Origin of the sequence: Aquamicrobium lusatiense (assembly GCF_014201615.1) — a bacterium.
Classification (GTDB): domain Bacteria; phylum Pseudomonadota; class Alphaproteobacteria; order Rhizobiales; family Rhizobiaceae; genus Mesorhizobium; species Mesorhizobium lusatiense.
This window is the reverse complement of the sequence record NZ_JACHEU010000001.1, coordinates 165,448-221,812: the sequence shown is the minus strand read 5'-3', so window position 1 is coordinate 221,812 and position 56,365 is coordinate 165,448. Positions and strand designations below refer to the sequence as shown.

The 56,365-nt window shown below is 63.5% G+C and carries 51 protein-coding genes, 1 tRNA gene and 1 pseudogene (2 of these 53 running past the window's edge); 28 read left to right on the top strand and 25 right to left on the bottom strand.

The genetic code is table 11. From position 1 onward, the window contains the following. The 3 genes from HNR59_RS01175 to HNR59_RS01165 form a co-directional block, all read right to left on the bottom strand. Window positions 1-1,811: the 5' portion of a putative bifunctional diguanylate cyclase/phosphodiesterase gene (locus tag HNR59_RS01175; RefSeq protein ID WP_343060568.1), read on the bottom strand. 112 nt of this gene lie to the left of the window's left edge; only the first 1,811 of its 1,923 coding nucleotides appear in the window; its start codon is at window positions 1,809-1,811; its stop codon lies beyond the left edge, outside the window. 201 nt (window positions 1,812-2,012) lie between these two features. Continuing rightward, on the bottom strand, window positions 2,013-2,156 hold the full coding sequence (locus tag HNR59_RS01170) for a hypothetical protein (RefSeq protein ID WP_246374444.1): 144 nt from the start codon (window positions 2,154-2,156) through the stop codon (window positions 2,013-2,015). 141 nt (window positions 2,157-2,297) lie between these two features. Next, window positions 2,298-2,373: transfer RNA gene (locus tag HNR59_RS01165), tRNA-Ala, on the bottom strand. A gap of 143 nt (window positions 2,374-2,516) precedes the next feature. Here HNR59_RS01165 and HNR59_RS01160 point away from each other — a divergent pair. Both HNR59_RS01160 and HNR59_RS01155 read left to right on the top strand, forming a co-directional pair. Beyond that, entirely contained in the window at window positions 2,517-2,807 is a 291-nt protein-coding gene (locus HNR59_RS01160; RefSeq protein ID WP_183824769.1) for a YggT family protein, read from the top strand. Window positions 2,808-2,815: 8 nt separating this feature from the next. Then, complete coding sequence (locus HNR59_RS01155) at window positions 2,816-3,130, top strand: DUF167 family protein (protein ID WP_183824766.1); 315 nt, start codon at window positions 2,816-2,818, stop codon at window positions 3,128-3,130. A 19-nt stretch (window positions 3,131-3,149) separates the two neighbouring features. Here the strand turns inward: HNR59_RS01155 and ppa are convergent, their stop codons facing one another. The 5 genes from ppa to HNR59_RS01130 all read right to left on the bottom strand — a co-directional run bounded on the left by ppa (window position 3,150) and on the right by HNR59_RS01130 (window position 6,692). Next, window positions 3,150-3,683, bottom strand: a complete 534-nt coding sequence (ppa, locus tag HNR59_RS01150; RefSeq protein ID WP_183824763.1) for an inorganic diphosphatase — start codon at window positions 3,681-3,683, stop codon at window positions 3,150-3,152. A gap of 247 nt (window positions 3,684-3,930) precedes the next feature. Beyond that, window positions 3,931-4,437, bottom strand: a complete 507-nt coding sequence (locus HNR59_RS01145; RefSeq protein WP_183824760.1) for a GNAT family N-acetyltransferase — start codon at window positions 4,435-4,437, stop codon at window positions 3,931-3,933. 88 nt (window positions 4,438-4,525) lie between these two features. Beyond that, entirely contained in the window at window positions 4,526-5,164 is a 639-nt protein-coding gene (locus tag HNR59_RS01140; protein WP_183824757.1) for a TPM domain-containing protein, read from the bottom strand. After that, on the bottom strand, window positions 5,165-5,965 hold the full coding sequence (locus HNR59_RS01135) for a TPM domain-containing protein (RefSeq protein WP_246374443.1): 801 nt from the start codon (window positions 5,963-5,965) through the stop codon (window positions 5,165-5,167). A gap of 88 nt (window positions 5,966-6,053) precedes the next feature. Beyond that, window positions 6,054-6,692 carry a LemA family protein gene (locus HNR59_RS01130; protein WP_183831223.1) on the bottom strand — a complete coding sequence of 213 codons (639 nt, stop codon included), beginning with the start codon at window positions 6,690-6,692 and terminating at the stop codon, window positions 6,054-6,056. Window positions 6,693-6,856: 164 nt separating this feature from the next. On the opposite strand from HNR59_RS01130, the gene HNR59_RS01125 reads away from it, so the two are divergent. From HNR59_RS01125 to HNR59_RS01105, 5 genes are all read left to right on the top strand, one after another. After that, window positions 6,857-7,114 (top strand): hypothetical protein, encoded by a 258-nt coding sequence (locus HNR59_RS01125; RefSeq protein WP_183824751.1) that lies wholly within the window; start codon window positions 6,857-6,859, stop codon window positions 7,112-7,114. 3 nt (window positions 7,115-7,117) lie between these two features. Continuing rightward, window positions 7,118-7,984 (top strand): pyridoxal kinase PdxY, encoded by an 867-nt coding sequence (pdxY, locus tag HNR59_RS01120; RefSeq protein ID WP_183824748.1) that lies wholly within the window; start codon window positions 7,118-7,120, stop codon window positions 7,982-7,984. Window positions 7,985-8,112: 128 nt separating this feature from the next. Then, window positions 8,113-8,754, top strand: coding sequence for a carbonic anhydrase (locus HNR59_RS01115; protein WP_183824743.1), 642 nt, complete (start codon window positions 8,113-8,115; stop codon window positions 8,752-8,754). Between the two features lie 47 nt (window positions 8,755-8,801). Then, complete coding sequence (locus tag HNR59_RS01110) at window positions 8,802-9,215, top strand: DUF4440 domain-containing protein (protein WP_183824740.1); 414 nt, start codon at window positions 8,802-8,804, stop codon at window positions 9,213-9,215. Window positions 9,216-9,343: 128 nt separating this feature from the next. Then, a complete protein-coding gene (locus tag HNR59_RS01105) occupies window positions 9,344-11,398 on the top strand; it encodes a M3 family metallopeptidase (RefSeq protein ID WP_183824737.1) in 2,055 nt (684 codons plus the stop codon). Here HNR59_RS01105 and HNR59_RS01100 read toward each other — a convergent pair. Next, entirely contained in the window at window positions 11,395-12,009 is a 615-nt protein-coding gene (locus HNR59_RS01100) for a TetR/AcrR family transcriptional regulator (RefSeq protein WP_183824734.1), read from the bottom strand. The genes HNR59_RS01105 and HNR59_RS01100 overlap by 4 nt on opposite strands. Window positions 12,010-12,081: 72 nt before the next feature. On the opposite strand from HNR59_RS01100, the gene HNR59_RS01095 reads away from it, so the two are divergent. After that, window positions 12,082-13,365 (top strand): MFS transporter, encoded by a 1,284-nt coding sequence (locus HNR59_RS01095; RefSeq protein ID WP_183824731.1) that lies wholly within the window; start codon window positions 12,082-12,084, stop codon window positions 13,363-13,365. Window positions 13,366-13,374: 9 nt separating this feature from the next. On the opposite strand, the gene HNR59_RS01090 is transcribed toward HNR59_RS01095, so the two are convergent. Then, the gene (locus tag HNR59_RS01090) at window positions 13,375-13,659 is read right to left on the bottom strand and encodes a hypothetical protein (protein ID WP_246374442.1); all 285 of its coding nucleotides are present in this window, start codon (window positions 13,657-13,659) and stop codon (window positions 13,375-13,377) included. Window positions 13,660-13,872: 213 nt separating this feature from the next. On the opposite strand from HNR59_RS01090, the gene typA reads away from it, so the two are divergent. The 5 genes from typA to HNR59_RS01065 all read left to right on the top strand — a co-directional run bounded on the left by typA (window position 13,873) and on the right by HNR59_RS01065 (window position 23,861). After that, window positions 13,873-15,699: a translational GTPase TypA gene (gene typA / locus HNR59_RS01085; RefSeq protein ID WP_183824728.1), complete on the top strand. Its 1,827-nt coding sequence runs from the start codon at window positions 13,873-13,875 to the stop codon at window positions 15,697-15,699. 139 nt (window positions 15,700-15,838) lie between these two features. Continuing rightward, entirely contained in the window at window positions 15,839-16,453 is a 615-nt protein-coding gene (locus HNR59_RS01080; protein WP_183824725.1) for a LysE family translocator, read from the top strand. A 118-nt stretch (window positions 16,454-16,571) separates the two neighbouring features. Then, window positions 16,572-21,383, top strand: a complete 4,812-nt coding sequence (locus tag HNR59_RS01075) for an NAD-glutamate dehydrogenase (RefSeq protein ID WP_183824723.1) — start codon at window positions 16,572-16,574, stop codon at window positions 21,381-21,383. A gap of 281 nt (window positions 21,384-21,664) precedes the next feature. After that, window positions 21,665-22,321: a TerC family protein gene (locus HNR59_RS01070; protein WP_183824720.1), complete on the top strand. Its 657-nt coding sequence runs from the start codon at window positions 21,665-21,667 to the stop codon at window positions 22,319-22,321. 157 nt (window positions 22,322-22,478) lie between these two features. Further along, a complete protein-coding gene (locus HNR59_RS01065; RefSeq protein ID WP_183824717.1) occupies window positions 22,479-23,861 on the top strand; it encodes an MFS transporter in 1,383 nt (460 codons plus the stop codon). Between the two features lie 34 nt (window positions 23,862-23,895). Here HNR59_RS01065 and purH read toward each other — a convergent pair whose 3' ends face one another. The 4 genes from purH to htpX form a co-directional block, all read right to left on the bottom strand. Beyond that, the gene (gene purH / locus HNR59_RS01060; RefSeq protein WP_183824714.1) at window positions 23,896-25,512 is read right to left on the bottom strand and encodes a bifunctional phosphoribosylaminoimidazolecarboxamide formyltransferase/IMP cyclohydrolase; all 1,617 of its coding nucleotides are present in this window, start codon (window positions 25,510-25,512) and stop codon (window positions 23,896-23,898) included. 105 nt (window positions 25,513-25,617) lie between these two features. After that, window positions 25,618-27,327: a heparinase II/III family protein gene (locus tag HNR59_RS01055; RefSeq protein WP_183824711.1), complete on the bottom strand. Its 1,710-nt coding sequence runs from the start codon at window positions 27,325-27,327 to the stop codon at window positions 25,618-25,620. Window positions 27,328-27,487: 160 nt separating this feature from the next. Further along, window positions 27,488-28,810, bottom strand: a complete 1,323-nt coding sequence (locus tag HNR59_RS01050; protein WP_343060566.1) for an RsmB/NOP family class I SAM-dependent RNA methyltransferase — start codon at window positions 28,808-28,810, stop codon at window positions 27,488-27,490. Window positions 28,811-28,893: 83 nt separating this feature from the next. Next, on the bottom strand, window positions 28,894-29,973 hold the full coding sequence (htpX, locus tag HNR59_RS01045) for a zinc metalloprotease HtpX (protein WP_183824705.1): 1,080 nt from the start codon (window positions 29,971-29,973) through the stop codon (window positions 28,894-28,896). A 104-nt stretch (window positions 29,974-30,077) separates the two neighbouring features. On the opposite strand from htpX, the gene HNR59_RS01040 reads away from it, so the two are divergent. After that, entirely contained in the window at window positions 30,078-30,296 is a 219-nt protein-coding gene (locus tag HNR59_RS01040) for a DUF1674 domain-containing protein (protein ID WP_183824702.1), read from the top strand. Between the two features lie 125 nt (window positions 30,297-30,421). Here the strand turns inward: HNR59_RS01040 and acs are convergent, their stop codons facing one another. Next, window positions 30,422-32,374 (bottom strand): acetate--CoA ligase, encoded by a 1,953-nt coding sequence (acs, locus tag HNR59_RS01035; RefSeq protein ID WP_183824699.1) that lies wholly within the window; start codon window positions 32,372-32,374, stop codon window positions 30,422-30,424. A gap of 338 nt (window positions 32,375-32,712) precedes the next feature. Here acs and HNR59_RS01030 point away from each other — a divergent pair, with 338 nt between their 5' ends. Next, window positions 32,713-33,819 carry a branched-chain amino acid ABC transporter substrate-binding protein gene (locus tag HNR59_RS01030; protein WP_183824696.1) on the top strand — a complete coding sequence of 369 codons (1,107 nt, stop codon included), beginning with the start codon at window positions 32,713-32,715 and terminating at the stop codon, window positions 33,817-33,819. Between the two features lie 231 nt (window positions 33,820-34,050). On the opposite strand, the gene HNR59_RS01025 is transcribed toward HNR59_RS01030, so the two are convergent. After that, window positions 34,051-34,713: a YggS family pyridoxal phosphate-dependent enzyme gene (locus tag HNR59_RS01025; RefSeq protein WP_183824693.1), complete on the bottom strand. Its 663-nt coding sequence runs from the start codon at window positions 34,711-34,713 to the stop codon at window positions 34,051-34,053. A 153-nt stretch (window positions 34,714-34,866) separates the two neighbouring features. Between HNR59_RS01025 and leuS the strand changes: the two genes are divergently transcribed. Together leuS and HNR59_RS01015 are read left to right on the top strand one after the other, a co-directional pair. Continuing rightward, window positions 34,867-37,494 (top strand): leucine--tRNA ligase, encoded by a 2,628-nt coding sequence (leuS, locus tag HNR59_RS01020; protein ID WP_183824690.1) that lies wholly within the window; start codon window positions 34,867-34,869, stop codon window positions 37,492-37,494. After that, window positions 37,481-38,062 carry an LPS assembly lipoprotein LptE gene (locus tag HNR59_RS01015; RefSeq protein WP_183824687.1) on the top strand — a complete coding sequence of 194 codons (582 nt, stop codon included), beginning with the start codon at window positions 37,481-37,483 and terminating at the stop codon, window positions 38,060-38,062. The genes leuS and HNR59_RS01015 overlap by 14 nt, the downstream gene beginning before the upstream one ends. Before the next feature lie 50 nt (window positions 38,063-38,112). Here HNR59_RS01015 and fsa read toward each other — a convergent pair whose 3' ends face one another. Beyond that, the gene (gene fsa / locus HNR59_RS01010) at window positions 38,113-38,766 is read right to left on the bottom strand and encodes a fructose-6-phosphate aldolase (protein ID WP_183824684.1); all 654 of its coding nucleotides are present in this window, start codon (window positions 38,764-38,766) and stop codon (window positions 38,113-38,115) included. Between the two features lie 90 nt (window positions 38,767-38,856). Here fsa and HNR59_RS01005 point away from each other — a divergent pair, with 90 nt between their 5' ends. The 9 genes from HNR59_RS01005 to HNR59_RS00965 all read left to right on the top strand — a co-directional run bounded on the left by HNR59_RS01005 (window position 38,857) and on the right by HNR59_RS00965 (window position 47,806). Beyond that, entirely contained in the window at window positions 38,857-41,040 is a 2,184-nt protein-coding gene (locus HNR59_RS01005; protein ID WP_183824681.1) for a primosomal protein N', read from the top strand. A gap of 25 nt (window positions 41,041-41,065) precedes the next feature. Next, entirely contained in the window at window positions 41,066-41,767 is a 702-nt protein-coding gene (locus tag HNR59_RS01000) for an aspartate/glutamate racemase family protein (RefSeq protein WP_183824679.1), read from the top strand. Window positions 41,768-41,844: 77 nt separating this feature from the next. Continuing rightward, window positions 41,845-42,240 (top strand): AGROH133_08824 family phage infection protein, encoded by a 396-nt coding sequence (locus HNR59_RS00995; RefSeq protein ID WP_183824676.1) that lies wholly within the window; start codon window positions 41,845-41,847, stop codon window positions 42,238-42,240. A gap of 235 nt (window positions 42,241-42,475) precedes the next feature. Next, complete coding sequence (locus tag HNR59_RS00990) at window positions 42,476-43,036, top strand: F0F1 ATP synthase subunit delta (RefSeq protein WP_183824673.1); 561 nt, start codon at window positions 42,476-42,478, stop codon at window positions 43,034-43,036. Continuing rightward, the gene (gene atpA / locus HNR59_RS00985; protein WP_183824670.1) at window positions 43,036-44,565 is read left to right on the top strand and encodes a F0F1 ATP synthase subunit alpha; all 1,530 of its coding nucleotides are present in this window, start codon (window positions 43,036-43,038) and stop codon (window positions 44,563-44,565) included. The genes HNR59_RS00990 and atpA overlap by 1 nt, the downstream gene beginning before the upstream one ends. A 34-nt stretch (window positions 44,566-44,599) precedes the next feature. After that, window positions 44,600-45,478 (top strand): F0F1 ATP synthase subunit gamma, encoded by an 879-nt coding sequence (locus HNR59_RS00980; RefSeq protein ID WP_183824667.1) that lies wholly within the window; start codon window positions 44,600-44,602, stop codon window positions 45,476-45,478. A 70-nt stretch (window positions 45,479-45,548) separates the two neighbouring features. Continuing rightward, window positions 45,549-47,195, top strand: a complete 1,647-nt coding sequence (atpD, locus tag HNR59_RS00975) for a F0F1 ATP synthase subunit beta (RefSeq protein ID WP_183824664.1) — start codon at window positions 45,549-45,551, stop codon at window positions 47,193-47,195. A 3-nt stretch (window positions 47,196-47,198) separates the two neighbouring features. Beyond that, window positions 47,199-47,393 carry an eL24 family ribosomal protein gene (locus tag HNR59_RS00970; protein ID WP_183824660.1) on the top strand — a complete coding sequence of 65 codons (195 nt, stop codon included), beginning with the start codon at window positions 47,199-47,201 and terminating at the stop codon, window positions 47,391-47,393. Window positions 47,394-47,398: 5 nt separating this feature from the next. Further along, window positions 47,399-47,806, top strand: coding sequence for a F0F1 ATP synthase subunit epsilon (locus tag HNR59_RS00965; RefSeq protein WP_183824655.1), 408 nt, complete (start codon window positions 47,399-47,401; stop codon window positions 47,804-47,806). 259 nt (window positions 47,807-48,065) lie between these two features. On the opposite strand, the gene HNR59_RS00960 is transcribed toward HNR59_RS00965, so the two are convergent. From HNR59_RS00960 to infA, 5 genes are all read right to left on the bottom strand, one after another. Beyond that, window positions 48,066-49,352, bottom strand: coding sequence for an NAD(P)/FAD-dependent oxidoreductase (locus tag HNR59_RS00960; RefSeq protein WP_183824652.1), 1,287 nt, complete (start codon window positions 49,350-49,352; stop codon window positions 48,066-48,068). A gap of 51 nt (window positions 49,353-49,403) precedes the next feature. Continuing rightward, window positions 49,404-50,825: a glutamine synthetase family protein gene (locus HNR59_RS00955; protein ID WP_183824649.1), complete on the bottom strand. Its 1,422-nt coding sequence runs from the start codon at window positions 50,823-50,825 to the stop codon at window positions 49,404-49,406. A 154-nt stretch (window positions 50,826-50,979) separates the two neighbouring features. Next, a complete protein-coding gene (gene yacG / locus HNR59_RS00950) occupies window positions 50,980-51,195 on the bottom strand; it encodes a DNA gyrase inhibitor YacG (RefSeq protein ID WP_183824646.1) in 216 nt (71 codons plus the stop codon). After that, the gene (locus HNR59_RS00945) at window positions 51,192-51,827 is read right to left on the bottom strand and encodes a Maf-like protein (RefSeq protein WP_183824643.1); all 636 of its coding nucleotides are present in this window, start codon (window positions 51,825-51,827) and stop codon (window positions 51,192-51,194) included. The genes yacG and HNR59_RS00945 overlap by 4 nt, the downstream gene beginning before the upstream one ends. A 21-nt stretch (window positions 51,828-51,848) precedes the next feature. After that, window positions 51,849-52,067 (bottom strand): translation initiation factor IF-1, encoded by a 219-nt coding sequence (infA, locus tag HNR59_RS00940; protein ID WP_006200926.1) that lies wholly within the window; start codon window positions 52,065-52,067, stop codon window positions 51,849-51,851. A 419-nt stretch (window positions 52,068-52,486) separates the two neighbouring features. Between infA and HNR59_RS00935 the strand changes: the two are divergent. Together HNR59_RS00935 and HNR59_RS00930 are read left to right on the top strand one after the other, a co-directional pair. Beyond that, window positions 52,487-53,761: pseudogene (locus tag HNR59_RS00935) on the top strand (NCS2 family permease); the annotation flags it as partial. A gap of 324 nt (window positions 53,762-54,085) precedes the next feature. Next, window positions 54,086-54,523, top strand: a complete 438-nt coding sequence (locus tag HNR59_RS00930; protein WP_183824637.1) for an ABZJ_00895 family protein — start codon at window positions 54,086-54,088, stop codon at window positions 54,521-54,523. A 99-nt stretch (window positions 54,524-54,622) separates the two neighbouring features. On the opposite strand, the gene HNR59_RS00925 is transcribed toward HNR59_RS00930, so the two are convergent. The 3 genes in view from HNR59_RS00925 to hisD are tightly spaced (at most 49 nt apart) and all read right to left on the bottom strand, a layout consistent with a single transcriptional unit that may run on beyond the window. After that, window positions 54,623-55,021 carry an arsenate-mycothiol transferase ArsC gene (locus tag HNR59_RS00925; protein WP_246374441.1) on the bottom strand — a complete coding sequence of 133 codons (399 nt, stop codon included), beginning with the start codon at window positions 55,019-55,021 and terminating at the stop codon, window positions 54,623-54,625. Between the two features lie 49 nt (window positions 55,022-55,070). Next, window positions 55,071-55,556, bottom strand: coding sequence for a UPF0262 family protein (locus HNR59_RS00920; RefSeq protein WP_183824631.1), 486 nt, complete (start codon window positions 55,554-55,556; stop codon window positions 55,071-55,073). A 5-nt stretch (window positions 55,557-55,561) separates the two neighbouring features. Further along, window positions 55,562-56,365, bottom strand: partial view of a histidinol dehydrogenase gene (hisD, locus tag HNR59_RS00915; RefSeq protein WP_183824628.1) — the 3' portion only. The gene runs 489 nt beyond the window's last position; only the last 804 of its 1,293 coding nucleotides appear in the window; the start codon falls outside the window, past its right edge — the gene reads right to left on this strand; it ends in the stop codon at window positions 55,562-55,564.

Here is a 56,365-nt window from a genome sequence, read left to right as displayed (position 1 = left end):
TCCGGCGTTTCCACGCCTTCCGCCATCACCTCGATGCCAAGCGTGTGCGCGAGGTCTATGACCGCTTTCATCAGCAGGCGGCTTTCCTTGGCGCCTGCCAGATCGTTGGCAAAGCTGCGGTCAATCTTGACCTTGGAAATGCGGCCGTCCTTGAGGGAGGCCAGCGTGGAAAAGCCGGCTCCGAAATCATCCAGCACGATCGAGATGCCGGCGCGGGCCAGCCGGCCGAGTTTTTCGCCGACCCGCCCCAGATCGACGGGGGCTTCCTCGGTGATCTCGATTTCCAGCATCGAAGTCGTCAATCCGCGTTCGGCCAGACCTGCGAGGATCATGGTGTCGATGTCGGCTGCTTCGAGTTCCCGGGGGGAAATGTTGATGGCGATACGGATCCCGCTTCTGCCTTCCTCGCGCAGCCTGTCCATCATGTCGCAGGCATTCCAGAAGACTGTTTCAGTAAGTGCCGGCAGCAGGCCTGTGGTTCGCGCCGTGGTGATGATCTCGGGCGGTGCAATCTGCCCATGCTCGGGATGCTCCCAGCGCAGCAGGCTCTCGAAACCGACGATCCTGCGCGTGTCGAGGCGTACGATCGGCTGATACCAGCTTTGCAGCTCTCCCGATGCCAGCGCGGCCTTCAGGTCGCGTTCAATGCATTGCTGGCGTCTGAAAGCCTCCTCAAGCACAGTATCGAAGATGCACAGATTGTTCCGCCCCCTGTCCTTTGCCGTGTAGAGGGCGAAATCCGCGCGCAGCAGCATATGCGTGAGATGCGGATCATCGGCAACATGGATGCCGACGGACGCGCCGACCTGAATGGAATTGATGCCGGCATAGGGCCGCGAGATCGAGGCGATGATGCGCAGGGCGAGCTGCTCGGTATCGGCTGCAGCCGCGCGCCCGAAAAGCAGGACGAATTCGTCGCCGCCCACGCGTGCCAGAGTGGCCTCGGCCGGGGCTTCCGCCCTTATCCGTCCGGCGATCTTGAGAAGCAGATCGTCGCCGACGCGGTGGCCGTAGGTGTCGTTTACCGATTTGAAGCCATCGAGATCGATGAGCATCGCCGTGAAGGGGCCATCCGCAGGCTTAAGACGGCTGACGGCCTGCTCAAGTCCGCGCCTGTTCAGAAGACCCGTAAGCGGGTCTTCTCTGGAATTCTTCTCCATTTTACCGGCATGGTGATTGGCTTCATATTTGAGCCTGCTCGTTTCGCGAAAGCGTTCCTGTCCGAGGAAGGAGCTTTTCACCAGCCCTCCGAAAAACAGCGTGCTCGTGAAGGCGAGAACGTAGTCGTCTAGCTCTCCGCCCATGATCATGCACACCACGACCGCAAGCAGCGGGGGAGCCATGAACAGAATGGGAAGCGCCGCATAGCAGGCACTGTAAGATACCGCGCCGGCCGAGATGCCGGCGACGATGACCAGATAAACGGGTGTTTCGGGAGCCGTGAAGCCGTCCGAGATAACGGCGACATATGCCCAGGCAACGCCCGCCAGAAATGCCAGCGCCATGTAGCCGCGCAGCCATTTCGAGAGCGTTGCATAATCCTGTTTTTCCAGCTCTTCATCCTGCGGCTGGCGCAGCGCCAGGAGAATGCGCGCGCCATTGACCACGTTCACGATCACGAGCCAGGCGAGCGTCGTCCAGTCGGCGCCGGAAATGGATTTGACAAGAACGATCAGCACGGAAAGCACGGTGCTGATGGGCATCGAAATGAGAAGGCTGGCTCGCAGATCAGCGAGCTGATCGCGCAGAACGCCCAGCTCAACCCCTTTTTGTCCTGCCGGAAATGGCATCTCGTCCGCGCGCTTTGACACTCTCATCCCGCCGTCTGATACGGTAGCAGGTTGAAGAACGCATTAACGCTTTCACCCGCCATCACGGCAAGCCATCATGCGGAGTGAAAATCCGGTTTATGGGGAAATCGTGCGATTTATTCTGTTAGGGTAAACGACGCGGGTCTCAGCTGTTGCTCGCTCAATCTGAAGATCGTGCAGATATCGGCGGCAGCTTCGTCATCAGCCGACGGGATCGGCGATCGTATTCTCGATGGCGGCGATATTGAGTTCCAGATAGGCAACGCGCTGAATGGTGCTGTTGCTTGGCAGTGCTTTGTTTCTGGCTGCTTCCAGCAGCAGAGCTGCCTGCTCCTTGCGCAGCATCTTAGAAAGGTTCTGCAGCTGAGATTTTTCTTGACCCGTCATGAAGCCGGTATAGCGACAGGAGCCGCATCACTCAAGCATTGTCATGACATAAAGCCGGCAGGAAGAAGCTGATCCGCAACGGCCCGGCATCAGGGAAGTTGGTGGAGCTGAGGGGGATCGAACCCCTGACCTCGTCATTGCGAACGACGCGCTCTCCCAGCTGAGCTACAGCCCCATCAGCAGGATGGCGCATTTATGTGCGGCGGGCGAAAACTGTCAAGCGTGCAATTTTGTGTTTTCGATCGCAAGGCTGAGGCCATGCAGGACTTGCCGGTCCGGGCCGCAATGGCTACATGTCGTCAACAATCGGAGACCCGCATGATCGCCCTTATCCAGACTATCGTCCTGGCGCTTGACCTCTACTGGTGGATCATCATCGCCTCGGCCATCTTCTCCTGGCTCTATGCGTTCAACGTCGTCAATCCGCGCAACCAGTTCGTCGGAACCATCGGCAACATGCTGTTTAGGCTGACCGAGCCGGCGCTGCGGCCGATCCGCCGTTTCATGCCGGACCTTGGCGGCATCGACATCTCGCCGATCATCCTGCTGCTGGTCCTGTTCTTCGTCCGCCAGTTCCTGCTGATGAGCGTGGCGCCGCTGTTCCTGTAGGACAGGTGGTGGATCTGCCCTGCAGGCCTCGGGACGACGGGCTCGACCTCTATGTACGGCTGACGCCGAAATCGTCGAAGGACGAGCTGGGCGGCGTTGAAGCTTCAGCTGACGGGAAGATTTACCTCAAGGCGCGCGTTCGTGCGGTGCCCGAAAAGGGAGCTGCCAACACGGCGCTGGAAAAGCTGGTTGCAAAGAGCCTTGGCGTGCCCGCGACGACGGTGCAGGTGGTGGCGGGGGGAACGGCGCGGCTCAAGACGGTGCGGATAAGCGGCGAGCCGCCGATGCTTCATCAGAAGCTGGAGCAGACCCTGTCCCGGTGACAGGGTCTGCTGAAAAAGCTTACTTCGAGGCGCGGGCGCGCTCGAGGCCTTCGACGATCATCTGACGGGCGCGGTCCGCACCGTGCCAGCCGCCGATCTTCACCCACTTGCCGGGTTCCAGATCCTTGTAGTGCTGGAAGAAGTGCGCGATCTGGTCGAGCGAAATCTGCGGCAGATCGGTGTAGTCGCGGACGTTTTCGTAGCGCTTGGTGATGTGCGGAGACGGCACGGCGATGATCTTCTCATCCTGGCCGGCATTGTCTTCCATGATAAGGACGCCGATCGGGCGTGCATTGATCACGCAGCCCGGTACCAGCGCACGGGTATTGCACACCAGAACGTCGACCGGATCGCCGTCGCCGGACAGCGTATGCGGCACGAAGCCGTAGTTCCCGGGATAGCGCATCGGCGTGTAGAGGAAGCGGTCGACGAACAGCGTGCCGGCTTCCTTGTCCATTTCGTACTTGATCGGCTCGCCGCCGACCGGAACCTCGATAATGACGTTGACGTCTTCCGGAGGGTTGTTTCCGGGCGATATGGCGTCGATGCGCATGTCTGGGCCTCTTGGTTTGCAGAATTCCCGGTACGGCACCGGCGGGTGTCGTTGCGGGAACAAGATGAAAATCAGGGAGAGACTGCATCCTGAAACGACGCAGCATCACGTCCTGCGCGTCGCAATAGCGGGGCTTGCCGCGACAGGCAATGCGACGGAACGAACCGATGGCACATTTGATCCCGAAAAAGACGCCGGCTGTTGCAATCGAGCGTTCAGCAGGGGCGGGAAGCGAAGCGTCTGCAGGTCACTCCCAGATGAAGGCGACCTTCTTCAGGGCTTTCTGCTCGAAGATCTCGACGCCTTCGGCGACATCGCGGCCGCCGGCGCCGGCGTAGAAGGCCAGAGCATTGTCGTTTTCTTCAAGCGCCCAGACCACGAGACCTTTCAGGCCATGTTCGGCCAGACGGCGGCGCGCTTCGGCAAACAGGCGGCTGCCAAGGCCGATGCCCTGATATTCAGGGCGCAGGTAAAGCTCGTAGATCTCGCCCTGCTGGGAAAGCTCGCGCGCACGGTTGCGCCCGATGGTGGCATAGCCCGCGATGACGCCGCCGATTTCGACGACGAGAACCGTAGCGGCGCGCCGGATGGCATTGGCCCACCAGTCGCTGCCGCGGCGGTTGATCATCGAGGTCAGGGCTTTGTGAGGAATGATGCCGGCATAAGCGCCCTGCCATGCCTCAAGGTGAACGCTCGCTATTGCGACTGCGTCGCGCGGTTCGGCTCTGCGGATGTCGATGGCCAGGGTCTTCATAATTCCTTAACCATAATCTCCGCGCGCGGCAGAGCGCAAGAGCCGTGCCGGTTTTCCTGTCCGGGTTGCGCACAGGAAGTCTTGTCCGTCAGATTTCGATCAGATGGTCGTCGAGTTCGTTTTCGTTGCCGGGCGAGAGGGGAAAATGCTCCGCCAGAATGGCCCCGACCGATCCGATGGCCTGAACGAAGCCATCTGCCAGCTTGTCCTGGCGCGCATGCGCGGTCAGGTCGCGGATCGTGTCTTCCCACAAAAGCGGATCGACACGGCTGCCGATGCCGACATCCGCGATGACCTCGGCATAGCGCTCAGTCAGCGAAACGAAGATCAGCACGCCCGTGCGGCCGGCAGTGCGGTGCACATTGCGTCCCAGAAACTGACGCCGTGCATTGTCGCGGGCCGCGCGGTGGCGCATCTGCCACGGCACCAGATGGATGCGCAGCGCCGGCACCAGCCACAACAGCCCCAGCACGGCAGCCACTGCGGCAAGCTGCTTGAGGATGAAATGCGGCAGGCGGATCGATACCCACCAGTATTCGGATACGAAGGCGACGGCGAGGCTGGCGAGCAGAATGCCGATCATCGCCATGCAGGCGGCGGGAAAGAAGTAGCCGTCGCTCTGGCGGGCGACGACGCAGTAGATTTCGCCGTCGGTTTTCGCCTCCGCCTCGCGAATGGCGGCAGCCACACGCTCGCGGTCGGCTTCGCTTATGGGTTTCGTCGCCATCTACCAGCCTCCAGATGCGCCGCCGCCGCCGGACGAGCCGCCGCCGCCCGAGAAACCACCTCCGCCGGACGACCAGCCACCGCCTCCGCCGGATGACCAGCCGCCACCGCCCGAGCGGCGCGAAGAGCCGCTGCTGCGGTTGACCTCAAAGACCATGCCGAGCCAGCGATAGCGGCCGGGTCCGATCTTTTCGCCGAAGATGGGCGGCAGGATCGCCATGGCGAAGCCGCCGAAGAACAGGATTGCCCAGATGGTGATGAACAGGACCGGAATCCAGTCCTCGATATCATTGCTGCTGGCGGGATTGCGCCTGCCGCGCGCCTCCAGTTCCTCCGGATTGCCGTGCAGCACCATGATGATGTCGTCGACGGCCTTTTCGATGCCGCCGGAAAAGTCGCCGGCGCGGAATGCCGGCACCAGATCGTTTTCGATGATCAGCCGGCTGTGCAGGTCGGTGAGCGTACCTTCGAGGCCGTAGCCTACTTCGATGCGCATCTTGCGGTCATCGCGCGAAATCAGCAGCAGGACGCCGTTGTTCTCGCCGGCCTGCCCGAGCTTCCACTCCCGGAACAGCCGGTTGGCATAGGGCTCGATGGCCTCTCCGTCGAGGTCTTCCACCGTCGCGACGACGATCTGGTCCGATCCTTCCTTCTCGAAATCCGCCAGCTTCTGTTCCAGCAGGATGCGGGTGGCAGCATCGATCATGCCGGCCTGATCGACCACGCGGCCGGTGAGAGCGGGCAGGGCGGCGGCCAGCGCCACGGCAGGCAGCAACAGCCCGATCAGGAGGATGGCCAGCATCCTCCTGAAACCACGGTGCGGGGCCCGCTCCGATGCGAGGCAGTGCCGGGTCATCAATTCACCTTGCCGGATCAGCGCGCGCGGACGCTCAGCCGCCCTGACCGGTGCCGAAGTTCACCTGCGGGGCCTGCATCTTGTCCTCGTCCACGGTGAAGTTCTGGAATGGCTGGTTGGAACGGAACCACAGGGTCGCCCAGATCACCGAGGGGAAGGTGCGCAGGGTGAGGTTGTAGTCGCGCACCGCCTGAATGTAGTCGCGGCGGGCGACGGCGATGCGGTTCTCGGTGCCTTCAAGCTGGGCCTGCAGGGCAAGGAAATTCTGGTTCGCCTTCAGGTCGGGATAGTTCTCCACCACGGCCAGCAGTCGCGACAGCGCGCTGGTCAGGCCGGCCTGATTTTCCTGAAACGCCTTGAAGGCATTGGGGTCGGACAGCGTTTCGGGCGTGACGGTCACCTGCGTGGCTTTGGCGCGCGCTTCGACCACGCCTTCCAGCACGTCCTTTTCGTGGCTGGCGTAGCCCTTCACGGTCTCGACCAGATTGGGGATGAGGTCGGCACGGCGCTGGTACTGGTTGAGCACTTCGCTCCATGCCGCCTTGGCGTTTTCTTCCGCTGTGGGGATCGTGTTGTAGCCGCAGCCGGCCAGAAGCGGCAGCAACAGCGCCATGATCAGGAGCGCGGGCATGGTGCGCAGCGCGAAAGGCAGGGCGGGGCGCCGGGCGGCGATGGACTGAACGGGCATGGGCAGATCTCTCAGCTGCGGATGGTGGACCAAGAAATAGCACAAACAGACGCGGAGAAAATGCCCGCCATGTGCGACAGCCGTGTTATAGGCGAAGAAGAGCCGATATCATGGCTCCGGAACGAACGGCCCATGTCAGGGATATCGTTATGGCAGCAGACAGGAATGACAGGCGGGAACAGGAATCGCGCCGCATCCTGAAAGGGATCGCAAGCGAGGCCGGCCCCGGCGAGTCTTCGCTGGCCGCGCGCGTATCGAAGCGTGCGCACGATCATCTGACGGCTGTCGATGCCGACCAGTCCGATCGCATAGAAACATGGGGCACCCGCATTGGCCGTGTGCTGGGCATGGTGATCATGATCGGTCTGGCCGTGTGGCTGTTCCGCCTTCTTGTCAGCAACGGATAAAGCATGACCCCGCATCTTCCCGTGCCGAAACCGGCCGTCATCGTCATTTCCAGCCATGTGGCGCGTGGCACCGTGGGCAACCGCGCGGCGGTGTTCGCGCTGGAGACGCTGGGTTTCCCGGTGTGGGCCGTGCCGACGGTGATGCTGCCCTGGCACCTGGGCCACGGGCCGGGAACGAAGATCGTGGCGCCGCCTGAACAGTTCGCGGCCCTGCTCGGGGACCTTGAGGGCTCGAAGTGGCTGGGTGAGGTCAGGGGTGTGCTGTCCGGCTTTCTGGGCGATTACCGGCAGGCCGATGCGGTCGCTTCGCTGGTGCGTGCCGTGAAGCAGCGCAATCCGGACGCGCTTTACGTGTGCGATCCGGTCATGGGCGATCTGGACGGCCTCTATGTGCCGCAGGCGGTGGCCGAGGCGATGCGCGACCAGCTCATGCCGCTTGCCGATATCGCAACGCCCAACCGCTATGAACTGGCTTGGATGAGCGGGCGCGAGCTGACCGATCTGCCGTCGCTGGCGCAGGCAGCGCGCGCCGCACCACCGCGCACCATGCTGGTGACGTCTTCACCCGCCGCGATTGCCGGTCGCGTCGGCAATCTGCTGGTTGAAGGCGAGCAGGAAATGTTCGCCGAACATGATCTGGTGCGCAATCCGCCGAACGGTGTCGGAGACCTCACGGCCTCGCTCTATCTGGCGCATGTGCTTGGAGGCGATACCGCGCAGGAGGCCCTGCACGCAACGACGGCTTCGGTCTATGAGGTGCTGAAAAGAGCGGCGCAGCGCGGCAGCAACGAGTTGCAGATCGAGACGGATGCCCACAGTCTCCGGCATCCAGAAACGGAAGTTTCGGTGCGGCAATTGCAGGCCGTGTAACGCCGGCGGTCAGCATTTTATTCGGCCTGCGTTGCGATTCTTCGTTGATCGGCAGGCCTCTTTCCCGTTAGACCGGCCCCAGCCAACACAGGCTGTCCGCCATCCCCAACGGAAAGCAACCGCCGGCCATGACCCATCTGCCCGAACACCTCCTCAACGGCTACCGCAATTTCATGCAGGGCCGCTACGCTTCCGAGAGCGGCCGATATGTCTCACTGGCGCGGGAGGGGCAGCATCCCGATACGATGATCGTCGCCTGCTGCGACTCGCGTTCCGCACCCGAAACCATCTTCGACAGCGGACCGGGCGAGCTGTTCGTTTTGCGCAACGTGGCCAATCTGGTTCCGCCCTATGAGCCGGATGGAGAATTCCACGCTACCTCCGCAGCACTCGAATTCGCCGTGCAGAGCCTGAAGGTCAAGAACATCGTGGTCATGGGCCATGGTCGTTGCGGCGGCATCAAGGCGGCCCTCAGCAACAATGCGCCGCTTTCTCCCGGAGATTTCATCGGCAAGTGGATGAGCATGATCGGCCCGGCTGCCGAAACCGTGGCGTCCAGCACGCTGATGACGGCTTCCGAACGGCAGACGGCGCTGGAACGCATCTCGATTCGCTATTCGCTTGCCAATCTGCGCACTTTCCCGTGCGTGAACATTTTGGAGAGCAAGGGCCGGCTGACGCTCTACGGCGCATGGTTCGACATCTCCACCGGCGAATTGTGGGTGATGAACAAGGAAACCGGCGATTTCGAGCGGCCGGAACTTGGCTGACCCCTTTCGCGTTTGATGCGGGAAGAGGATCGTTCGGGGAACTGGCCATGTCTTCTGTGAAGAAGGCCCTGCTGGCGTTGACTGCGGCACTTCTGCTTGCGGCCGGCGGCGCGCGAGCCGATAATCAGGTCATCGAGCGCTGGTATGCCGCGCTGCTCACGGCCGACCGCGACACACTCGCCGAACTGCTCTCCGACGACGCCCGCATCAGTCTCGACGATCTCGACGTCATTCAGGACAAGCAGGAATTTCTCGATTCCATGGATGAGTGGGAGAACGCCGTTGCCGGCGCCTCCATCCGCCACCGGGTGGAGAAGCAGGATGAGGGCGTCACCACCGTCATGGTCTGCTACGATTTTCCCGACAACCGCATGCTGATGCAGGAAACCTTCGCGGTGGGCGACGGCCGCATCACGGCGAGTTCGCAGGCCGAAGTCGCCGACAATTGCGACGGTTACTGAGCCCGGCCTGAGCCCGGCCTGAGCATGGCCCCAAGCACCGGCCCGGGCACCGGCCGGGCGACGGTTGCAGAGTGCGGCCGGCGGGCCTACATCGGCGGTACGAGATTTCAATCGCCGAAAGTTGTTTCATGTCCTCTGCAAAGACCGTCGACCTTGCCGCCCATCCGCTCACGGCATGGAACGGGCCGCTTGGCCTGCCTGATTTCACTCGCATTTCCGATGCCGATTTCGGGCCGGTGTTCGACGCAGCCTTCGCCGCTCACGAAGCCGAGATCGAGGCCATCGCCGGCAATGCGGCAGAGCCCACGATAGAGAACACGCTGGCTGCGCTCGAGCTGTCCGGTCAGGCGCTGGAACGGGTCGCGTCGATTTTCTGGTGCAAGGCCGGCGCCAACACCAATGAGGCCATCCAGAAGCTGGAGCGCGAGATTTCGCCGAAGATGTCGCGGCACTTCTCGGCCATCTCCATGAACGAAAAGCTGTTTGCCCGCATCGATGCGCTGTATGCGAAGCGCGCCGATCTGGGTCTCGATGCGGAAACGCTGCGCGTTCTGGAAAAGAGCTGGAAGGGTTTTGTGCGTTCCGGCGCGAAGCTCGATGCAGAGGGCAAGAAGCGGCTTGCGGCCATCAACGAAGAACTGTCGTCGCTCGGCACCGGCTTCGGCCAGAACGTGCTGGCCGACGAGCGCGACTGGGCGCTGTTCCTCGACGAGGGCGACCTTGCGGGCCTGCCGGATTTCCTGAAAAGCGCGATGGCCGAAGCGGCTGCCGCGCGGGGGCAGGAGGGGCGTTATGCGGTGACGCTGTCGCGCTCGATCTACGAGCCCTTCACTACCTTCTCAGAGCGGCGCGATCTGCGCGAGGCGGCGTGGCGCGCTTTTACCTCGCGCGGGCAGAATGGCGGCGCGAGCGACAACACCGCGCTGGTGCGCGATACGCTGAAGCTGCGCGCCGAGAAGGCGAAGCTGCTCGGCTATGACAGCTTCGCCGCGCTGAAGCTCGACGACACCATGGCCAAGACACCGAAGGCGGTGCACGACCTGCTCGACCCGGTGTGGAAGAAGGCGCTGGAAAAGGCCGGCGAGGACCAGAGGGAACTGGAGCGGCTGGCGACAGAGGCCGGCAGCAACGAGCCCTTCGCGGCATGGGACTGGCGTTTCTATCAGGAAAAGCTGCGCGCCGAGAAATTCGCCTTCGACGAGGCCGAGCTGAAGCCCTATCTCCAGCTTGAGCGCATCATTGCCGCGTGCTTCGACGTGGCCGGCCGCCTGTTCGGCATCAGCTTCGAGGAAAAGACCGGCATCGCCGGATGGCATGAGGATGTGCGCGTCTTCGTCGTGAAGAACGCCGACGGGTCGGAGCGCGGCCTGTTCCTTGCCGATTATTTCGCGCGCGCCTCAAAACGCTCGGGCGCGTGGATGAGCTCGCTGCAGTCCGGCTACAGGCTGGGCGAGGGCTCGACGCCGATCATCTACAACATCATGAACTTCGCCAAGCCGCCGAAGGGCGAGCCGGCGCTGCTGTCCATGGATGAGGCCAGAACTCTGTTCCATGAATTCGGCCATGCGTTGCACGGCATGCTGACCGAAGTGACGTGGCCGAGCGTGTCGGGTACCTCCGTCAGCCGCGATTTCGTGGAACTGCCCTCGCAGCTTTACGAGCACTGGCTGACGGTGCCTGCCGTGCTGGAAAAGCACGCGCTGCATTACCGCGACGGCAAGGCGATGCCGAAGGCGCTGCTCGACAAGATGCTGGCGGCGCAGACTTTTGGAGCCGGCTTCGCCACGGTCGAGTTCACCGCTTCGGCGCTGGTCGACATGGCCTATCACGCGAGACCGGACGCGCCACAGGAGCCGCTGGCCTTCGAGGCCGAGACGCTGGCCGGGCTCGACATGCCCGACACCATCGCCATGCGCCACCGCACGCCGCATTTTTCCCATGTGTTCTCCGGCGATGGCTACTCAGCCGGCTACTATTCCTACATGTGGTCGGAAGTGCTCGACGCGGACGCCTTCTCGGCCTTCGAGGAAAGCGGCGATCCCTTCAATCCGGAACTGGCCGCGCGCCTGCGTGAAAACATCTATTCGGCCGGCGGCTCGAAGGACCCGGAAGCGCTCTATACCGCCTTCCGCGGCAAGATGCCTTCGCCCGAAGCGATGATGGCCAAGCGCGGGCTGGTTTAACCTCCAGCCTTCGGGCTGGCATCGATCAGCAGCTCGGCGTTGCGGGCGACGGCTTGTGCCGGACCGCCGGCACCGAAGAGCTGGCCGGAAATATAGGCGCCTTCGATCAGGAGCAGCAGGCCGTCGCCGAGCGTGTCGGCATCGGCGGCGCCCATGCCGCGCGCCATTTCGCGCAGGCGCCGGCGCAGTTCGCGTTTGTTGTCCTCGCTGACCCTGCGGGCCGGATGGTCGGGTTCGGGATATTCGACAGCCGCATTGGTCATGCCGCAGCCGCGATAGGCAGGGGTCTGCGTGCGCTGGCCGACGCGGGTGAGAAACGCCAGAATCTGGGCGCGCGGGTTGTCCGGATGCGCCGCCACGGCCTCATCGAACCGCTCCCAGAATTCGCGGTCATATTGCCGGAGATAGGAGGCGGCCAGTTCGTCCTTGGAGGAAAAGGCGCGGTAGAGGCTGGGCTTGGCGACGCCCGCCGTCCTGACGATCTCGTCGACGCCGATCGCCCTGATGCCCTGCCGGTAGAACAGGTCGCGCGCGACATCGAGAATCCGCTTTGCCGCCGCCGGCTGGCGGTCTTTTCCGGCGTGGCCTTCAATTTTGCTGTTCTGTGCCATCAGCGAAGTTCACTTGACAATGTTACCGATCGGTACGTACAGCTTACGTATTGAAACGTACCGGTCAGTTACATGATAGCCAGATCCGCTCCCTTTGGCCAGCGCTATGCCTTCGTGGTCGTTGCCGTCATCTTCCTGTGCCTGCTGATCGCGGCGGGGCTGCGCTCGGCTCCGGCCGTGATGATGCTGCCTCTGGAAGAGAGCCTTGGCTGGGGCCGCGACAGCATTTCCTTCGCGGCTGCCGTCGGCATTTTCCTTTATGGCCTTGCCGGGCCGTTCGCCGCCGCACTGATGGAGCGGATTGGCCTCAGGCGCGTGCTGCTCGCCGCGCTGGTGCTGATGTCGGCAGCGACGGCGTTCAGCCTGTGGATGACGCAGCCATGGCACATGGTGCTCACATGGGGCATCTTTTCGGGGATCGGATCCGGCGCGGTCGCCACCGTGCTCGGCGCCACCATCGTCAACCGCTGGTTCAAGACCAATCGCGGCCTCGTCATGGGGCTGATGTCGGCGTCCAGCGCCTCCGGCATGCTGGTGTTCCTGCCGCTGCTGGCGGCCCTTGCCCAGTCGGGCGGATGGCGGCCGGTGGCGCTGACGGTTTCCATCGCCACGGCTGCACTTTTGCCGCTGGTGTGGTTTCTTGTGCTGGAGCGCCCCGCCTCTGTCGGCCTTGTGCGCTATGGTGCGGATGCCGATGATGCGCCGCCGGTGCCGCCCTCGGCACGCGGCAATTTTTTTATTCACACGCTGTCGACCCTGAAGCGGGCCGCCGGCACGCGCATCTTCTGGTATCTGTTCGCCACCTTCTTCATCTGCGGCTTCACCACCAACGGGCTGGTCGGCACCCATCTCATCGCGTTTTGCGGCGACATGGGCATCAACGAGATTCAGGCGGCGGGGCTGTTGTCGCTGATGGGCGTGTTCGATCTGATCGGCACCACGCTGTCCGGCTGGCTGACCGACCGCTTCGATCCACGCAAGCTGCTGTTCATTTATTACGGCATTCGCGGCCTGTCGCTGATGTACCTGCCTTATTCAGGCTTCTCGGCCACGGCCCTCATCGTCTTCGCCATCTTCTACGGGCTCGACTGGATCGCCACGGTGCCGCCGACGCTGCGGCTGGCCAATGAAGGATTCGGCGATGCGGTGGGTCCGCTGGTGTTCGGCTGGGTGGTGGCCGGCCATCAGGTGGGCGCAGCGGCGGCCGCCTATTTCGGCGGCATCATGCATGAGTTGCAGGGAGACTATGAAATGGCCTTCCTGATTGCCGGGCTGACCGGTCTTGCGGCGGCCTGCATCTCGATGCTGATCGATACCAGCAAGCCGCAAAGCGATCCCGAGCCGCAGCCGGCCTGAGTGGGCAGATCAGCCGGGGAAGCAGGCGAGCGGCACGTTCGGCCACACCGCATCGGCGCAGCCGGCCTCGCGCTGACGCTCGCGGAAGGCGGAGCTGACCGGGCCGGTCACCATGTGGTCGACGCCGTCGGGCGCATCGGCAAAGAGCTGCTGGGCGGCGGTGACGGACAGGACCCTGTCCTCGCTGTCGCCCTTGACTGAGGTCATGGAATGGGCTGCACCGCCTGCGAGGACGGCGGCCACGCACAGCATGGTGAGGCGGAATCCGGTTCGCGCTGCAGTCGGCATGGCCATGTCCAATCGCCTTTCGGAAAGGGTTCGCTGCACCCTTGGTTAACGAAACTTTATCGCATCCGGACCCTTAACAAATCGTAAGCGGCGATTTTCTTTGGCCGCTGCCCTTTCGCATTTGCGAAAAAACCTGTAAGAGCGCGCCAACCGAAATTGATGGCGTGGGCGGCCGGACCCGCTTTGGCTGCCGCCGTCAGTACCCCAGAGAAGATACCAATGAAACTCCGTAACATCGCGATCATCGCGCATGTTGACCACGGCAAGACGACGCTGGTCGATGCGCTCCTCAAGCAATCCGGCTCCGTCCGCGACAACCAGCGCGTCGCTGAACGCGTCATGGATTCCGGCGATATCGAGAAGGAGCGCGGCATCACCATTCTCGCCAAGGCGACTTCGGTGGAGTGGAAAGACGCCCGCATCAACATCGTCGACACCCCCGGCCACGCCGATTTCGGCGGCGAGGTGGAGCGCATCCTCAACATGGTCGACGGCGTGATCGTGCTGGTCGACTCGGCCGAAGGCCCGATGCCGCAGACCAAGTTTGTGGTCGGCAAGGCGCTGAAGGTCGGCCTTCGCCCCATCGTCGCCATCAACAAGATCGACCGTCCCGACGCCCGCGCCGATGAGGTCATCAACGAGGTGTTTGACCTGTTCGCGGCGCTCGACGCCACCGACGAGCAGCTCGACTTCCCGATCCTGTACGGTTCGGGCCGCGACGGCTGGATGGCCGCCAGCCCCGAGGGTCCCAAGGATCAGGGCCTTGCACCGCTGTTCGATCTGGTGCTCGACCACGTTCCGGCCCCGAAGGTCGGCGATGGCCCCTTCCGCATGATCGGCACCATTCTGGAAGCCAACCCTTTCCTTGGCCGCATCGTCACCGGCCGCATCGAAAGCGGCACGCTGAAGCCGAACCAGCCGGTCAAGGTTCTGCACCATGACGGCACGGTTCTGGAAACCGGCCGCGTGTCAAAGATTCTCGCCTTCCGTGGCATCGAGCGCCAGCCGATCGAAGAGGCGCAGGCAGGTGACATCGTCGCCATCGCCGGTCTTTCCAAGGGCACTGTCGCCGACACGTTCTGCGATCCTTCGCTGAACGAGGCGCTGCCGGCCCAGCCGATCGATCCGCCGACCGTGACCATGAGCTTCATCGTCAACGATTCGCCGCTGGCGGGCACCGAGGGCGACAAGGTGACGAGCCGCGTTATCCGCGATCGTCTGCTCAAGGAAGCCGAGGGCAGCGTGGCGCTCAGCATCGAGGAATCTGCCGATAAGGATTCCTTCTATGTGTCGGGCCGCGGCGAGCTGCAGCTTTCGGTTCTGATCGAGACCATGCGCCGCGAGGGCTTCGAGCTTGCCGTGTCGCGTCCGCGCGTCGTCATGCAGAAGGACGAGAACGGCCAGATTCTGGAGCCGATCGAGGAAGTCGTCATCGACGTCGACGAGGAGCACGCCGGCATCGTCGTGCAGAAGATGAGCGAGCGCAAGGCCGAGATGATCGAGCTGCGCCCGTCCGGCGGTGATCGCCAGCGTCTCGTCTTCCTCGCCCCGACCCGCGGTCTCATCGGCTACCAGTCGGAGCTTTTGACCGACACGCGCGGCACGGCGGTGATGAACCGCCTGTTCAATTCCTACCAGCCTTACAAGGGCGAGCTGGGCGGACGCACCAACGGCGTTCTGATCTCCAACGAACAGGGCGAGGCTGTCGCCTATGCGCTGTGGAATCTGGAAGATCGCGGCCCGATGGTGATCGATCCCGGCGTCAAGGTCTATCAGGGCATGATCATCGGCATCCATTCGCGTGACAACGATCTGGAAGTGAACGTGCTGAAGGGCAAGAAGCTCACCAACATCCGCGCCGCCGGCAAGGATGAGGCCGTGAAGCTGACCCCGCCAATCCGCATGACGCTGGAGCGCGCACTGTCGTGGATCCAGGAGGACGAGCTGGTGGAAGTGACGCCGAAGTCGATCCGCCTGCGCAAGCTCTATCTCGATCCCAATGAGCGCAAGCGCTTCGAGAAGCAGAAGGTGGCCGGCGCGGCCTGACCGCAGCCAGCCTCATCATCAACAGAAAAAACCCGGCGTCATCGGCGCCGGGTTTTTCATATCGATTTAAGAACCAGATGACGTCTGGTCAGGTCGCCTCAAAAGATTATGATCGCCGCATCAGCCTGGAGCTTGCGGAATGGATCTGACCTCTCTGCTCATCTTCGCCGCAGCATTGTTCGTTGCCGCCGGCTCTCCGGGGCCGTCCGTGGCGGCGCTGGTCGCGCGGGTCATTTCCACGGGCTTTCGCGGGGTGTTCCCGTTTCTGCTGGCGCTCTGGATCGGGGAGGCGATCTGGCTCTCGCTAGCGGTTTTCGGGCTTGCGGTGGTTGCCCAGACTTTCCATCTTGCCTTTCTCATCCTGAAATGGGCTGGCGTGGGATATCTGCTTTTTCTCGCGTGGAAGATGTGGACGGCCCCTGTCGAGGCGCACGGCGCGCCCCTGCCGCAGGCAGGTTCCTCCCTGAAAATGTTCTTCGCGGGTCTGGCGGTGTCGCTCGGCAACCCCAAGGTGATGATGTTCTATCTGGCGCTGCTGCCGACCATCATCGATCTGCAATCGGTCACCGTGCTGGGCTGGCTTGAACTGACGCTGACCATGGTCGTGGTTCTGGTCATCATCGATCTCTCATGGGCGCTTGCCGCCGTTCAGGCGCGCCGCCTGCTGAAGAGCCGGCGTGCCATGCAGATCGCCAACCGCATCAGTGCTGCGACCATGGCGGGTGCCGCCGCCGCGATTGCCGGGCGCTCGTGATGGTTCAGCGCATGCACACGCCGCGACGACTTCCTGCGGGCTGAGGCCTGTCATTCAAAAAGCAGCCACCCATCTGTGATCATATGGCTGTCATTTCGTCAGAAGGACAAAGCATATCATGGCTATTGAGAAAGCCGGATACGACAGAACCGCAACGAAGAGGAGCGCCGGGGCTGGCTCCGGAACCGGCGGCAGACTTCTGGAATATTTGCTGGCGCGGGCACCCGATGAGGACGTCGCGGCCTATGATGAAGCGGATCTGGAACGCGCCGCAGCGCTGGCCGAACAAGCCGTCGCAAGCCACAGCAAGGGCGGGAGCACCATCCTGATCGATGCCGGTGCGGACGTCTCGCGGCAGGGCCGCCCCGTAACGGTCATCACCGTCGTCAACGACAACATGCCGTTCCTGTTCGATTCCGTCATCGGCGAGATCAACGAGGCGGTCGGGGAGGCGTTCTTCGTCGCGCATCCGGTGCTGAACGTGCGCCATGACGCTGCGGGCGGGGTGGAAATTCTGGGTGACACATGTGCGTCCCGCGAAGACGCCGGTGCCGACCGGCTGAGCGTCATTCAGGTTCATGTCGCCCGCATGAACGCGGATGAAGCTTCCCTGCTGGAGCAGAAGCTCAGCCGCACGCTTGAGCAGGTGCGCGCCGCCGTCCACGACTGGAAACCGATGCTGGCCAGACTGGATGTGGCGATCAGCGATTTCCGCCATGCACCGGTTCCGCTGGAGCAGGAGGCCGTCAGGGAGGCGATCGCCTTCCTCGAATGGCTGCGCGACGACAATTTCACCTTCCTCGGCATGCGCGAATACAGATACAGCGGCGGCGAGGAAAGCGGCACGCTGGAACTGGCCGACAAGGCGGGTCTCGGCATTCTGGGGGATCCGGACGTTCTGGTGCTGCGCCGTGGCACGGAATCGGTGACCACCACGCCGGAAATCCGCGCCTTCCTGCACGGGCCCGAGCCACTGATCGTGACCAAGGCAAACGCCAAGTCGTCGGTGCACCGGCGCATTTACCTCGACTATGTCGGGGTCAAGACCTACACGGCCGATGGCGAGCTTGCGGGTGAACTGCGCATCGTCGGCCTGTTCACGTCCACCGCCTACACGCGCTCGGTGATGAACATTCCCTATCTTCGCTCCAAGGCGAAGACGGTGATCGAACAGTCCGGCCTCAACCAGCTCGACCATGCAGGCAAGGCCCTCATCAATGTGCTGGAGAGCTATCCGCGTGACGAGCTGTTCCAGATTCCGGTGCCTTTGCTGGGCAGGCATTGCGAAGCGATACTCGGTCTGGTTGACCGGCCGCGTGTGCGTGCGCTGATCCGGGCGGACCAGTTCGACCGCTTCGTCTCCGTCATTGTCTTCGTTCCCCGCGATCATTACGATTCGGAGGTGCGCGAAAAGATCGGCGTCTATCTGAAAACCGTGTTCGAAGGCCGCGTCTCCGCCTTCTATCCGGCTTTCCCGGAAGGGGGACTGGCGCGCATCCATTTCATCATCGGCCGCTCCGGCTGCAAGACGCCGGAAGTGGATACGGCAACGATCGAGGCCGAAATCCGCGATATCGTGCGCACATGGGAAGATGCGCTGCGCGAGGCGGCCGGCCCCGAAGGCGTCGACCGGCAGGTGACGGAGATCGCCCAGCGTCTTCCGCAGAGCTACCGCAACAGTTTCTCGCCGGACGTCGCGCTCGTCGACGCCGCCCGCATTGCGCAGGTGAGCGGGGAGAACCCGATCGTGATCGACTATTATCGCGATGTCTTCCAGACGCAGGAACAGGCTTCGCTGAAGATCTATCACCATGGCAGCCCGGTGGCCCTGTCTCAGCGCGTGCCGATCCTCGAAAATCTGGGGTTCCGCGTCATCAGCGAGCGCACATTCGAGGTTGACGGAGGGAGCGGGACCGAAGGCGCGGACAAGGTGTTCGTCCACGACATGGAGCTGGAGAACGCCTATGGCCGGCCGGTCGACCTGTCCGACGGCGGCGCGCTGTTCGACGAGGCATTCCTCGCCGTGTGGCGCGGCGAAATGGACAATGACGGCTACAATGCGCTGGCCCAGACGGCTGGTCTCGCCGCCAGCGAAATACTGGTGCTGCGCGCCTATGGCCGCTACCTGCAGCAGGCGGGCATTCCGCAGAGCCAGGACTTCATCGCGGCGGCGCTGAACCGTTATCCCGAGATCGCGCGCGGGCTCTACATGCTGTTCGTCGCCCGTTTCGATCCGGCCGCACCGCAGGGCGACGAGGTGGCGGCGCGCCATCTCAAGGCCAAGATCAGGGACGCGCTGGAAGACGTTCCCAACATCGATGACGACACCATCATCCGCCGCTACCTCAACCTGATCGAGGCGACGCTGCGCACCAACCATTTCGTCGAGGGCAAGCTGGAGCGGGGTCACTCGCTGGCCTTCAAGCTCGATCCGCGCGCCATAGAAGGGCTGCCCGAGCCGCGGCCGTGGCGCGAGATCTTCGTCTATGGCTCGCAGGTCGAGGGCGTGCATCTGCGCTTCGGCCCGGTGGCGCGCGGAGGCCTGCGCCTGTCGGATCGCGCGCAGGACTACCGCACCGAGGTCCTGGGTCTGGTCAAGGCCCAGCAGGTCAAGAACGCGGTCATCGTGCCGGTCGGCGCCAAGGGCGGTTTTTATCCCAAGCGCCTGCCGGTGGGCGGCAGCCGCGACGAGGTGTTCGAGGCCGGCCGGGCTGCCTACATCAACTTCATCTCCAGCATGCTGTCGATCACCGACAATATCGGCACCGATGCGGTGATCCCGCCGCAGGGCGTGGTGCGCCATGATGGCGACGATCCATATTTCGTCGTCGCCGCAGACAAGGGCACCGCGACCTTCTCCGATACGGCCAACGCGATTTCCGAGGCGCATGATTTCTGGCTGGACGATGCCTTCGCCAGCGGCGGTTCGGCCGGCTACGACCATAAGGGCATGGCGATCACCGCGCGCGGTGCGTGGGAAGCGGTAAAGCGGCACTTCCGCGAAATGAACCGCGACATCCAGACGACGCCGTTCACCTGCATCGGCGTCGGCGACATGTCGGGCGACGTGTTCGGCAACGGCATGCTGCGGTCAGAGCAGACCCGCCTGATCGCGGCCTTCGACCATCGCGACATCTTCATCGATCCCGATCCGGACGCCGCCTCGTCCTTTGCCGAGCGCCAGCGCCTGTTCGGCGTGCCGCGTTCGAGCTGGCAGGACTACGACAAGTCGAAGCTCTCCGCCGGCGGCATGATCGTGTCGCGGTCGCAGAAGTCGATCACGCTGACGCCGGAGGCGGCTGCGGCGATCGGCATCGGCAAGACGGTCGCCACGCCGGTCGAGGTGATCCGCGCCATTCTTGCAGCACCTGTGGACCTGTTGTGGTTCGGCGGCATCGGCACCTATCTGAAGGCGGCCGGCGAAACCAATCAGGATGTGGGCGACCGCGCCAACGATGCCATCCGCATCAATGGCGGCGATGTGCGCGCCAAGGTCATAGGCGAGGGTGCTAACCTCGGCATGACCCAGCGCGCCCGCATCGAATATGGCCTCAGGGGCGGCCGCAGCAACTCCGACGCCATCGACAACTCCGGCGGTGTCAACTGTTCGGACGTCGAGGTCAACATCAAGATCGCGCTGGCCGCCGCCATGCGCAAGGGCGCGCTTGAGCGGCCCGCGCGCAACAAATTGCTGGCCGAGATGACGGATGAGGTGGCGGGGCTGGTTCTGGCCAACAACTACCAGCAGACGCTCGCCCTCTCGCTTGCGCGGCGGCGCGGCCTTGCCGACATGGCCCATCAGGCCCGCTTCATGGCGGCGCTGGAAAGCCGTGGCCTGCTCGACCGGGCGGTCGAGAACCTGCCTTCGGCTGCGGTGCTGGCCGAGCGCGAGGCGCGGGGCGAGCCGTTGACGCGGCCAGAGCTCGGTGTGCTGCTCGCCTATGCCAAGATCGTGCTGTTCAGCGATATCGTCGCCTCCGAGGTGCCGGACAATCCGCATTTCGGGCAGGACCTGATGAGCTACTTCCCGCATGCCATGGCTGAAAGGTTTGGCGAGGAAATCACCACCCATCGCCTGCGGCGCGAGATCATCACCCGGGTTCTGGCCAATGATCTGGTCAACCGTGGCGGGCCCACCTTCGTCAACCGGCTGATGGAGACGACGGGGCGCAGCGCTGCGGATGTGATGCTGACCTTCGTGTTGATCCGCGAAGGCTTCGGGCTGCCCGCGCTCTACGACGAGATCGATGCGCTCGACAACCGCATCGACGGCGAGGTTCAGCTCGGCCTCTACCAGACGGTCAGCCGGCTGATCTATGTGAACAGCGGCTGGTACCTGAAGAACGATGCCGGGGGCGGCGACCTCGACGAACGCATTGCGAGCCTCAAGACGGCGCGGACGGAACTTGAGCCGAACCTGCTCCAGCTGCTGCCCGAAACGTCCCGCGAACGGGTGGATGCCGCGCGCGCGGATCTCGTCTCGCACGGCGTGCCCGAACAGCTCGCAGCCCGGCTGGCGCTGGCCGAGTTCGCCGATCTGGTGCCCGACATCGCGCTCACCGCGCGCCTGGCCGGTGCGGATATGATCGCGGCGGCGCGGGCGTTCTTCGCGGTCAGCGAAGCGTTTCGTATCGCCCGCATCGAAGAGGCCGCCTATGCGATCTCGCCCTCCGACTATTACGACCAGCTCGCCCTGTCGCGCGCGACCGACACGATCGACGCCGCACGGAGCGGCATCGCGGTGGCGGCGCTGGCCGGCCATGGCGGGGCGGAAGATCCGGTGGCCGCGTGGCTGGAAGCTGGTGGCGCGCGCGTCGGCGCGATCCGGGAGCGTCTTCAGGCCCTGACCGAGGCGGGCGACATCTCGGTGTCGCGCCTGTCCGTCGCGGCGGGGCTGATGAGCGATCTGTCGGGGCCGCGCGGGGCCTGAGGGCTCGGCGCTGTGATCTGATGAATCATTCCCGCCGGCGGCGAGCCGGCGGGCCTCCAGAAGACCTCTTGCGTTTTGAAGGCCGGTGACGTAGGCATTGCGCACCAGGCCGGGCCCCTCTGGCAGTCAATTTGGCTGTGATGTCGGACTGGAATTCAAAACCGGCGGCCTGGCTTTCATGTTTCCCATTTCAAACCGCATCTGAGTTCTTGTGACGGACTGTGTGTCCGGCAAGGTTCATATGCGCGCCAGATCGCCCAAGCTGAACGCAAGGGTGCAGAATGACAGAATTTTTCACGGGCGATGCGTTAACGGCCCTGTTGCAGGTCATCATGATCGACCTGGTTCTGGCCGGCGACAACGCCATCGTTATCGGACTGGCGGCCGCCGGCCTTCCCAAGGAGCAGCGCGCCAAGGCCATCCTCATTGGCATCATCGCCGCGACGGTGCTGCGCATCGGCTTCGCGGCCGCCACGACCCAGCTTCTCCAGATCGTCGGTCTGCTGCTGGCCGGTGGTGTGCTGCTTCTTTGGGTGTGCTGGAAGATGTGGCGGGAACTGCGCCACAGCGCTGCCGAGGAAGCTCAGGGCATGGAAGCCCTGACGGAGAGCGACATCGACAAGGATGGCGCGGTTGCCGGCAAGGCTCCGCGCAAGACCTTCGCGCAGGCGGCTTGGCAGATCGTCATTGCCGACGTGTCCATGTCGCTGGACAATGTGCTGGCGGTCGCAGGCGCCGCACGCGACCATCCCGGCGTGCTGATCTTCGGCCTGGCGCTCTCGATCGCCCTGATGGGCCTCGCCGCCAGCTTCATCGCGCGCATCCTCCAGAAGCATCGCTGGATCGCCTATGTCGGTCTCGTCATCATCCTTTATGTGGCGGGCGAGATGATCTATCGCGGGGCGATGGAGGTTTGGCCCTATCTTCAGGGTGCATAACCCGCTGACAGAAAACCGGGGCTTCGGGTCCCGGTTTTCTTTCGCCTTCTGAACGTATTCTGCATTCGTGCAGTCCGGACGATGCCACTTCGCCATAAATGCTCTATATCCCGGCATGCGGATTGGGCGCTGGACGTGGCAGGCGGATGGAGATGGCATGAGTGAAACCTGCATCGAGGCGCGCAAGGCATCGCGTGCCGGTATCTGGGGCTGGATGCTGTTCGACTGGGCGGCGCAGCCCTTTTTCACGGTCGTCACCACCTTCATTTTCGGTCCCTATTTCGTGTCGCGCATGGCGAGCGATCCGGTCGCCGGCCAGGCGGCATGGGGATATGGCGTGGCGGCGGCAGGGTTTGCCATCGCCGTGCTGTCGCCGGTGCTCGGCGCGATTTCCGACCAGACCGGACCGCGCAAGCCGTGGATCGCCTGCTTCGCCACGATCAAGATCGGCTGCCTGCTCCTGCTGTGGCTGGCGGCTCCCGGCTCCGGCCTGTTCTGGGTGGTGGCGGTGTTCTCGCTGGCCTCGGTCGCGGCCGAATTCTCCACCGTCTTCAACGATTCCATGATGCCGCGGCTGGTGCCGAAAGAAGAGATCGGAAAGATCTCCAATATCGCATGGGGGCTTGGCTATCTGGGTGGCATGGTGGTGCTGATCTTCGTGGTTGCCTGCCTTGCGGCCTTGCCGGAGACGGGGCTCACCATCGTCGGCCTGAAGCCCCTGTTCGGGCTCGATCCGGCGCTGGGCGAAGATGCCCGCGCCACCGGGCCGCTGTCAGCGCTCTGGTATCTGGTGTTCATCCTGCCGATGTTCCTGTTCACGCCGGATGCGGTGAAGGGTATCCCGATCCGCCCGGCCGTGCGTCAGGGGCTGGCGGAGCTGAAATCGACGCTGGGCGAGGTGCGCCGGCGTCCCGGCATCTTCCGGTTTCTCATCGCCCGCATGATCTATCAGGACGGCGTCAACGCGCTGATCGTGCTCGGCGGCGGATTTGCCGCGGCGATGTTCGGCTGGTCGATCACTGAGATCGGCATATTCGGCATCATTCTCAACGTGGTGGCGATCTTCGGCTGCCTTGTCGCGGCAAGGATGGACAGCGCCTTCGGCTCCAAGGTGGTGGTGATGGTCTCGCTGGTTCTGCTCAGCGTGGCGACGGTCGGTATCGTCTCGACGGGTCCGGGGTACACGCTGTTTGGCGTCCTGCAGCTTTCCGCTGCCGATTCGGGCGGGCTGTTCGGCACGGCCGCGGAAAAGGCCTACATCCTATACGGATTGCTGATCGGTATCGCCTTCGGGCCGGCGCAGGCCTCGTCACGCTCCTATATGGCGCGCAGCGTCTCGGCCGAGGAAGCCGGCCGCTATTTCGGCATCTATGCGCTGGCCGGGCGCGTAACGAGCTTTGCCGCACCCTTCATGGTGGCGACCGTGACGGCGCTCAGCGGCTCGCCACGGCTCGGCATGGCGATGATCATCCTGTTCATCGTCACAGGCATGGCTCTGCTGGCCGGCACGCCCTATCCGGCGGACCGGAAAGGGCGCTGAGACTTTACCTGAGAGCGGGAGGCCGGCGGCCGGCTCAGTGCCGGAAGTGGCGGGTGCCGGTGAACACCATGGCGATGCCATGGGCGTCGGCCGCGGCGATCACTTCCTCGTCGCGCATCGAGCCACCCGGCTGGATGACGGCGGTGGCGCCGGCTTCCACTGCGCTCAGCAGGCCGTCGGCGAAGGGGAAGAAGGCATCCGAGGCCACGACCGAGCCCTTGGTCAGCGGCCCGGCCCAGCCGGCCGCCTCCGCTGCATCGATCGCCTTGCGGGCGGCGATGCGTGAGGAATCGACGCGGCTCATCTGGCCGGCACCGATGCCGACGGTGGCGCTGTCCTTCGCATAGACGATGGCGTTCGACTTCACATGCTTGGCGACGCGGAAGGCAAAGCGCAAATCGGCCATCTCGGCGTCGTTCGGCGCGCGCTTCGTCACCACCTTGAGGTCGAGATCGTCGACCACGGCATTGTCGCGGCCCTGAACGAGGAGGCCGCCGGCCACCGACTTCACCATCATGCCGGCCATGCGCGGATCGGGCAGGCCGCCGGTGACGAGCAGGCGCAGGTTCTTCTTCGCGGCAACGATGGCCTGCGCTTCCTCGCTGGCTTGCGGGGCGATGATCACTTCGGTGAAGGTTTTCACGATCTCCTCGGCCGCCTCCGCGTCGAGCAGCCCGTTCAGCGCCACGATGCCGCCGAAGGCGGAAACCGGATCGCAGGCAAGCGCCTTCAGATAGGCGTCCTTCAGCGAAGCGCCTTCGGCGACGCCGCAGGGATTGGCGTGCTTGATGATGGCGACCGCCGCGGTGCGGGCCGGATCGAATTCGCCCACCAGCTCGAAAGCGGCATCGGTATCGTTGATGTTGTTGTAGGAAAGCTGCTTGCCCTGCAACTGGTGCGCCGTGGCAACGCCCGGGCGCTTCTCACCGGTGACGTAGAAGCCGGCCTGCTGGTGCGGGTTTTCTCCATAGCGCATGACGCTGTCCAGTTTGCCGCCGAAAGCGCGCCATGTCGGGTTTTCGATCTCCAGCGTCTCAGTGAACCAGTTGGAGATGCCGGCGTCATAGGCGGCAGTGCGGGCAAAGGCTTTTGCGGCCAGCCACTTGCGGAAATCCAGCGATAGCGAGCCGGAATTCGCCTGCATGGCTTCCAGCACGCCGGCATAATCTTCCGGGTCGGTGACGATGGCGACATAGGCATGGTTCTTGGCCGAAGCCCGCACCATGGCGGGGCCGCCGATATCGATGTTCTCCACGATTGCCGCATAGCCGGCGCCCGAGGCCCGCACCTCCTCGAACGGATAGAGATTGACCACCACCAGATCGATCGGCTCGATGTTGTGGGCGCGCATGGCTTCGACATGTTCGGCGTCGTCGCGAATGCCGAGCAGTGCGCCGTGCACGGAGGGATGCAGCGTCTTGACGCGGCCGTCCATGATCTCGGGAAAGCCGGTCAGTTCGGAGACATCGCGCACCGCAATGCCGGCCTCCGCGATCGCCTTCGAGGTTCCGCCCGTGGACACCAGCTCGATGCCGGCGGCAGCCAGCGCGCGTGCGAAATCGACGAGGCCCGTCTTGTCGGAGACCGACAGCAGCGCCCGGCGCACCGGCACCAGATCGGGAGCGGGAATGTTCTTGGAGGCGACAGCCATGCGCGGGGTCCTTCATGCTGCGGGAATATGGCCGCGCCCTAGCACATGAGGGCTGCGAATTAAACGCATGAATCGCAGACAGGCCGGGCTTTGATGCGTCGTTCGTCAGTTAGGAAGGCTTGCGCCCGCCAGCCGCACCCGCTTCAGGCGCCAGCGAATCTCGGGAACCTCCGAGGCGTCGAAGGAGAGCAGGAGCTGGCGGGTGATGCGCGGGCCTGCAATGCCGGCGAAATAGATGGACTCTTCCACCTGCGGCGCGACCTCGGCGCAGGAGAACATCCACGCATCGCCATTGTCGGCGGCCAGCACGTAATGGCCGCCTGAGTCGGTGAACAGGTTGATCTCGGGGTGGAGGTGAAAACGAACCGTCACCAGATGCTGGGCGTCATTGCGGGTGCGGCTTGGGGTGTCGGCAAGGAAGCTGTCGCGGCCGAACAGCGTTCCGCCCCGGTTGGAAAGGATCAGCTCACGTTCATGCCACAGGCCGAAGCGAGGCAGGTAGCCGTCATGGCGGGCGAGAAAGCCGTGCCTGTCCGGCCCGTCGCGGCGCTCACAATGGATATGCTGCGGGCCGCCGATCAGCGGCGAGCCGACAAGGCCGGAGAGGCGTGACGAATGGCTGAAGCGGGCCGACGAATTGTCGTTGATCGTGGCCGTGGAGTGGGCAGCGGTGGCGCGCGCCAGCGGCCTGAATTCCGGGTCGCCATAGGTGTCGACGCCGGCATTGACGATGAAATGGTGGCGCCCCGACGACAGTTCGAAGGAGAGGCAGCCGGCATGCGCCGAGCCCGAGACTTCGAGGGGCGGCGGCGCGCCGGTATCGGCGATCACGGTGACATCGCCGATGCTGAGGCGCTCATAGCCGGAATGGGGCGCGTGCAGAAGCGGCGCGCCGGCGGTGTCGTCATGGCGCAATATGGCGGCGATGCGGTCCTGTATGGTGGCGCCCATGCCGTTGAAGCAGGCGAGGCTGCCTTCCTGATGGCGGAAGAAGCGCAGCGCCGGCAGCATGCGGTCCACGGCTCCCATCAATGCCGCCGGCGGCTGTTCGGCCTGATTTGCGTAGGTCTGGCGCAGCGGCAATATGTCGGCGAGGAACTCCAGAACCATCAGCGGATTGCGCGAGATGTGGCCGCCGTCGGGAAGGATCTGGCGATCGAGTTCCTCGGCCAGATTGCGGCTGGCCGAGCGCAGCGCCGATGGCGGCGCAGGCAGGGAAAGGGCGGCGAAGGCAAGGGCGATGCGGGCGCGCAGCAGGTCCTTGCCATGCGGCATCTCGCGCGCCATCGAGCGCAGGTAGCGGATCTGCATCGCCAGCGATTTCAGGAAAGCGCGGTAGAAGGGCAGATCCGCGCCCTGCAGCACCACGGAGGAGTGCTGGAGCCAGGCGATGATGCGCTTGGCGGTCACGCCCGGATCCCAGGCGATGCCGGCTATGTGGCTGCCGTGGATGGCGATCCAGTCCTTGACCAGCACCCGCGCATTGGCCGAGGCAAGCTCGGAACTCGCGGCGCGCATGTGGCGCAGCCAGCGGAAGCCGTGCAGGGAGCGTTGCCAGCCTTCATGGGAGGCGGAAACGCGGAATGGCGATTCGCCGCCGGTCTCCACGAGCCGGCCCGAAAGCGGAAAGCGGCCGTAATAGATCTCCGTGGCGATCTGGGGATCGGCAAGGCGCAGGTCGGGCGGAGCGATCAGCACACGCTCGGGCGTGCGGCCGGAATAGCGCCAGCGATAGGCCGGACCGGCGCGCAGGTTCCGGCGCGCCTTGCGCCAGAATTCCCGTGCGACCAGCGCCCAAAGGCGAGTCGTATTCATGGCAGCAGTGGCCAACGCTTGTACCGAAGTCTCGAATTTACATGCAAACTATGTGATTCAATAGGTTATGCGAAGGGGAATGCAAACCTGCGGCGCAGGCCGCAGGGCATTCTGTCCACATGCTTTCGTAAGCAACGGCTTGCCTAAGCCTGCTCTCACCTTATGAGGCAGCGCGCTTCCTCAGCCTTGCGGCGTAAAAACCGTCCAGCCCCGAAAGCGAAGGCGAACCCATATCCAGCCCCGCCGGCGTGGTGCGCAGGGCTCCCTGTGGCGTGACGAATGGCGCGATGCCGGGCACTTCCTGCGGCTGGATCGGGTCCTGTTCCGCTCCGGGCGTATCCCCAAGAAACGCGGCGATCAGCTCCTCGCCCTCTGACGGGTCGAGCGAGCAATTCGAGAACAGGACGATGCCGCCGTCGCGAATCAGCGTGAACGCCTTGTCCAGCAGCCGGCGCTGGAGAGCGGCCAGCCGGGCGATATCGTCCGGCGTCTTCGTCCACGGCACGTCGGGGTGACGGCGAACCGTGCCGGTGGAGGAGCAGGGCGCGTCGAGCAGCACCGCATCGAACAGGTCGGGCGGGTCCAGCTGCATCAGATCGCTGTGGATGACGGTGGCCTTCAGCCCGAGCCGGTCGAGATTGCGGGAGAGACGCTTCAGGCGGCTTGCCGAGGCGTCCACGGCGGTGACGTCAGCGCCGGCGAGAATGAGCTGCGCGGTCTTGCCGCCGGGGGCCGCGCACAAATCGGCGACCTTTTTGCCGGAAATGTCGCCCATCAGCCGTGCCGGCAGGGCGGCGGCGGCGTCCTGAACCCACCACGCGCCCTCATCGAAGCCCGGCAGTCCGGTGATGGCGCCATCGAGCTTTTCCAGCCGCACGGAACCCGTCGGCAGGACGATGCCGCCGAGGCGTTGCGCCCACAGATCGGGGTCTGACTTGACGGTGATGTCGATGGGCGCCTCAAGCCGGTGGGCGCGGAGGATGGCGCCGGCTTCGTCCGCGCCATAGGCCGCGGCAAGCCGGTTCGCGAACCATTCCGGCGCGTCGTGGGTGCCGGCGAGCGCCGTTTCGAGCTCGGTTGCCTTGGCGCGGCAGAGCGCGCGCAGCACCGCATTGACCAGCCCGGCGAAACGCTGCGTGCGGGGATCCGACTTGGCGTGGGTGACGGCGAGGTCGACAGCGGCGCTGTCGGGCACGTCGAGGAAGAGGATCTGCGCGGCGGCGATATGCAGGATATGGGCAAGCGCGGTCGCGTTGGCCGGCAGCGGCTTGTCGAGCCGCTTCGACAGCAGTGCGCTGATGGTGACGCGGTGGCGCAGCGCCGCGCCCAGCATGGCGCGGACCAGTGCGCGGTCGCGCATGTCGAGCGCCATATATTGCGGGTGGCCGTGCTCGTTGTCGGTCAGGCCGTCCAGCGACGTGCTGGCTTCGATGACGGCACCGAGCAGCCGCACGGCGGTCTTGCGCGCGGCAAGGCCCGCCACGGCTGGCGATGCGGTGTCCGGGCTGCGTGAACCGGAAGGATGCCGTCTGCGCGTCTGCGCCCCCGATTTCAAACCCCCGGGCTTCACGACCACGGGCCTTTCGGCCCGGTGGGATTGCGGCCCCATGGATTGGACTTGGGGCTGCACTTGGTTTTTGCCTGCCGGGACGGAGCTTCATTCTGCTGGCGCCCGCCCCATGGCCCGGCACTCTGGCCTTCGCCGGGGTCGGCATTCGCCTGCGGAGCGTTCCGGGACGGAGCGCTGCGGGGGGCAGGATCGGGCTGGCGGTGCATATCGGGCGCGCTGGCCGGTCCCTCCCACTCGTTCGCCATGGCCTGCAGCGCGGCGATGCGGTTGCCCGTGTCGGGGTGGGTGGAGAACAGATTGTCCATGCGCTCGCCGGAAAGGGGGTTGATGATGAAGAGATGCGCCGTTGCCGGATTGCGCTCGGCATCGGGATTGTGGATGCGTTCGGCGTTGCGCGCGATCTTGTCAAGGGCGGAAGCCAGCCAAAGCGGTCGGCCGCAGATTTCCGCGCCGCGCCGGTCAGCGGCATATTCGCGCGTGCGGCTGACCGCCATCTGCACAATCATGGCTGCGAAGGGAGCGACGATCATCGCCACCAGCACGCCGATGAAGCCCAGCGGATTGTTGTTGTTGTCGCGGTTGCCGCCGAAAAACAGCGCGAAGTTGCCGAGCATCGAAATGGCGCCGGCAAGCGTGGCGACGATGGTCATGGTGAGCGTGTCGCGGTTCTGCACATGGGCAAGCTCATGCGCCATGACGCCGGCGACTTCCTCAGGCGACAGGCGCTGCAGGAGCCCGGTGGTGGCGGCGACGGCGGCGTTTTCCGGGTTGCGGCCGGTGGCGAAGGCGTTGGGCTGCGGGTTGTCGATGAGATAGACACGCGGCATCGGCAGCCCGGCCCGCGAGGCAAGCTCGCGCACGATGGCGTAATATTCGGGCGCGTTGCGCTCATCGACCTCGACGGCATGGTGCATGGACAGCACCATCTTGTCGGCGTTCCAGTAGCTGAACAGATTGGTGGCCGCCGCGATCACGAAAGCGATCGTCATGCCGCCCGAGCCGCCGATCAGGTAGCCCACGCCCATGAACAGCGCCGTCATGGCGGCCAGCAGCATGGCGGTGCGCATCGTGTTCATACCGTACTCCGTGTTCCCGCGTGCAAAGGGTCGATCCCACGCACCTGTTTCGCTATATGATGGGAAGCGAAAGGCCAGCTTTCAATCCATTTGGCAGGACGGAAATGACAGATCAAGATGGCACGGAACCGAAGGAAAGCACCTCAGCGGAAGACAAGGCTCTCAGCCCGGCGGCCGAGCGGGCGCTGAAAGAGGCTGCCGAACGGCGCAAGGCCTACAAGCAGGCCGAAGCCGCGCGACCGGTCGAGCTTGGCGGGCGCGGGGGCATGGAGCCCGGCCGCTATGGCGACTGGGAAGTGAAGGGCCTCACCAGCGACTTCTGAGCGCTTCCGAACAAATCGGAAGGATGCGGGACCGCAAAGCTGGTTTGCCCGAGTAAGGACTTCAAAAACGAGTCGGGACTTCAAAAAGAAGGAGGCGGGTTTTTGCCCGCCTCCTTCCGTTCAGATCAGTGCTTGTTCTGCCTGTTCTCGATCAGGTCGTCGACGACGCCGGGATCGGCCAGCGTCGAGGTGTCGCCCAGCGATCCGAAATCGTCCTCGGCGATCTTGCGCAGGATGCGGCGCATGATCTTGCCCGAGCGCGTCTTGGGCAGGCCCGGCGCGAACTGGATCTTGTCGGGCGAGGCGATCGGGCCGATCTCCTTGCGCACATGCGCCACCAGTTCCTTGCGCAGCTCGTCGCTCGGCTCCTCGCCATCCATCAGCGTGACATAGCAGTAGATGCCCTGTCCCTTGAGGTCGTGCGGATAGCCGACGACCGCGGCCTCGGACACCTTGTCGTGGGCGACGAGGGCGGATTCCACTTCCGCCGTGCCCATGCGGTGACCCGACACGTTGAGCACGTCGTCCACGCGGCCGGTGATCCAGTAATAGCCGTCGGCGTCGCGCCGGCAGCCGTCGCCCGAGAAATAGCGGCCCGGATATTGCGAGAAATAGGTCTCGATGAAGCGCTTGTGATCGCCATAGACGGTGCGCATCATGCCCGGCCACGCATCGGTGATGCACAGATTGCCGTCGGCCACGCCTTCCAGCACATTGCCTTCATTGTCGACAAGCTGCGGCTTCACGCCGAAGAACGGCCGTGTCGCCGAACCGGGTTTCAGGTCGGTGGCGCCCGGCAGCGGGGTGATCAGGATGCCGCCGTTTTCCGTCTGCCACCAGGTGTCGACGATCGGAATGCGCTTTTCGCCCACCACATTGTAGTACCACTCCCACGCTTCCGGGTTGATCGGCTCGCCGACCGAGCCGAGCAGCTTCAGCGTCGAGCGGGAGGAGCGCGTCACGAACTCGTCGCCCGCGCCCATCAGCGCGCGGATGGCGGTGGGGGCGGTGTAGAAGATGTTGACCTTGTGCTTGTCGACGACATTCCAGAACCGGCCCTGATCGGGATAGTTTGGCACGCCCTCGAACATCAGCGTTGTCGCGCCGTTGGCCAGCGGCCCGTAGACGATGTAGGAGTGGCCCGTCACCCAGCCCACATCAGCGGTGCACCAGTAGATGTCGCCGTCATGGTAGTCGAACACATGCTGGTGGGTCATCGAGGCATAGACCAGATAGCCGCCGCTGGTGTGCAGCACGCCCTTCGGTTTGCCGGTCGAGCCGGAGGTGTAGAGGATGAACAGCGGATCTTCCGCATTCATCTTTTCCGGCTCGCATGTCGGCTCGACCGAGGCCAGTTCCTCATCGTACCAGAAGTCGCGGCCAGTGGCCCAGCCGATCTTGCCGCCGGTGCGGCGCACAACCAGCACGTTCTTCACCATGACGAAGTTCTTGGCCGCGATGTCGATGGCCTTTTCGGTGTTTTCCTTCAGGGGAATGGTGCGGCCGCCGCGCAGGCCTTCATCTGCGGTGATGACGAAGGTCGATTCGCAGTCGACGATGCGTCCGCCCAGTGCGTCGGGCGAGAAGCCGCCGAACACGACCGAATGGACAGCGCCGATGCGCGAGCAGGCAAGCATCGCAAAGGCAGCTTCCGGGATCATCGGCATGTAGATGGTGACGCGGTCGCCTTTCCTGACGCCGTGCTTCTTCATCACATTGGCGAGTCGGCAGACCTGCTCGTGAAGTTCCTTATAGGTGATCTTCCTGTCTTCGGCAGGGTTGTCGCCTTCCCAGAGAATGGCGACCTGATCGCCGCGCTTTTCCAGATGGCGGTCGATGCAGTTGTAGGAGATGTTGAGCTCGCCGTCCTCAAACCATTTGATCGAAACGTCGCCTTCGAAGCTTGTGTTCTTCACCTTCGTGTAGGGTTTGAACCAGTCGATCCGCCTGCCATGCTCTCCCCAGAATGCATCCGGGTCGTTGATGCTGTCAGCGTACCACTTCAGGTAGGTTTCGTTGTCGATCGTGCCCTCCCGCTTCCATGACGGCTGGACCCGGTAGATATTGGTATCGGACATTACAGGCTTCCCTCCCGAATAATGCGCCCGGCCAGCGGGCTTATCTGCGCGGCATCCCGCCACGAAAGTCGGCCGCATTATTAACATTGCTGCCTCAACGGCAACATTAGACCTTGGATTGCCATCATTTAAAGCCGCGACATTGCGTCATGACCGGCGTTTGCGGAGCTGTTCATTTCTGGCCCAAGCGATAGCGCGGCCAATGCCGAAAGCCTGATCGGCGGGCGATTGCCAAGAGGCGGCACAGCAGCTATGCCTGAAATTCAGGACTTCGCTGGACCTTTTTTGCCTTATCGGCAGGTTCATGCATCGAGGTTCAGGTAACAGGGAGCACACTCATGAAGAACAAACTTTTGGCCGGCGTTGCACTGTTTGCTTCGATGGCTTTCGTTTCGGGCGCGCAGGCCGATATCGTCATCGGTGTCGTGGCACCGCTGACCGGGCCGGTTGCCGCCTATGGCGAGCAGGTCAAGAATGGCGCAGAGGCCGCCGTGGAGAAGATCAACAAGGATGGCGGCATCCTTGGCGAGAAGGTGGTGATCAAGCTGGCTGACGATGCCGGCGATCCCAAGCAGGGCGTTTCGGCGGCCAACCTTCTGGTGGGCGAGAGCGTGCATTATGTGGTCGGCCCGGTCACCTCCGGCGTTGCCATGGCCGCTTCCGACGTCTTCGCCGAGAACGGCATCCTGATGGTGACGCCGACCGCAACGGCGCCGGATCTGACCGCGCGCGGCCTGACCAACGTGCTGCGCACCTGCGGCCGTGACGACCAGCAGGCCGAAGTGGCTGCTGCCTATGTCGTGGCGAACCTGAAGGACAAGAAGGTCGCCATCGTCGACGACAAGGGCACCTACGGCAAGGGTCTCGCCGACGCCTTCAAGGCCGGCATCAATGCCGGTGGCGTGACCGAAGTCAGCCACACCTCGCTGAATGCCGGCGAGAAGGATCTGTCGGCGCTGGTCACGCGTCTGAAATCCGATGGCGCCGAGGTCATCTACTTCGGCGGTTATCACCCTGAAGGCGGCCTGCTCGCCCGCCAGCTCGCCGATGCAGGCGTGAAGGCGACCATCATCGGCGGTGAAGGCCTGTCCAACACCGAATACTGGGCAATCGGCAACGAAGCCGCTGCCGGCACGCTGTTCACCAACGCCTCCGACGCGCTGAAGAACTCCGATTCCGCCGCTGCCGTGGAAGTGCTGAAGGAAAAGGGCATTCCCCCGGAAGCCTTCACGCTCAACGCCTATGCCGCGGTTGAAGTGCTCAAGGCGGGCATCGAGAAGGCCGGCAAGGCCGACGACACCGCAGCCGTTGCAGCCGCGCTCAAGGACGGCGGTGAAATCCCGACCGCGATCGGCAAGCTGACCTATGGCGAGAACGGTGATCTGACGAGCCCGAGCTTCTCGCTGTTCAAGTGGGAAGGCGGCAAGATCGTCGCTGCGGACTAGAGCTTTTTGCAGCCGGATGGAAACATCTGGCCTCGCATAAATGATCTGAGGTTTGCACGACTGAATCGAAAAAGGCCGGGGTGTCATGCCCCGGCCTTTTTCCTTGGTGTGATTTCATGCGGGAGCGTTTTTAGAGCATTTTGCAGCCAGATGGAAACATCTGGCGTCGCATAAATGCGGCCAAAACAAAGAGATAGAGTATTTTGCGATTCAGAGAAAAGCAGAAATGCTCTAGCGGGTTCCGAAGATGGCGGAGCCGACCCGGACGCTGGTCGCGCCAAAGGCGACGGCCAGTTCATAATCGCCCGACATGCCCATGGACAGTTTTTCAACGCCGGCCTCGCGGGCGAGCTTTTCCAGCAGAGCGAAATGCGGGCCGGGGTTTTCATCGGCGGGCGGAATGCACATCAGCCCCTCGATGACCAGCCCATGAACCTCGCGGCAGCGTGTGACGAAGGCGACCGCCTCTTTCGGCTCGATGCCCGCCTTCTGGGGCTCGGAACCCGTATTGACCTGGACGTAGAGGCGCACGGAGCGACCTTGCCTTGTGATCTCCTTCGCCAGCTCGGCCGCGATCTTCTCGCGATCGACCGTCTCGATGACGTCGAACAGCGCAACGGCTTCCTTTGCCTTGTTGGATTGCAGGGGGCCGATGAGATGCAGCTCGAGGTCGGAGAACGCCTGCCTGAGCCCCGGCCATTTGCCCTGTGCCTCCTGAACCCGGTTCTCTCCGAACACGCGCTGGCCCGCCTCGATGACCGGGCGGACAGCCTCTGCATTGAAGGTCTTGGAGACAGCGACGAGCACGGCCGAGCCTGCATCGCGGCCGGCTTCGCGTTCTGCCACCGCGATCTTCTGCTTCACCTGTGCAAGCCGCTCAACCGCATCGCTCATATCGAAATCCTGCTGTTCTGACGTTCCGATTTTGCCCCGCCGGCATGCCTTTAGGTTGACGGGTCCCGCAAAGCATGGTGAAGACCGGGGCATATCCCCGCTGACCGCATGCATGCGGCAGCTTCCAGCATGCTTTTAGAAGAAAAACCGGTCATGGCAACCGAACGATACAATCCGCGCGCGTCCGAACCCAAATGGCAGAAGGCATGGGATGCCGACAAGCTGTTCGAGACGAAGAACGACGATCCCCAGCCCAAATATTACGTGCTCGAGATGTTCCCCTATCCGTCCGGGCGCATCCATATGGGCCATGTGCGCAACTACACGATGGGCGATGTCGTGGCGCGCTACAAGCGGGCCAAAGGCTTCAATGTGCTGCACCCGATGGGGTGGGATGCGTTCGGCCTGCCGGCCGAGAACGCGGCGCGTGACAACAAGGTCAACCCGCGCGACTGGACCTATGCCAATATCGCGACGATGAAGGGCCAGCTCAAGACCATGGGCCTCTCGCTCGACTGGTCGCGCGAGCTGGCGACCTGTGACCCTTCCTACTACCGCCACCAGCAGAAGATGTTCCTCGATTTCTGGAAGTCGGGTCTGGTCGAGCGCCGGGCGGCGAAGGTCAACTGGGACCCGGTCGACATGACCGTGCTCGCCAACGAGCAGGTGATCGACGGCAAGGGCTGGCGCTCCGGCGCTCCGGTTGAGCAGCGCGACCTGACGCAATGGTTCTTCAGGATCACGTCGATGAGCCAGGACCTGCTGGACGGGCTCGACACGCTCGACCGCTGGCCCGAAAAAGTCCGCATCATGCAGCAGAACTGGATCGGCCGGTCCGAGGGCCTGCTGCTGCGCTGGAAGCTGGATGCGGCGAGCGCGCCCGCGGGCGAGACCGAACTTGAGGTTTACACCACGCGCCCCGACACGATCTTCGGCGCGTCGTTCATGGCGGTATCCGCCGATCATCCGCTGGCCAAAAAGGCAGCGGAAAGCAATCCGCAGATCGCCGCCTTCATCGATGACGTCCACCACATGGGCACTTCCGTCGCCACGCTGGAAACGGCGGAGAAGAAGGGCGTCGACACCGGCATCCGCGTCGTTCATCCCTTCGATCCGGAGTGGACGCTGCCGGTTTATGTCGCGAATTTCGTGCTGATGGACTACGGCACGGGCGCTGTGTTCGGCTGCCCCGCGCACGACCAGCGCGACCTCGATTTCGCCAACAAATACGGCCTGCCGGTGCGCCCCGTGGTGAAGCCGGACGGTGTCGATGCGGCCAGCTTCCACGTTACGGAAGATGCCTATTCCGACGACGGCACGATGATCAATTCGCGCTTCCTCGATGGCATGAGCCCGACTGACGCCTTCGACGAGGTGGCAAAGCGGCTGGAGGGGACCGAGTTCGACGGTCGCCCGCAGGCGAAGCGCAAGGTGCAGTTCCGCCTGCGCGACTGGCTGATCTCGCGCCAGCGTTACTGGGGCTGTCCGATCCCGGTCATCCATTGCGACGCCTGTGGTGCGGTGCCGGTGCCGCAGGATCAGCTCCCGGTGGAGCTGCCGATGGATGTCACCTTCGACAAGCCCGGCAACCCGCTCGATCATCACCCGACATGGAAGCACACGACTTGCCCGAATTGCGGCGGAGCGGCCCGGCGAGATACCGACACGATGGACACTTTCGTCGACTCGTCGTGGTATTTCGCCCGCTTCACCGATCCGAAGAACGAGAAGGCGCCGACCGATCTCGCCTATGTCGACGGCAAGAACGGCTGGCTGCCGGTTCACCAGTATATCGGCGGCATCGAGCACGCGATCCTGCATCTGCTCTATTCGCGCTTCTTCACCCGCGCCATGAAGGCGACCGGCCATCTCAATGTGGTCGAGGAGCCGTTCGAGGGCCTGTTCACGCAGGGCATGGTGGTGCACGAGACCTACAAGGGACCGCAGGGCTGGGTCTCGCCGGCCGAACTGCGCTTCGAGGACGTTGACGGACAGCGCAGGGCCAGCCTGCTTTCGGACGGCACTCCGGTCACCATCGGCTCGATCGAGAAGATGTCGAAGTCGAAGAAGAACGTGGTCGATCCCGACGACATCATCGCCAGCTATGGCGCCGATACGGCGCGCTGGTTCATGCTGTCGGATTCGCCGCCCGAGCGCGACGTGATCTGGACGGAGGCAGGCGTCGAGGGCGCGCACCGCTTCGTGCAGCGCGTCTGGCGCCTGGTGTCGGATGCCGTTCCGGTGCTGAGCGATGTGACGCCGAAGACGGGCACGGAAGGCGAGGCGCTGGTGGTTTCGCGCGCCGCGCACAAGATTCTGAAGGCTGTCGGCGAGGATATCGAGCGGCTGCACTTCAACCGCGCGGTTGCCCGCATCTACGAGATCACCAATCTTCTGTCGCCGCAGGTGGCTGCAGTGGGCGAAGGCAAGAGCGAGCGTGCGCCTGCGGTGCGTGAAGGGCTGGAAATCCTGATCGCGATGCTGGCGCCGATGATGCCGCATCTGGCCGAAGAGTGCTGGCAGGCAATCGGCGGCAAGGGTCTTGTCGCGGCCCGTGCGTGGCCGGAATTCGATCCGGCACTGCTGGTGGATAACGAGGTTGTTCTGCCCGTTCAGGTGAACGGAAAGAAGCGCGGGGATTTGACAATTGCCCGCGACGCGGATCAAGCTGCGGTCGAACAGGCGGTCATGGCTCTCGACTTCGTGCAGAAGGCGCTGGAGGGCAAGGCGCCGCGCAAGATCATCGTCGTGCCGCAGAGGATCGTGAATGTCGTTGCCTGACCCAGCCAAGCAGACGATGAACAGGAGTGGCGTGCGCGCCGGAAGACTGGTCACGGGAGCCGTGCTGCTTTCCGTGGCGCTGGCTTCGGCCTGCACGGTGCGCCCTCTCTATTCCAACCAGCCGCTTACCGTCGGCGGGCAGACTATCGCCACCGAGGAACTGGCGTCGATTTCGGTCAAGCCGGTCAGGACGCGCTATGCCCAGCAGGTGCGCAACAATCTGATTTTCGGATTGACCCATGGCAAGGGCGAGCCCGCGTCACCGGTCTATTCGCTCGATCTCGGCGTGACGGAATCCATCCAGTCTGCAGCATCTATTCAGGTGACGACGGATCAGGATGAACCGAGTGCGGGCATTGTAACGCTGACGGCGGATTACAGGCTGACGGAAGTTTCGACCGGCAAGCTGGTCGGCGCCGGCAAGCGCTCGATCTCGTCGTCTTTCGACCGCCCGAAGCAGGAATTCGCCACGTACCGCGCAGAGCTGGATGCCGAAAACCGCGCCGCGCGCGAACTGGCTGAAATATTGCGGCTGGCGCTGGCGCAGGATCTCGCAAAGCGCAAATAGCGTTTCCCGCACTGCCGGAACCAATCCGGCAGTGCGGTTCAAAGGCGATTTCAGCCGATCTTCTGGCCGGTCTTGGCCCAGTCGGCGAGGAAGGCTTCAAGCCCCTTGTCGGTCAGCGGGTGCTTCACCAGCGAGCGCAGCACGGCAGGCGGGGCGGTGATGACATCGGCGCCGATCAGTGCCGCATCCTTGACGTGATTGATGGTGCGCACCGAAGCGACGAGGATTTCGGTGTCGAAATCATAGTTGTCGTAGATCTGGCGGATTTCCGAAATCAGGTCCATGCCCTCGATGCCGATGTCGTCAAGACGGCCGACGAAGGGCGAAATGAAGGAAGCACCGGCCTTGGCGGCCAGCAGGGCCTGATTGGCCGAGAAGCACAGCGTGACGTTGACCATGCGGCCTTCGGAGCGGATCGCCTTGCAGGCCTTCAGGCCGTCGAGGGTGAGCGGCACCTTGATGGCCACATTGTCGGCGATCTTCGCCAGAACCTTTGCCTCGGCCATCATGCCAGCATAATCGGTGGCCGTGACTTCGGCCGAAACGGGGCCGGAAACGATGTCGCAGATCTCGCGCGTCACCTCATCGATCTTGCCACCTGATTTCAGAATCAGCGAGGGGTTGGTGGTGACGCCATCGACCAGCCCCATATCGTTCAGTTCACGGATTTCCTTGATGTCGGCGGTATCGACGAAGAACTTCATTGCTGTCTCCTTGAAGATTCCGGCGTACGGGGAGGGCGCACGCGCTATCGGCCTTTGCTCTAGACCAAAGACGATGCAAGGTCACGCGTGATGAGCCAGGTTTCGCCCTTTTCGTCCGCAGCACCGGTGCTGGTGCCCATGCCTGCAGAACGCCCCTACACCTATGCGGTTCCGCCGGGAATGCATGTCGTGCCGGGATCGATCGTGCGCGTGCCGCTGGGGCCGCGTCAGGTCGCCGGCGTCGTCTGGGACGGCGAGGCGGGTCAGGTGGATGCCCGCAAGCTGAGGCCCATCGAGCAGGTGTTCGATTGCCCGCCGGTCAGCCACGATATGCGCCGCTTTGTCGACTGGGTGTCGCAATACACGCTTTCGCCGCCCGGCATGGTGGCGCGCATGCTTCTGCGCGCTCCGGAAGCCTTCGATCCCGAGCCGTGGACGGAAGGCATCACCCTCACCGACGTGCGGCCCGAGCGCATGACCGGGGCGCGCGAGCGGGTGCTGGAAACGGCCGCCGACGGTTTTGCCTGGACGCGCTCCGGGCTTGCCCATGCCGCCGGCGTCTCCTCCTCCGTCATCGACGGCCTGAGAGAGCAGGGCGTGTTCGAGACGGTGATGATCCCGCCCCGTCCGGTGGTTCCCGAGCCGGACACGACCTATGCGGCGGCGGAACTGATGCCCGATCAGCGAATGGCGGCGGACGAGCTGAAGGCCGGCGTGGAGGCGGGTGGTTTCCGCGTCACCCTTCTCGATGGCGTGACCGGCTCGGGCAAGACGGAGGTCTACTTCGAAGCGGTGGCGGAGGCAATTGAAAAGGGGCAGCAGGTGCTGATTCTGCTGCCTGAAATCGCGCTGACCCATGCCTTTCTGGAGCGTTTCCAGAACCGTTTTGGGGCAAAGCCGGCCGAATGGCACTCCGATCTGCCGCCACGCATGCGCGAGCGGGTCTGGCGGCAGGTTGCCGAGGGCACACTCAAGGTGGTGGCGGGCGCGCGCTCCGCGCTGTTCCTGCCGTTTCAGGACCTTGGCCTGATCGTCGTCGACGAGGAGCATGACCCCGCCTACAAGCAGGAAGATCGGGTCTTCTACAACGCCCGCGACATGGCGGTGGTGCGCGCCCATATCGGCGGTTTTCCGGTGGTGCTGGCCTCGGCCACGCCGTCCGTCGAAAGCCGCGTCAACGCCATGCAGGGGCGCTATGGACGGGTCATCCTGTCGTCGCGCTTCGCCGATGCGGCGCTGCCCGACCTGCGCACCATCGACATGCGGCGCGCGCCGCCGGCGCGGGGCGGTTTCCTGTCGCCGCTTCTGCTGCAAAGGATGGCGGCGACGCTGGAACAGGGCGAGCAGTCGCTTTTGTTCCTCAACCGGCGCGGCTACGCGCCTTTGACGCTGTGCCGCTCCTGCGGACACCGCTTCGGCTGTCCGGTGTGCTCGTCATGGCTGGTGGAACACCGGTTTCGCGGGCAGCTCATCTGCCATCATTGCGGTCATACCGAAAGGCGTCCGGATGCCTGCCCGGAATGCGGCACGGTCGATCATCTCGTCGCCTGCGGGCCGGGCGTGGAGCGCATCGCGGAGGAAGTCGTCTCGCATTTCCCGGAGGCGCGCACCATCGTGCTGTCGTCCGACATACTGGGTGGCGTGCGGCGGTTGCGGCTGGAGCTGGAGGCCATCGCCAATGGCGATGCCGACATTGTGATCGGCACGCAGCTCGTCGCCAAGGGACACAATTTCCCGAACATGACGCTGGTGGGGGTTGTCGATGCCGACCTTGGCCTCGCCAATGGCGATCCGCGCGCCGCCGAACGCACCTACCAGCTTCTCAGCCAGGTGACGGGGCGCGCCGGCCGCACCGGCAAGAAGAGCCTTGGCCTTCTTCAAACCTACCAGCCGGACCATCCGGTGATGCAGGCCATCGTCTCCGGCGATTCGGAGCTGTTTTACGAGCGCGAGATCGGGGAGCGCGAACGCACCCGCCTGCCGCCATTCGGGCGGCTGGCAGGCGTCATCGTCAGTGCGCCGACGCGGGCAGAGGCCGAGGGCCATGCGCGGGCGCTGCGGCTTGCTGCTCCAGAGACCGCCGACATCTTCGTGCTTGGCCCTGCCGAAGCGCCGCTTGCGCTGCTGAACGGGCGGCATCGTTTCCGCCTTTTGGTGCATGGCGAGCGCCGCGCCGATATGCAAGGCTTTGTCAGGGCGATGCTGGCCGCGGGACCGAAGGTGCGCGGCCAGATCCGGGTGCAGGTCGATATCGATCCGCAAAGCTTCCTGTGATGTGCGAGCGGGCAGAGGACATGCAATGAAGACGATCGGCCTGCTGGGCGGCATGAGCTGGGAGAGCACGGCGATCTATTATCGCCTGCTGAACGAGGGAGTTCGCTCGCGGCTCGGGGGCCTGCATTCGGCAAAGCTCGCCCTGGTTTCGGTTGATTTCGCAGAGATTGCGGAGCTCCAGCATGCGGGCGACTGGCAGGGCGCCGCGCGGCTGCTGGCCGGGGCTGCGCGCCAGCTCGAAGCGGCGGGCGCGCAGTGTCTGGTTCTCTGCACCAACACCATGCACAAGCTGGCCGACGAGATCGGAGCCGCAACATCCATACCCCTGCTGCACATCGCCGATGCCACGGGTGCGGCCATCAGGCGCGCAGGCGTCAGCCGGCCGGCCCTTCTTGCCACCCGTTTCACCATGGAGCAGGATTTTTACAGGCAGCGGCTGGCGGAGCGCTTTGGCATCGAGGCGGTTGTTCCCGATGAGGCGGGCCGCGCGAGGGTTCACGCCATCATCTACGATGAACTGTGCCTCGGCGTCGTGAAGCCGGCTTCTAAATCCGTCTATATGGAAGAGATCGCGCGGTTGCGCGCCGAACAGGGCGCCGATGGCGTGATCATGGGCTGCACCGAAATCACCATGCTGATCGGCCAGCCGGATTTCGACATTCCGGTTTTCGACACCACGCTTATCCATGCAGAGGCAGCTATCGCGTTTGCTCTGGGTGAGGCATAAGGCAGCGAGACCGGCACCACGGCGCGACCGGGCAAGGCGCGCGCTGACACCTTACCGAGATCAAGCGAGGGACTGCGATGGAATTCTCGTTTCCGTGGCCGATGAGCCAGGGCGAATGGCTGGCATGGACAAGCGCTGTCGTGACAGCGGCACTTGGACTGCTTCTGTTTCTGGCACCGGGCATCGGATTCAGGCTTCTGCGCCTCCAGCCGCATCCCGACAAGCCGGAGGCGGTGATCGAGGGGCGCAGCCGCTTTGCGGGTTTCTATCTTGGTGTCGGCCTGTGCGCGATCCTGCTTGCGCAGCCATTGCTCTACATGGCGCTCGGCTTTTCCTGGCTATTCACAGCTTTTGGCCGCATGCTCGGGATGATGAGCGATCGCGGCAACACGCCCTACAACTGGGCCGCTCTTGCCGTAGATCTGGCACTTGCGGCACTTCCGCTGGCTTTTGCCTTCGGTTTTGTGCCCTGAATCAGGGGGCACGGAACGCATTCGTCAAGCGGATGCGACAAAAGTGCCGGAATCCACTGCCCTCCATGGATTGCGGTCTTGGGAGGCGTGTGCTAGACGGCAACCGACTTTCAGCTAGGGGAAGCGGAAGCCGATCCTTTAGCTTCGACAAAACGTAAGCAAGGTCAAAGATTTAGCCAGAGTTCTCACTCGCGCCAACAATCTGCGGCCTGTCAGACATGAGAAAAGACGGACCGTGGCCAAAACGTCCTCGCCAATCTCCGCCGTTGCCGAGCGCTATGCGAGCTCGCTGTTCGAGCTCGCTCTCGAAGCAAAATCCGTTGCCAGGGTCGAGGCTGCTCTTTCCAGCTTCGAGGCCATGCTGGCCGGCAGCGCCGATCTGAAGCGCCTCATCGAAAGCCCCGTCTTCGCGGCTGACGAGCAGGAGCGCGCCATTTCGGCACTCCTCGAAAAGGCCGGCATCGATGGCCTCGCAGGCAGCTTCCTGCGCGTCGTCGCCCGCAACCGCCGCCTTTTCGCGGTGCCGGGCATGATCGATGCTTTCCGCAGAATTGCCGCTGAACATCGCGGCGAAGTGTCGGCAGAGGTGACGGCGGCGCATGCGCTGACGGCTGCCCAGCAGGCCGAACTCAAGGCGGCGCTGAAGAGCGTTGCCGGTAAGGACGTGGTCATCAACGTCACCGTCGATCCGAGCCTGCTCGGTGGTCTCGTGGTCAAGATGGGCTCGCGCCAGATCGATACGTCGCTCAAAACCAAACTCAATTCGCTCAAGCTTGCACTTAAAGAGGTCGGCTGATGGACATCCGCGCCGCGGAAATCTCCGCAATTCTGAAAGATCAGATCAAGAACTTCGGCAAGGAAGCCGAGGTTTCCGAAGTCGGTCAGGTTCTGTCCGTCGGTGACGGTATTGCCCGCGTTTACGGCCTCGACAATGTTCAGGCCGGTGAAATGGTCGAGTTCCCCGGCGGCATCCGCGGCATGGCGCTCAACCTCGAAGCCGACAATGTCGGTGTCGTTATTTTCGGTAACGACCGCGACATCAAGGAAGGCGACACCGTCAAGCGTACCGGCGCGATCGTCGACGTTCCGGTTGGTCCCGAGCTGCTCGGCCGCGTGGTCGACGCGCTCGGCAATCCGATCGACGGCAAGGGTCCGATCAAGTCGAAGGAGCGTCGCCGCGTCGACGTCAAGGCTCCCGGCATCATTCCGCGCAAGTCGGTGCATGAGCCGATGTCGACCGGCCTCAAGGCCATCGACGCCCTGATCCCGGTTGGTCGCGGCCAGCGCGAGCTGGTCATCGGTGACCGCCAGACCGGCAAGACCGCCATCATCCTCGACACCATCCTCAACCAGAAGGCCATCCACGACAGCGGCCCCGAGTCGGAAAAGCTGTACTGCGTCTACGTCGCCGTCGGCCAGAAGCGCTCGACCGTCGCGCAGTTCGTGAAGGTTCTGGAAGAGCGCGGCGCGCTCGAGTATTCGATCATCGTCGCCGCCACCGCCTCCGATCCGGCTCCGCTCCAGTATCTGGCGCCGTTCACCGGCTGCACCATGGGCGAATATTTCCGCGACAACGGCCAGCACGCGCTGATCGGCTATGACGACCTGTCCAAGCAGGCTGTCGCCTATCGCCAGATGTCGCTGCTGCTGCGCCGTCCGCCGGGCCGCGAAGCCTATCCGGGCGACGTTTTCTACCTGCACTCCCGTCTGCTGGAGCGCGCCGCCAAGCTCAACGATGACAATGGCAATGGCTCGCTCACCGCTCTGCCGGTCATCGAGACGCAGGCGAACGACGTTTCGGCCTACATCCCGACCAACGTGATCTCGATCACCGACGGCCAGATCTTCCTTGAGACCAACCTGTTCTTCCAGGGTATCCGCCCGGCCGTGAACGTGGGTCTGTCGGTGTCGCGCGTCGGCTCCGCTGCCCAGATCAAGGCGATGAAGCAGGTTGCCGGCTCGATCAAGGGCGAACTTGCCCAGTATCGCGAGATGGCGGCGTTCGCTCAGTTCGGTTCGGACCTCGACGCCTCCACGCAGCGTCTGCTCAACCGCGGTGCGCGTCTGACCGAGCTGCTGAAGCAGCCGCAGTTCTCGCCGCTGAAGACGGAAGAGCAGGTTGCAGTGATCTATGCCGGCGTGAACGGCTATCTCGACAAGCTCTCGGTTGGCGATGTCGGTCGCTTCGAGCAGGGCCTGCTGTCGCATCTGCGCACGGTCGGCAAGGAAGTTCTCGACGGCATCCGCAAGGAAAAGGCGCTGTCGGACGATCTGCGGGCCAAGCTCAAGGCCGAGGTCGACGCTTTCGCCAAGACCTTCGCCTGACCCTTGAACGCACGCGGACTGTAGAGTTTGAAGCATGGCGTCACTGAAAGACCTTCGTAACCGCATCGCCTCGGTCAAGGCGACGCAGAAAATCACCAAGGCGATGCAGATGGTCGCCGCGGCGAAGCTGCGTCGTGCCCAGGAAGCTGCGGAGGCCGCGCGTCCCTATTCGGAGCGCATGGGTGCCGTCCTGGCCAACATCACCCAGGCTATCGGTGCGGGCGGCGATGCCCCCGCGCTGATGACCGGAACGGGCAAGGACGACGTGCATCTGCTCGTCGTCTGCACCGCCGAGCGCGGCCTGTGCGGCGGCTTCAACTCGCAGATCGCGCGCTTTGCCCGCGATCATGTCCGCCGGCTTCTGGCCGAGGGCAAGACGGTCAAGATCATCTGCGTCGGCAAGAAGGGCTTCGACATCCTTCGCCGCGATTACGCTTCGCTCATCATCGAGCGTATCGACCTGCGCGAGGTCAAGACGATCGGCTTCGCCAATGCCGACGCCATCGCCCGCAAGGTGATCCAGCTGTTCGGTCAGGGCGAGTTCGACGTCTGCACGCTGTTCTATTCGAACTTCAAGTCGGTGATCAGCCAGGTGCCGACGGCGCAGCAGATCATTCCGGCGGCTGCTCCTGCCGAAGCGGAAGCTGCCAATGGCAGCGCCGTTTACGAGTATGAGCCGGAGCCGGGTGAAATCCTTTCCGATCTGATCCCGCGCAACATCTCCGTCCAGATCTTCCGCGCGCTGCTCGAAAACGCAGCCGGCGAGATGGGCGCCAAGATGAGCGCCATGGACAACGCGACGCGCAATGCGGGCGAGATGATCAACAAGCTGTCGATCACCTACAACCGCCAGCGTCAGGCGCAGATCACCAAGGAACTCATCGAAATCATTTCGGGCGCCGAGGCGCTCTAGCATGCGGCGTGAAGGCCGGAGCCTTCACCCGAGCATGTGACAACAAACGGACGAAAAAGGGCTAGAGACGATGGCGAAAGCAGCGACCCCGAAAACGGCGACCGCTAAGACTGCAGAAGCTCCCGCGAAGGCGGCCGCTGCAAAGGCGGCTCCCGCAACCGCAGCGAAGGCTCAGGCAGCTGCGCCGAAGAAGGCACCTGCTAAGGGCGCTGCTGCGAAAGAGGCGGCCAAGCTGGTGGCGGAATCGAAGCCGGGCAAGGTCAATACACGCGGCGCGACGGCGAGCCATAATCTCGCCAAGGGATCGAAGGGCAAGGTTCGTCAGGTCATCGGCGCCGTCGTCGACGTGCAGTTCGAGGACAGCCTCCCGGCCATTCTGAACGCGCTCGAGACCGAGAATGTCGGCAACCGTCTGGTTCTGGAAGTCGCCCAGCATCTCGGTGAGAACACCGTGCGCTGCATCGCCATGGACGCCACCGAAGGTCTGGTGCGCGGCCAGGAAGTCGTCGACACCGGCGCTCCGATCTCGGTTCCGGTCGGCCCGGGCATGCTCGGCCGCATTATCAACGTCATCGGCGAGCCGGTCGACGAAGCCGGTCCGATCAACGCGATCGAGCATCGCGGCATTCACCAGCCCGCTCCGGAATATGTCGAGCAGTCGACGGAAGCCGCTATTCTCGTCACCGGCATTAAGGTCATCGACCTGCTGGCACCTTACGCCAAGGGCGGCAAGATCGGTCTGTTCGGCGGCGCCGGCGTCGGCAAGACGGTTCTCATTCAGGAACTGATCAACAACATCGCCAAGGCGCACGGCGGCTACTCGGTGTTCGCCGGCGTCGGCGAGCGTACCCGCGAGGGTAACGACCTCTATCACGAGTTCATCGAATCGGGCGTTAACCAGAAGGGTGGCGGCGAAGGTTCGAAGGCGGCTCTCGTGTACGGCCAGATGAACGAGCCTCCGGGAGCCCGCGCCCGCGTCGCGCTCACCGGCCTGACGGTTGCTGAGTACTTCCGCGATCAGGGCCAGGACGTGCTGTTCTTCGTGGACAACATCTTCCGCTTCACGCAGGCCGGTTCGGAAGTGTCGGCTCTGCTCGGCCGTATTCCTTCGGCGGTGGGTTATCAGCCGACGCTGGCGACCGACATGGGCGCGCTGCAGGAGCGCATCACCACCACCACCAAGGGCTCGATCACCTCGGTGCAGGCCATTTACGTTCCTGCCGACGACCTGACCGACCCGGCTCCGGCCACCTCGTTCGCCCACCTTGACGCGACCACGACGCTGAACCGCGCCATCGCCGAGAAGGGCATCTACCCGGCTGTGGATCCGCTCGACTCGACCTCGCGCATGCTCGACCCGCTGATCGTCGGCGAGGAGCACTATCAGGTCGCCCGTGACGTGCAGCAGACCCTCCAGCGCTACAAGTCGCTGCAGGACATCATCGCCATCCTCGGCATGGACGAGCTGTCCGAAGAGGACAAGCTGACGGTGGCCCGCGCCCGCAAGATCGAGCGCTTCCTGTCGCAGCCGTTCTTCGTGGCTGAAGTCTTCACCGGTTCGCCGGGCAAGCTGGTGGCTCTGGAAGACACCATCAAGGGCTTCAAGGGTCTGGTTGCCGGCGAGTACGATCACCTGCCGGAAGCTGCCTTCTACATGGTCGGCGGCATCGAAGAGGCGGTCGAGAAGGCTAAGAAGCTGGCGGCCGAGGCTGCCTGATCCATGGCGGATCGCGACCTTCGGCTCGAGGATGCGGTCAACGAGACCTGCCCCTGGTCGGGCAAGCCGATTTCGGCGGATTCGTTGACCGTCTACAAGGGCCGCACGGTCGGTTTCTGTAATCCCGGCTGCCGGGACAAGTTCGCAGCGGCGATTTCTCATTTCGAGCAGTCGCTGCCCGAGAAACCAAAGGCATAGGCATCATGGCTGAAGCTTTCCAATTCGAACTGGTCTCGCCGGAGCGTTTGCTTGTCTCCGAAAAGATCGAATCGGTCGTCATTCCCGCAACGGAAGGCGAAATGACCATCATGGCCAACCATGCTCCGGTCATGACCACGATCAAGCCGGGCGTTGTCACCGTGAACACCGCCGCCGGACAGCAGGAGCGCTACGTCGTGTTCGGTGGTTTCGCCGACATCCTGCCGGCTGGCTGCACGCTGCTGGCTGAGTCGGCCGTGTCCGTGAAGGATCTCGACCGCGACGACATAGCGCGTCGGGTGCAGGAGGCGAAGGAAGACGTCGCCGACGCCAGGGACGACAACACCCGCACGCGCGCCGAGCAATATCTGTCGGAACTGACCACCCTGCAGGGCGCGCTTCAGGCCGCCTGATCAAATCTCACGCATGAAGTGACGACAAGCCGGGCAATGCCCGGCTTTTCTCGTTATGCGCCCTGTTTCGCGGTGGCTTTGTCCTGCTGTGGGGGAGGCTGGAAAAGCAGAACCCGCGTCTCTTGTGGAAACGCGGGTTGTTGCCTGGGCGCTTGCGCGCCGCGGTACTCGATACTGTGCCGCAGGACCGGGACAATGCCGCCGGATGGATGAAGATAGCCTTAACGGACCGGTCTTTTTCCCCGGCGTGACCGTGGGTTCAGATGCTGTCGCGAAGGGCATACCAGTTCAGTGCAAGGAAGAGCAGCGGGGCCCGCAGACGACGGCCGCCGGGGAAGGCGGGGATCTTCAGGTCCTCGAACAGCTTCAGCCGCTCGCGATTGCCGGTCACGGTTTCCGCATAGAGCTTGCCGACGAAGTTCGACAGCATGACGCCGTGACCGGAATACCCCCCGGCCGAAATGACATTCGGCATCACTTCGCGCACGAAGGGCTGGCGTGGCATGGTGATGCCGACATAACCGCCCCAGCCGTGCGTGATCTCGACGTCCTTCAGCGCCGGATAGATCTCGGCGATCTGCTTGCGGATATGGATGTGAATATCGCCCGGATCGGTCACGGCGTAGATCTCGCGCCCGCCGAACAACAGGCGCCCGTCCTTCGATTTCCGGAAATAGCGCACGACAAAACGCGAATCATCGACAGATTCGCCACCGGGAAGCACCGGGCTGTCGTCGCCCAGAGGCACGGTTGCGCCGATGAAGGAACCGATGGGCATGATATGCGCCGCGCTCTCCGGTTCCAGATTGCCCCCATGGGCATTCGTGGCAATGAGGCATTTGTCGGCGGTGATCGTGCCACGATCGGTCGTGATGGAGACCTTTCCGCCATTGGAGGCAATGCCTGTGGCGGGCGTGTTCTCGTAGAGGTGCGCGTCGGCTCCGGCGGCCACGCGCGCCGTGCCGATCAGGAGCTTCAGGGGATGGATGTGTCCGGTTCCGGTATCGCGTACGCCGCCGAAAAAGCGCCGTGAGCCGAGCCGTTCCGCGGTCTCGTCAGCGCCCATGAACGAGATATGAGGATAACCGAAGCGGTTCGCCATGATCTCGGCATGGGCCCTGTAATTGTCGACATAGCGCCTCTTGTGCGCGACCGACATCTGGCCGGGCGCATAGTCGATGTCGATGTGATGGGCTTTTGCGAAATCCAGCAGATGGGCTTTCGCCTCTTCGGCAAGGTCGAACAGCGCCCTGGCGCGCGTGAAGCCGTATTCAGCTTCCATCTCTTCAGGCCAGGCGCGCTGCCCGGTGTTCATCTGTCCGCCATTGCGGCCCGATGCTCCATCGCCGAAACGATGAGCTTCGATGAGCACGACGTTTGTGCCCGACGCCGCCAGATGGGCCGCCGCCGACAGTCCTGTAAAGCCGCCGCCTATGATCGCCACGTCGCAGCTTTTGTCGCCGTCCAGCCGGGCATAGGAAGGCCGCTCATCAACGGTGTCTTCATACCATGAGCGACCGGGTGAAATGGGTGACTGATAGGGCATCGGATTTCAGCGTGGCGGTTGTTGGGAGAGCGCAGACCAGCTTGCCGCCGCTCAGACGTTCAGCAGCAAATATTCGCGCTCCCAGGGGCTGATGACTTCCATGAAGGTCTCGAACTCTGCCCGCTTGATTGCAGCATAGGTGGTGGCGAAGGTCTTTCCGAGAAGGCTGGCCAGCTCCTCGTCCTGCTCGAACAGGTCGACTGCCTCCAGAAGCCCGCGCGGCAGATCGATCTCGTCCTCATTGGCCGTTGTGACGACGGGCGCCTCGGATTCGAGACGGTTCTTCAGCCCGATAAGCCCGCAGGCGAGCGAGGCAGCGAGCGCCAGATAGGGGTTGGCATCCGAGGAAGGGATGCGGTTCTCCACGCGTCTGGCGGCCGGGTCGGAGCGCGGAACGCGGAAGGCCGTGGTGCGGTTGTCGTAACCCCATTTGTTGTTGACGGGGGCGGAAGCAGCCTGCGTGAGCCGGCGATAGGAGTTCACATAGGGCGCCAGCATCACCAGCGCGTTCGGCACATGCTGCTGCATGCCGCCGATGAAGTGGAAGAACTGATCGGTCTCCGAACCATCGCCGGCAGTGAAGATGTTGGCGCCGGTCCTCTTGTCGATGATCGACTGGTGAATATGCATGGCCGACCCCGGCTGGCCCTGAATGGGCTTGGCCATGAAGGTGGCGTAGATGTTGTGCTTCAGCGCGGCTTCGCGGATGGTGCGCTTGAACATGAACACCTGATCGGCCAGTTCGATGGGGTCGCCATGGCGCAGGTTGATCTCAAGCTGGCCGGCGCCCTCCTCATGGATCAGCGTGTCGATCTCAAGGCCCTGACTTTCGGAGAAATGGTAGATGTCGTCGATCAGCTCGTCGAACTCGTTGACGCCGGCGATCGAGTAGCCCGCGCCGCCGCCGATGGCCCGCCCCGAGCGGCCGACCGGAGGGGTCAGCGGATAATCCGGATCAGGGTTCTTGTGGACCAGGTAGAATTCGATTTCCGGGGCGACGACGGGCTTGAGACCGAGCTTGTCATAGGCGGCGACAACGTTCTTGAGCACGTTGCGCGGCGTGAACTCCACCGTGCGCCCGTCCTGATGCACCAGATCGCAGATGACGGCTGCGGTCGGGTCGTCTTCCCATGGCACCACGGTCAGCGTCGACAGGTCCGGCACCATCTTGAGGTCGCCGTCATCCTCCGGATAGACGAAGCCATTACCGTCTTCCGGATAACCGCCCGAAATGGTGGCCATGAACACGGCCGACGGCAGGGCCAGCGACGTATTGGACGTGAATTTGCTGGACGGCATCATCTTGCCGCGCGCGACACCGGCCTGATCCGGCGTGATGCACTCTATGTCTTCAATGCCGCGGTATTCGAGCCAGGCACTGGCATCCTTCCAGCTTTTTACCCCGCGCAGGTTATTCACGAAGGCAGGGCTGCGGGAACGTTTTGAACGAACGTCCTTCTTTACGGGCGTCATCAATCACCAAATTTAAGAATACTGGCCAAGTATGCCGGTTCGGCACACGGAAGGGAAGGGGGCGCGAATGATAGTTCTGTGACGGCAGGCGTCTGCTTCCATTTCAGGCCATTGCAGCCATATGGGCAAACGGGAGACCGAATATCCGGAACCGCTATTCCCGGTCCGTAGCCGGCGGTACATCGTCCGCCTCGTCCTCGTCGTCACGGACAGGTATGACGTAGGCGCCCTTGAGCCAGCGGTTCAGGTCGACATCCTTGCAGCGCTTGGAGCAGAAGGGATAGGTGTCACGCGCCGAAGGCCGCCCGCATTCCGGGCATGGCCGCTTCGGCCGCAGAGGCATCACCTGCGCGGTGTTGTCGCCGCTCATGAGACACCTGTGGCCGGCCAGCCGGCGCGCGTGTCGAAGCCTTCGCCGGCAAGCAGCGCCGCGGTTTCATACAATGGCAGCCCTACCACGCTGGTGTAGGAGCCGATCAGCTTGACCACGAAGGCGCCGGCAAGCCCCTGTATGGCGTAGGCGCCGGCCTTGCCGCGCCATTCGCCCGAGGCCACATAGCGCTCGATGTCCTCGCGCGGCAGCCGCCGGAAGCGCACCCGCGTCTCGACGAGACGCTGGCGGATCTTGCCCGATGGCGTGGCGAGGCAGATGCCGGAATAGACGCGGTGCGAACGGCCGGACAGCAGTTGCAGGCAATAGACGGCGTCGTCGATGGTCTCGGCCTTCGGCAATATACGGCGGCCGACGGCAACGACCGTATCCGCCGCCAGCACGAAGGCGGGTTCGGCAGCCGGCTCTGCCTTCAGGTCGGCAAGCGCTTTTTCCGCCTTCTGCTTCGACAGCCGCTTTGCCAGCGACCGCGGATGCTCGGCGCGCTGCGGCGTCTCGTCTATGTCGGCTGGCAGAATGCGGTCAGGCTCGATGCCCGCCTGCTGCAGGAGCTGAATCCTGCGCGGCGAAGCAGAGGCAAGCACAAGCGTCTGCGATTTGCTTCCAGCCATGCCTGCCTGCCCGGACGGTGTTTACTTGAAACGGTAGGTGATACGGCCCTTGGTCAGGTCGTAAGGTGTCATTTCGACCAGAACCTTGTCGCCGGTCAGCACGCGGATGCGGTTCTTGCGCATGCGGCCAGCCGTGTGGGCAATGATTTCGTGCTCGTTTTCAAGCTTGACCCGGAACATGGCGTTCGGAAGCAACTCCGTCACCACGCCCGGAAACTCAAGGACTTCTTCCTTCGGCATTCGATACCTTTTCTCGGGTGATGATCCGGGACCAATGCCCGGATTTTGCGCGGAACCTATATGATAAAGGCGGGTTTGTGAACACGCTAATCGGCACAGGTTTCAAAACCCCGGCCAGCACATGGCCGCAGGCTGTAAAATCTCTGACCCTGCATCCGCGGAAGCGGCCTGAAGGTGCGCGTCATTGTCCCGCGCAGGTAATATACACAAGATAAATGGCTTTTCCGCGATTTCTTTCACTTGTCACTTGCGCGGCTAAATCAACGGGCCGAAAATGTATCTTCAGCTTGAGGCAGGCTGGATCAGGGTGAGCGGGGTCGTGGTTTCTTATACGGGCAGGAGGGGTCCGGCCCGGTCAGCGACCCGAACGCAACCTCTTCATCCGCGGCCTCTGCGCTATCAGGAGAAGGGGATCGTAAGTGCTCGAATCATATTTCAGGATAAAGGAAGAGGGGTCCTCGGTTCGCACCGAAGTGATTGCCGGTGTCACCACCTTCCTGACGATGTCGTACATCATCTTTGTGAACCCGGCGATCCTGTCGACGACCGGCATGGACAAGGACGCCGTTTTCGTGGCCACCTGTCTGGCTGCGGCAATCGGTTCGGCGATCATGGCGCTGGTGCCGCGCTGGCCGATCGGCATGGCGCCCGGCATGGGCCTGAACGCGTTCTTCGCATTCACCGTGGTTGGCGCTCTGGGCTTCACCTGGCAGCAGGCGCTCGGTGCCGTCTTCATTTCGGGCATCATCTTCCTGATCCTGACGGTCACCGGCGTGCGCAGGTGGATTGTCGAGGGAATTCCGAGGTCGATGCGCAGCGCGGTTGCCGCCGGTATCGGTCTTTTCCTTGCCATCATCGCGTTGACGAGTTCCGGTATCGTGGTCGCCAATCCGGCCACGCTGGTCAGCTTGGGTGACGTGACGCAGACCGGTCCGCTTCTGGCGATCGCCGGCTTCTTCATCATTGCCGCTCTCGATGCGCTGAAAATTCGCGGTGCGATCCTGATCGGCATTCTGGTCATCACCATTGCCTCGATGGCTCTCGGTGTCAGCCAGTTCGGCGGCGTGGTTTCCATGCCTCCGTCCATCGCGCCGACCTTCATGCAACTCGACATCATGGGCGTGCTTCATGCCGGCGTGCTCTACGTCATCCTCGTTCTGGTGCTGGTCGAGATCTTCGACGCCACCGGCACGCTGATCGGCGTTGCCAAGCGCGCGGGCCTGATGCCGGAAGGCAAGCCCAACCGCCTCGGCAAGGCGCTTCTGGCAGACAGCACGGCCATCGTTGCCGGTTCGATGCTCGGCACCTCCAGCACCACCGCCTATGTCGAAAGCGCCTCCGGCGTTCAGGCTGGCGGACGCACGGGCCTCACGGCTCTGGTGGTTGCGATCCTGTTCCTTGCGGCCCTGTTCTTCGCGCCGCTGGCTGGCTCGGTTCCGGTCTACGCAACGGCACCGGCGCTGCTCTACGTCGCCTGCCTGATGATGCGCGAACTGGTCGAGGTGGAGTGGACCGAAATCACCGAGGCGGCACCGGCGGCGCTGACCGCGCTGATGATGCCGTTCACCTATTCGATCGCCAACGGTCTTGCCTTCGGCTTCATCAGCTATGCTGCCCTGAAGACGCTGAGCGGCCGTTTCAGGGATGTGCATCCGGCCACGTGGCTTGTCGCCATTCTGTTCATCATCCGGTTCGTGATGGTGGGTGTCGAGCACAAGGAAGACGTTCAGGCGCCGGCCGGCAATGCCGCTGTCGAGACCGTTGTTGGTGAAGGTTCCGACGCCAACAATGCGGGGGCAGCCAGCACGGCGCCCGCAGGCACGCCTGCCGAAAGCACCAGCGGCCAGTAAGAAGCTGCCAACTGGCAACCCAAAAAACGCCCGCAACATGTATGTTGCGGGCGTTTTTCGTTTCCTGAGGATGATGCGATCCGGCCGGCATTTTCCATATTGCCAGCAATCATGGTTTTGTGAATGAGTGCGGCGCACGATCAACTTGAGTGCCGAGGGAAGGTTTCAATGAATTCTGCAGACAGTCGCCCTGTGTCGTCGCCGGCAATCGTCGGTATCTTTGCGGCCGCGTTCCTGGTCCTCGCCATTCTTCTGAATATTCTTGTGATCTTCGTGCCTTTCGACAACCCGGCCATGGGGTTCCTCGTCGTCGTGGCGGCAGCCGGCGTGGCCGGCCAGTACTGGTTTTCCCGTGAGAAGGTGGTGCCGGCCGGTGGCCGCGTATGGAACGTCGCCCTGCTATGCGGCATCGTTTCGGCCGTCCTCTCGGCCGGCTTTGCCGTCTTCGGCCTTTCCGGCGACCAGCAGATGTGGAACGAGTTCAGTCAGGCTGGCATCGCCGTGATCGCCGGAGTGTTCGCGGCCATCCTTGTCATTCAGGTTCTTCTGGTCCGTGTCGGCTTCTGGCTCACTTTCCGGCAGGCGGCAAAAAAGCCGGCGGCCTGATTCGGGCAATTCCTGCAGACCGCAGACAGGCAGACCGCAGACAGGGCGCGCGATCTGCCGCCATCGACAACGCCGCGGCCCCCGATCCGTCTCAGGCTTTCATGATTGGCCCGTTTTTAGAAAGCGCGTCGCAACGCGCTCCTTCAGGTGTTCCCGAACCTCGCGATAGGCAGCCAGACGCTGCTCGCGGGTGCCGGTAATCGAGGTCGGGTCGAAGGTCGGCCAATACTCTACTTCCACCGCCATGGTGCGGGTGAATTCCATCGCCGTATGGTGAGCCTGCGGTGAAAGGGTGATGATCAGGTCGAAATAGGCGTCCTCTATGTCGTCCACCGCGCGTGGCTCGCGGTCACCCAGCGACAGTCCCTCTTCTTCAAGGACAACATCGACGAAGGGATCGCGTTCGCCGGCATGGACGCCGGCCGAGGCGATGAAGATATCGGCCGGCAGCACCCTGCGGGCCAGAAGCTCGGCCATGGGAGAGCGCACGGCGTTCATTCCGCACATGAAAAGAATTGAGCGCGGTTTGGAGGGTTCGCCGTTCAGGTCAGCCTCGCCAGTGCAGCACGCAAACCAGCGTAAACAGCCGCCGCGCCGTATCGAAATCAATGTCGATCTTGCCGGCCAGCCGGTCTTTCAGCGTTTGCGAACCCTCATTGTGCAGTCCGCGCCGGCCCATGTCGATGGCCTCGATGTGGCTGGGCGAGGCCGAGCGGATGGCATCGTAATAGCTTTCGCAGATCATGTAGTAATCCTTGACGATCCGCCGGAAAGGCGTGAGCGACAGGATATGGGTGACGACGTCCGAGCCGTCCTCCCGGGTGATGGCAAAGACCAGCCGCGCATCGACCAGCGACAGCTTCAGCTTGTAGGGGCCGGGCTTTTCGTCGTTGACCGGACGGAAATTGTTTTCCTCGATCAGATCGAAGATCGCCACGGCGCGCTCATGCTCGACATCCGGCGTGGAACGGCCGATCGTTTCGTCAAGTTCGACGTCGATGAGCCGGTCACGCTGGTGATCGAAGTCCGACATCGGCGCTACATGTTCAGGCGTATGGCGACGGAGCGGGCATGCGCATCCAGCCCTTCCGCCGTGGCCAGCGCGATGGCGGCAGGCCCCAGCGCGCGCAACTGTTCAGGACCGAGCCTGAGGGTCGAGGTGCGCTTGACGAAATCGAGCGTGGAAAGCCCCGACGAAAAGCGGGCCGAGCGCGCGGTGGGCAGCACATGATTGCAGCCGCCGACATAGTCGCCGATGACCTCCGGCGTATGGCGGCCGATGAACACCGAACCGGCGTTGCGGATGCGGCCCAGCAGAGCGTCAGCATCGTCCACCGCCAGTTCCAGATGTTCGGCCGCGATACGGTCGATGAGCGGGATCGCCGTATCGAAATCATCCACGAGGATGACGCAGCCGAAATCGCGCCAGCTCTGCGCTGCGGTTTCGCCGCGCGAAAGGTTGCGCAGTTGGCGCTCGACGGCGTCCTCCACGGCTTTGCCGAATTCGGCATCGTCGGTCATCAGGACCGACTGCGCCGAAGCGTCGTGCTCGGCCTGCGCCAGCAGGTCGGCGGCGATCCAGTCGGGATCGTTGGAGCTGTCTGCCACCACCAGAACCTCGGAAGGTCCGGCGATCATGTCGATGCCGACCGTGCCGAACACATGCCGCTTCGCGGCCGCGACATAGGCGTTGCCCGGCCCGACGATCTTGACCACGGGTCTGATCGTCTCTGTGCCGTAGGCAAGCGCCGCGACAGCCTGCGCGCCGCCGATGCGGTAAATTTCGGAAATGCCGGCGAGATCGGCCGCCACCAGCACCAGCGGGTTGATGACGCCGCCGGA

Coding starts and splice junctions, on each gene's coding strand:
- HNR59_RS01170 (WP_246374444.1), bottom strand. CDS start 2,156: ATGCTGCGCAAGGAGCAGGCAGCTCTGCTGCTGGAAGCAGCCAGAAAC.
- HNR59_RS01160 (WP_183824769.1), top strand. CDS start 2,517: ATGATCGCCCTTATCCAGACTATCGTCCTGGCGCTTGACCTCTACTGG.
- ppa (WP_183824763.1), bottom strand. CDS start 3,683: ATGCGCATCGACGCCATATCGCCCGGAAACAACCCTCCGGAAGACGTC.
- HNR59_RS01145 (WP_183824760.1), bottom strand. CDS start 4,437: ATGAAGACCCTGGCCATCGACATCCGCAGAGCCGAACCGCGCGACGCA.
- HNR59_RS01140 (WP_183824757.1), bottom strand. CDS start 5,164: ATGGCGACGAAACCCATAAGCGAAGCCGACCGCGAGCGTGTGGCTGCC.
- HNR59_RS01135 (WP_246374443.1), bottom strand. CDS start 5,965: ATGCTGGCCATCCTCCTGATCGGGCTGTTGCTGCCTGCCGTGGCGCTG.
- HNR59_RS01125 (WP_183824751.1), top strand. CDS start 6,857: ATGGCAGCAGACAGGAATGACAGGCGGGAACAGGAATCGCGCCGCATC.
- pdxY (WP_183824748.1), top strand. CDS start 7,118: ATGACCCCGCATCTTCCCGTGCCGAAACCGGCCGTCATCGTCATTTCC.
- HNR59_RS01115 (WP_183824743.1), top strand. CDS start 8,113: ATGACCCATCTGCCCGAACACCTCCTCAACGGCTACCGCAATTTCATG.
- HNR59_RS01110 (WP_183824740.1), top strand. CDS start 8,802: ATGTCTTCTGTGAAGAAGGCCCTGCTGGCGTTGACTGCGGCACTTCTG.
- HNR59_RS01105 (WP_183824737.1), top strand. CDS start 9,344: ATGTCCTCTGCAAAGACCGTCGACCTTGCCGCCCATCCGCTCACGGCA.
- HNR59_RS01100 (WP_183824734.1), bottom strand. CDS start 12,009: ATGGCACAGAACAGCAAAATTGAAGGCCACGCCGGAAAAGACCGCCAG.
- HNR59_RS01095 (WP_183824731.1), top strand. CDS start 12,082: ATGATAGCCAGATCCGCTCCCTTTGGCCAGCGCTATGCCTTCGTGGTC.
- HNR59_RS01090 (WP_246374442.1), bottom strand. CDS start 13,659: ATGGCCATGCCGACTGCAGCGCGAACCGGATTCCGCCTCACCATGCTG.
- typA (WP_183824728.1), top strand. CDS start 13,873: ATGAAACTCCGTAACATCGCGATCATCGCGCATGTTGACCACGGCAAG.
- HNR59_RS01080 (WP_183824725.1), top strand. CDS start 15,839: ATGGATCTGACCTCTCTGCTCATCTTCGCCGCAGCATTGTTCGTTGCC.
- HNR59_RS01075 (WP_183824723.1), top strand. CDS start 16,572: ATGGCTATTGAGAAAGCCGGATACGACAGAACCGCAACGAAGAGGAGC.
- HNR59_RS01070 (WP_183824720.1), top strand. CDS start 21,665: ATGACAGAATTTTTCACGGGCGATGCGTTAACGGCCCTGTTGCAGGTC.
- HNR59_RS01065 (WP_183824717.1), top strand. CDS start 22,479: ATGAGTGAAACCTGCATCGAGGCGCGCAAGGCATCGCGTGCCGGTATC.
- purH (WP_183824714.1), bottom strand. CDS start 25,512: ATGGCTGTCGCCTCCAAGAACATTCCCGCTCCCGATCTGGTGCCGGTG.
- HNR59_RS01055 (WP_183824711.1), bottom strand. CDS start 27,327: ATGAATACGACTCGCCTTTGGGCGCTGGTCGCACGGGAATTCTGGCGC.
- htpX (WP_183824705.1), bottom strand. CDS start 29,973: ATGAACACGATGCGCACCGCCATGCTGCTGGCCGCCATGACGGCGCTG.
- HNR59_RS01040 (WP_183824702.1), top strand. CDS start 30,078: ATGACAGATCAAGATGGCACGGAACCGAAGGAAAGCACCTCAGCGGAA.
- acs (WP_183824699.1), bottom strand. CDS start 32,374: ATGTCCGATACCAATATCTACCGGGTCCAGCCGTCATGGAAGCGGGAG.
- HNR59_RS01030 (WP_183824696.1), top strand. CDS start 32,713: ATGAAGAACAAACTTTTGGCCGGCGTTGCACTGTTTGCTTCGATGGCT.
- HNR59_RS01025 (WP_183824693.1), bottom strand. CDS start 34,713: ATGAGCGATGCGGTTGAGCGGCTTGCACAGGTGAAGCAGAAGATCGCG.
- leuS (WP_183824690.1), top strand. CDS start 34,867: ATGGCAACCGAACGATACAATCCGCGCGCGTCCGAACCCAAATGGCAG.
- HNR59_RS01015 (WP_183824687.1), top strand. CDS start 37,481: ATGTCGTTGCCTGACCCAGCCAAGCAGACGATGAACAGGAGTGGCGTG.
- fsa (WP_183824684.1), bottom strand. CDS start 38,766: ATGAAGTTCTTCGTCGATACCGCCGACATCAAGGAAATCCGTGAACTG.
- HNR59_RS01005 (WP_183824681.1), top strand. CDS start 38,857: ATGAGCCAGGTTTCGCCCTTTTCGTCCGCAGCACCGGTGCTGGTGCCC.
- HNR59_RS01000 (WP_183824679.1), top strand. CDS start 41,066: ATGAAGACGATCGGCCTGCTGGGCGGCATGAGCTGGGAGAGCACGGCG.
- HNR59_RS00995 (WP_183824676.1), top strand. CDS start 41,845: ATGGAATTCTCGTTTCCGTGGCCGATGAGCCAGGGCGAATGGCTGGCA.
- atpA (WP_183824670.1), top strand. CDS start 43,036: ATGGACATCCGCGCCGCGGAAATCTCCGCAATTCTGAAAGATCAGATC.
- HNR59_RS00980 (WP_183824667.1), top strand. CDS start 44,600: ATGGCGTCACTGAAAGACCTTCGTAACCGCATCGCCTCGGTCAAGGCG.
- atpD (WP_183824664.1), top strand. CDS start 45,549: ATGGCGAAAGCAGCGACCCCGAAAACGGCGACCGCTAAGACTGCAGAA.
- HNR59_RS00970 (WP_183824660.1), top strand. CDS start 47,199: ATGGCGGATCGCGACCTTCGGCTCGAGGATGCGGTCAACGAGACCTGC.
- HNR59_RS00965 (WP_183824655.1), top strand. CDS start 47,399: ATGGCTGAAGCTTTCCAATTCGAACTGGTCTCGCCGGAGCGTTTGCTT.
- HNR59_RS00960 (WP_183824652.1), bottom strand. CDS start 49,352: ATGCCCTATCAGTCACCCATTTCACCCGGTCGCTCATGGTATGAAGAC.
- HNR59_RS00955 (WP_183824649.1), bottom strand. CDS start 50,825: ATGACGCCCGTAAAGAAGGACGTTCGTTCAAAACGTTCCCGCAGCCCT.
- yacG (WP_183824646.1), bottom strand. CDS start 51,195: ATGAGCGGCGACAACACCGCGCAGGTGATGCCTCTGCGGCCGAAGCGG.
- HNR59_RS00945 (WP_183824643.1), bottom strand. CDS start 51,827: ATGGCTGGAAGCAAATCGCAGACGCTTGTGCTTGCCTCTGCTTCGCCG.
- infA (WP_006200926.1), bottom strand. CDS start 52,067: ATGCCGAAGGAAGAAGTCCTTGAGTTTCCGGGCGTGGTGACGGAGTTG.
- HNR59_RS00930 (WP_183824637.1), top strand. CDS start 54,086: ATGAATTCTGCAGACAGTCGCCCTGTGTCGTCGCCGGCAATCGTCGGT.
- HNR59_RS00925 (WP_246374441.1), bottom strand. CDS start 55,021: ATGAACGCCGTGCGCTCTCCCATGGCCGAGCTTCTGGCCCGCAGGGTG.
- HNR59_RS00920 (WP_183824631.1), bottom strand. CDS start 55,556: ATGTCGGACTTCGATCACCAGCGTGACCGGCTCATCGACGTCGAACTT.